At 44.2% G+C, this 57,671-nt stretch carries 60 protein-coding genes and 1 pseudogene (1 of these 61 only partly in view); 15 read left to right on the forward strand and 46 right to left on the reverse strand.

The annotated features are described in order from the left end of the window. Positions 1–435 precede the first annotated feature (435 nt). Complete coding sequence (locus SPTER_RS13065) at positions 436–1,272, reverse strand: YueI family protein (RefSeq protein ID WP_170233257.1); 837 nt, start codon at positions 1,270–1,272, stop codon at positions 436–438. Between the two features lie 441 nt (positions 1,273–1,713). Here SPTER_RS13065 and SPTER_RS13070 point away from each other — a divergent pair, with 441 nt between their 5' ends. Next, on the forward strand, positions 1,714–2,352 hold the full coding sequence (locus tag SPTER_RS13070; RefSeq protein WP_144350788.1) for a hypothetical protein: 639 nt from the start codon (positions 1,714–1,716) through the stop codon (positions 2,350–2,352). 177 nt (positions 2,353–2,529) lie between these two features. Here the strand turns inward: SPTER_RS13070 and SPTER_RS25910 are convergent, their stop codons facing one another. The 3 genes from SPTER_RS25910 to SPTER_RS13090 all read right to left on the reverse strand — a co-directional run bounded on the left by SPTER_RS25910 (position 2,530) and on the right by SPTER_RS13090 (position 3,694). Further along, on the reverse strand, positions 2,530–2,676 hold the full coding sequence (locus SPTER_RS25910) for an IS3 family transposase (protein WP_144352900.1): 147 nt from the start codon (positions 2,674–2,676) through the stop codon (positions 2,530–2,532). A gap of 209 nt (positions 2,677–2,885) precedes the next feature. Further along, positions 2,886–3,158 (reverse strand): Y-family DNA polymerase, encoded by a 273-nt coding sequence (locus tag SPTER_RS13085; protein ID WP_246105300.1) that lies wholly within the window; start codon positions 3,156–3,158, stop codon positions 2,886–2,888. A gap of 350 nt (positions 3,159–3,508) precedes the next feature. After that, positions 3,509–3,694 carry a hypothetical protein gene (locus SPTER_RS13090; protein ID WP_144350789.1) on the reverse strand — a complete coding sequence of 62 codons (186 nt, stop codon included), beginning with the start codon at positions 3,692–3,694 and terminating at the stop codon, positions 3,509–3,511. Positions 3,695–3,783: 89 nt separating this feature from the next. On the opposite strand from SPTER_RS13090, the gene SPTER_RS13095 reads away from it, so the two are divergent. Beyond that, positions 3,784–4,038 (forward strand): type II toxin-antitoxin system Phd/YefM family antitoxin, encoded by a 255-nt coding sequence (locus tag SPTER_RS13095; RefSeq protein ID WP_144350790.1) that lies wholly within the window; start codon positions 3,784–3,786, stop codon positions 4,036–4,038. Further along, positions 4,031–4,288: a Txe/YoeB family addiction module toxin gene (locus tag SPTER_RS13100; RefSeq protein ID WP_144350791.1), complete on the forward strand. Its 258-nt coding sequence runs from the start codon at positions 4,031–4,033 to the stop codon at positions 4,286–4,288. The genes SPTER_RS13095 and SPTER_RS13100 overlap by 8 nt, the downstream gene beginning before the upstream one ends. A 118-nt stretch (positions 4,289–4,406) precedes the next feature. Here the strand turns inward: SPTER_RS13100 and SPTER_RS13105 are convergent, their stop codons facing one another. From SPTER_RS13105 to SPTER_RS13120, 3 genes are all read right to left on the reverse strand, one after another. After that, positions 4,407–5,510: an epoxyqueuosine reductase gene (locus tag SPTER_RS13105; RefSeq protein ID WP_144350792.1), complete on the reverse strand. Its 1,104-nt coding sequence runs from the start codon at positions 5,508–5,510 to the stop codon at positions 4,407–4,409. 525 nt (positions 5,511–6,035) lie between these two features. Next, positions 6,036–6,842, reverse strand: a complete 807-nt coding sequence (locus SPTER_RS13115; protein ID WP_170233258.1) for an alpha/beta fold hydrolase — start codon at positions 6,840–6,842, stop codon at positions 6,036–6,038. A gap of 123 nt (positions 6,843–6,965) precedes the next feature. Next, positions 6,966–7,985, reverse strand: coding sequence for an MBL fold metallo-hydrolase (locus SPTER_RS13120; RefSeq protein WP_342787089.1), 1,020 nt, complete (start codon positions 7,983–7,985; stop codon positions 6,966–6,968). Positions 7,986–8,889: 904 nt separating this feature from the next. Between SPTER_RS13120 and SPTER_RS13125 the strand changes: the two genes are divergently transcribed. Next, positions 8,890–9,189 (forward strand): type II toxin-antitoxin system Phd/YefM family antitoxin, encoded by a 300-nt coding sequence (locus SPTER_RS13125; RefSeq protein WP_144350795.1) that lies wholly within the window; start codon positions 8,890–8,892, stop codon positions 9,187–9,189. After that, the gene (locus SPTER_RS13130) at positions 9,167–9,481 is read left to right on the forward strand and encodes a type II toxin-antitoxin system RelE/ParE family toxin (protein WP_170233259.1); all 315 of its coding nucleotides are present in this window, start codon (positions 9,167–9,169) and stop codon (positions 9,479–9,481) included. The genes SPTER_RS13125 and SPTER_RS13130 overlap by 23 nt, the downstream gene beginning before the upstream one ends. Positions 9,482–9,712: 231 nt before the next feature. Here the strand turns inward: SPTER_RS13130 and SPTER_RS25670 are convergent, their stop codons facing one another. Further along, positions 9,713–9,847 carry a hypothetical protein gene (locus tag SPTER_RS25670; protein WP_281289442.1) on the reverse strand — a complete coding sequence of 45 codons (135 nt, stop codon included), beginning with the start codon at positions 9,845–9,847 and terminating at the stop codon, positions 9,713–9,715. A gap of 245 nt (positions 9,848–10,092) precedes the next feature. Between SPTER_RS25670 and SPTER_RS24760 the strand changes: the two genes are divergently transcribed. Then, positions 10,093–10,269, forward strand: a complete 177-nt coding sequence (locus SPTER_RS24760) for a hypothetical protein (protein ID WP_170233260.1) — start codon at positions 10,093–10,095, stop codon at positions 10,267–10,269. Positions 10,270–10,320: 51 nt separating this feature from the next. Here SPTER_RS24760 and SPTER_RS13140 read toward each other — a convergent pair whose 3' ends face one another. Together SPTER_RS13140 and SPTER_RS13145 are read right to left on the reverse strand one after the other, a co-directional pair. After that, on the reverse strand, positions 10,321–10,611 hold the full coding sequence (locus SPTER_RS13140) for a hypothetical protein (RefSeq protein WP_246105301.1): 291 nt from the start codon (positions 10,609–10,611) through the stop codon (positions 10,321–10,323). Positions 10,612–10,746: 135 nt separating this feature from the next. Further along, the gene (locus SPTER_RS13145) at positions 10,747–11,268 is read right to left on the reverse strand and encodes an RNA polymerase sigma factor (RefSeq protein WP_144350798.1); all 522 of its coding nucleotides are present in this window, start codon (positions 11,266–11,268) and stop codon (positions 10,747–10,749) included. 580 nt (positions 11,269–11,848) lie between these two features. Here SPTER_RS13145 and SPTER_RS13150 point away from each other — a divergent pair. Beyond that, complete coding sequence (locus SPTER_RS13150) at positions 11,849–12,304, forward strand: CBO0543 family protein (RefSeq protein WP_144350799.1); 456 nt, start codon at positions 11,849–11,851, stop codon at positions 12,302–12,304. Positions 12,305–12,317: 13 nt separating this feature from the next. Here the strand turns inward: SPTER_RS13150 and SPTER_RS13155 are convergent, their stop codons facing one another. The 11 genes and pseudogenes from SPTER_RS13155 to SPTER_RS13205 form a co-directional block, all read right to left on the reverse strand. Then, a complete protein-coding gene (locus tag SPTER_RS13155; protein ID WP_144350800.1) occupies positions 12,318–12,941 on the reverse strand; it encodes a CBO0543 family protein in 624 nt (207 codons plus the stop codon). Between the two features lie 357 nt (positions 12,942–13,298). After that, positions 13,299–14,444, reverse strand: a pseudogene (locus SPTER_RS13160) (IS3 family transposase). Positions 14,445–14,474: 30 nt separating this feature from the next. Then, positions 14,475–14,879 (reverse strand): DDE-type integrase/transposase/recombinase, encoded by a 405-nt coding sequence (locus tag SPTER_RS13165; protein ID WP_144350801.1) that lies wholly within the window; start codon positions 14,877–14,879, stop codon positions 14,475–14,477. Then, positions 14,785–15,006: a helix-turn-helix domain-containing protein gene (locus SPTER_RS25915; protein WP_425474369.1), complete on the reverse strand. Its 222-nt coding sequence runs from the start codon at positions 15,004–15,006 to the stop codon at positions 14,785–14,787. The genes SPTER_RS13165 and SPTER_RS25915 overlap by 95 nt, the downstream gene beginning before the upstream one ends. Before the next feature lie 173 nt (positions 15,007–15,179). Beyond that, positions 15,180–15,506 (reverse strand): helix-turn-helix domain-containing protein, encoded by a 327-nt coding sequence (locus tag SPTER_RS13175; RefSeq protein WP_144350803.1) that lies wholly within the window; start codon positions 15,504–15,506, stop codon positions 15,180–15,182. Positions 15,507–15,723: 217 nt separating this feature from the next. After that, positions 15,724–17,001, reverse strand: coding sequence for a Y-family DNA polymerase (locus tag SPTER_RS13180; protein ID WP_144350804.1), 1,278 nt, complete (start codon positions 16,999–17,001; stop codon positions 15,724–15,726). 317 nt (positions 17,002–17,318) lie between these two features. Then, on the reverse strand, positions 17,319–17,768 hold the full coding sequence (locus tag SPTER_RS13185) for a hypothetical protein (protein ID WP_211367278.1): 450 nt from the start codon (positions 17,766–17,768) through the stop codon (positions 17,319–17,321). Continuing rightward, positions 17,731–17,928, reverse strand: a complete 198-nt coding sequence (locus SPTER_RS25075) for a metallophosphoesterase family protein (RefSeq protein WP_211367279.1) — start codon at positions 17,926–17,928, stop codon at positions 17,731–17,733. Before SPTER_RS25075 ends, SPTER_RS13185 begins: the two co-directional genes overlap by 38 nt. Before the next feature lie 157 nt (positions 17,929–18,085). Continuing rightward, positions 18,086–19,000: a macrolide 2'-phosphotransferase gene (locus SPTER_RS13195; protein ID WP_144350805.1), complete on the reverse strand. Its 915-nt coding sequence runs from the start codon at positions 18,998–19,000 to the stop codon at positions 18,086–18,088. Positions 19,001–19,067: 67 nt separating this feature from the next. Further along, complete coding sequence (locus SPTER_RS13200) at positions 19,068–19,721, reverse strand: Vat family streptogramin A O-acetyltransferase (RefSeq protein WP_144350806.1); 654 nt, start codon at positions 19,719–19,721, stop codon at positions 19,068–19,070. Between the two features lie 164 nt (positions 19,722–19,885). Continuing rightward, positions 19,886–21,343 carry an Msr family ABC-F type ribosomal protection protein gene (locus SPTER_RS13205; protein ID WP_144350807.1) on the reverse strand — a complete coding sequence of 486 codons (1,458 nt, stop codon included), beginning with the start codon at positions 21,341–21,343 and terminating at the stop codon, positions 19,886–19,888. Between the two features lie 1,039 nt (positions 21,344–22,382). Between SPTER_RS13205 and SPTER_RS13210 the strand changes: the two genes are divergently transcribed. Further along, positions 22,383–22,763 (forward strand): helix-turn-helix domain-containing protein, encoded by a 381-nt coding sequence (locus SPTER_RS13210; protein ID WP_144350808.1) that lies wholly within the window; start codon positions 22,383–22,385, stop codon positions 22,761–22,763. Between the two features lie 84 nt (positions 22,764–22,847). After that, positions 22,848–23,231 (forward strand): MFS transporter, encoded by a 384-nt coding sequence (locus SPTER_RS13215; protein WP_144350809.1) that lies wholly within the window; start codon positions 22,848–22,850, stop codon positions 23,229–23,231. Between the two features lie 72 nt (positions 23,232–23,303). Here SPTER_RS13215 and istB read toward each other — a convergent pair whose 3' ends face one another. Beyond that, the gene (istB, locus tag SPTER_RS13220) at positions 23,304–24,101 is read right to left on the reverse strand and encodes an IS21-like element helper ATPase IstB (protein WP_144349924.1); all 798 of its coding nucleotides are present in this window, start codon (positions 24,099–24,101) and stop codon (positions 23,304–23,306) included. Then, a complete protein-coding gene (gene istA / locus SPTER_RS13225; RefSeq protein WP_144349234.1) occupies positions 24,101–25,318 on the reverse strand; it encodes an IS21 family transposase in 1,218 nt (405 codons plus the stop codon). The genes istB and istA overlap by 1 nt, the downstream gene beginning before the upstream one ends. Before the next feature lie 41 nt (positions 25,319–25,359). Here istA and SPTER_RS13230 point away from each other — a divergent pair, with 41 nt between their 5' ends. The 4 genes from SPTER_RS13230 (at position 25,360) to SPTER_RS13245 (ending at position 29,238) form a co-directional block, all read left to right on the forward strand. Beyond that, a complete protein-coding gene (locus tag SPTER_RS13230; protein ID WP_144350810.1) occupies positions 25,360–26,196 on the forward strand; it encodes an MFS transporter in 837 nt (278 codons plus the stop codon). Between the two features lie 117 nt (positions 26,197–26,313). Then, positions 26,314–27,435 carry an MBL fold metallo-hydrolase gene (locus tag SPTER_RS13235; protein WP_144350811.1) on the forward strand — a complete coding sequence of 374 codons (1,122 nt, stop codon included), beginning with the start codon at positions 26,314–26,316 and terminating at the stop codon, positions 27,433–27,435. A gap of 129 nt (positions 27,436–27,564) precedes the next feature. Then, the gene (locus SPTER_RS13240; RefSeq protein WP_144350812.1) at positions 27,565–28,338 is read left to right on the forward strand and encodes an SDR family NAD(P)-dependent oxidoreductase; all 774 of its coding nucleotides are present in this window, start codon (positions 27,565–27,567) and stop codon (positions 28,336–28,338) included. A gap of 186 nt (positions 28,339–28,524) precedes the next feature. Beyond that, positions 28,525–29,238: a YcdB/YcdC domain-containing protein gene (locus SPTER_RS13245; RefSeq protein WP_144350813.1), complete on the forward strand. Its 714-nt coding sequence runs from the start codon at positions 28,525–28,527 to the stop codon at positions 29,236–29,238. A 487-nt stretch (positions 29,239–29,725) separates the two neighbouring features. On the opposite strand, the gene SPTER_RS13250 is transcribed toward SPTER_RS13245, so the two are convergent. From SPTER_RS13250 to SPTER_RS13280, 7 genes are all read right to left on the reverse strand, one after another. Beyond that, the gene (locus tag SPTER_RS13250; protein WP_170233261.1) at positions 29,726–30,502 is read right to left on the reverse strand and encodes a hypothetical protein; all 777 of its coding nucleotides are present in this window, start codon (positions 30,500–30,502) and stop codon (positions 29,726–29,728) included. Positions 30,503–30,560: 58 nt separating this feature from the next. Then, complete coding sequence (locus SPTER_RS13255; RefSeq protein WP_144350815.1) at positions 30,561–34,421, reverse strand: tetratricopeptide repeat protein; 3,861 nt, start codon at positions 34,419–34,421, stop codon at positions 30,561–30,563. 142 nt (positions 34,422–34,563) lie between these two features. Then, positions 34,564–35,880, reverse strand: a complete 1,317-nt coding sequence (locus tag SPTER_RS13260; protein ID WP_170233262.1) for a hypothetical protein — start codon at positions 35,878–35,880, stop codon at positions 34,564–34,566. Next, a complete protein-coding gene (locus SPTER_RS13265; RefSeq protein ID WP_144350817.1) occupies positions 35,877–37,535 on the reverse strand; it encodes a hypothetical protein in 1,659 nt (552 codons plus the stop codon). The genes SPTER_RS13260 and SPTER_RS13265 overlap by 4 nt, the downstream gene beginning before the upstream one ends. 158 nt (positions 37,536–37,693) lie before the next feature. Next, positions 37,694–38,428, reverse strand: coding sequence for a hypothetical protein (locus tag SPTER_RS13270; protein ID WP_144350818.1), 735 nt, complete (start codon positions 38,426–38,428; stop codon positions 37,694–37,696). A 272-nt stretch (positions 38,429–38,700) separates the two neighbouring features. Continuing rightward, positions 38,701–39,555 (reverse strand): HNH endonuclease, encoded by an 855-nt coding sequence (locus SPTER_RS13275; protein WP_144350819.1) that lies wholly within the window; start codon positions 39,553–39,555, stop codon positions 38,701–38,703. Continuing rightward, a complete protein-coding gene (locus SPTER_RS13280; RefSeq protein WP_144350820.1) occupies positions 39,527–41,416 on the reverse strand; it encodes an AbiJ-related protein in 1,890 nt (629 codons plus the stop codon). Before SPTER_RS13280 ends, SPTER_RS13275 begins: the two co-directional genes overlap by 29 nt. A gap of 323 nt (positions 41,417–41,739) precedes the next feature. On the opposite strand from SPTER_RS13280, the gene SPTER_RS13285 reads away from it, so the two are divergent. Continuing rightward, a complete protein-coding gene (locus tag SPTER_RS13285; protein WP_144350821.1) occupies positions 41,740–42,393 on the forward strand; it encodes an HhH-GPD family protein in 654 nt (217 codons plus the stop codon). Between the two features lie 14 nt (positions 42,394–42,407). Continuing rightward, positions 42,408–43,742: a DNA cytosine methyltransferase gene (locus SPTER_RS13290; protein WP_144350822.1), complete on the forward strand. Its 1,335-nt coding sequence runs from the start codon at positions 42,408–42,410 to the stop codon at positions 43,740–43,742. On the opposite strand, the gene SPTER_RS13295 is transcribed toward SPTER_RS13290, so the two are convergent. The 16 genes from SPTER_RS13295 to SPTER_RS13365 all read right to left on the reverse strand — a co-directional run. After that, positions 43,717–44,538, reverse strand: coding sequence for a BsaWI family type II restriction enzyme (locus tag SPTER_RS13295; protein WP_211367280.1), 822 nt, complete (start codon positions 44,536–44,538; stop codon positions 43,717–43,719). The genes SPTER_RS13290 and SPTER_RS13295 overlap by 26 nt on opposite strands. 214 nt (positions 44,539–44,752) lie before the next feature. Further along, positions 44,753–46,351 (reverse strand): recombinase family protein, encoded by a 1,599-nt coding sequence (locus tag SPTER_RS13300; RefSeq protein ID WP_144350824.1) that lies wholly within the window; start codon positions 46,349–46,351, stop codon positions 44,753–44,755. Positions 46,352–46,365: 14 nt separating this feature from the next. Further along, complete coding sequence (locus SPTER_RS13305; protein ID WP_144350825.1) at positions 46,366–47,997, reverse strand: recombinase family protein; 1,632 nt, start codon at positions 47,995–47,997, stop codon at positions 46,366–46,368. Positions 47,998–48,053: 56 nt separating this feature from the next. Continuing rightward, positions 48,054–48,347, reverse strand: coding sequence for a hypothetical protein (locus SPTER_RS13310; RefSeq protein ID WP_144350826.1), 294 nt, complete (start codon positions 48,345–48,347; stop codon positions 48,054–48,056). 139 nt (positions 48,348–48,486) lie between these two features. Next, a complete protein-coding gene (locus tag SPTER_RS13315; protein ID WP_170233264.1) occupies positions 48,487–48,666 on the reverse strand; it encodes a SymE family type I addiction module toxin in 180 nt (59 codons plus the stop codon). Between the two features lie 64 nt (positions 48,667–48,730). Then, a complete protein-coding gene (locus tag SPTER_RS24765; protein WP_170233265.1) occupies positions 48,731–48,871 on the reverse strand; it encodes an SHOCT domain-containing protein in 141 nt (46 codons plus the stop codon). Positions 48,872–48,991: 120 nt separating this feature from the next. Continuing rightward, entirely contained in the window at positions 48,992–49,648 is a 657-nt protein-coding gene (locus SPTER_RS13320; RefSeq protein WP_144350828.1) for a hypothetical protein, read from the reverse strand. Next, positions 49,649–49,888, reverse strand: coding sequence for a hypothetical protein (locus SPTER_RS13325; protein ID WP_144350829.1), 240 nt, complete (start codon positions 49,886–49,888; stop codon positions 49,649–49,651). Between the two features lie 34 nt (positions 49,889–49,922). Continuing rightward, a complete protein-coding gene (locus SPTER_RS13330) occupies positions 49,923–50,366 on the reverse strand; it encodes a glycoside hydrolase family 73 protein (RefSeq protein ID WP_144350830.1) in 444 nt (147 codons plus the stop codon). Then, a complete protein-coding gene (locus tag SPTER_RS13335; RefSeq protein WP_144350831.1) occupies positions 50,363–50,641 on the reverse strand; it encodes a hypothetical protein in 279 nt (92 codons plus the stop codon). Before SPTER_RS13335 ends, SPTER_RS13330 begins: the two co-directional genes overlap by 4 nt. Further along, complete coding sequence (locus SPTER_RS13340; protein WP_144350832.1) at positions 50,638–50,829, reverse strand: hypothetical protein; 192 nt, start codon at positions 50,827–50,829, stop codon at positions 50,638–50,640. The genes SPTER_RS13335 and SPTER_RS13340 overlap by 4 nt, the downstream gene beginning before the upstream one ends. A 130-nt stretch (positions 50,830–50,959) precedes the next feature. After that, positions 50,960–51,337, reverse strand: coding sequence for a hypothetical protein (locus tag SPTER_RS13345; protein ID WP_144350833.1), 378 nt, complete (start codon positions 51,335–51,337; stop codon positions 50,960–50,962). Positions 51,338–51,365: 28 nt separating this feature from the next. Beyond that, a complete protein-coding gene (locus SPTER_RS13350) occupies positions 51,366–52,427 on the reverse strand; it encodes a glycine-rich domain-containing protein (RefSeq protein ID WP_144350834.1) in 1,062 nt (353 codons plus the stop codon). Positions 52,428–52,439: 12 nt separating this feature from the next. Next, positions 52,440–53,783 (reverse strand): hypothetical protein, encoded by a 1,344-nt coding sequence (locus SPTER_RS13355; protein WP_144350835.1) that lies wholly within the window; start codon positions 53,781–53,783, stop codon positions 52,440–52,442. A 24-nt stretch (positions 53,784–53,807) separates the two neighbouring features. Then, positions 53,808–54,254, reverse strand: a complete 447-nt coding sequence (locus SPTER_RS13360; RefSeq protein WP_144350836.1) for a hypothetical protein — start codon at positions 54,252–54,254, stop codon at positions 53,808–53,810. Between the two features lie 16 nt (positions 54,255–54,270). Beyond that, positions 54,271–57,671, reverse strand: partial view of a host specificity factor TipJ family phage tail protein gene (locus SPTER_RS13365; protein ID WP_144350837.1) — the 3' portion only. Its footprint extends 571 nt past the window's final position; the window shows 3,401 of its 3,972 coding nt (coding positions 572–3,972); the start codon falls outside the window, past its right edge — the gene reads right to left on this strand; its stop codon occupies positions 54,271–54,273.

Here is a 57,671-nt window from a genome sequence, read left to right on the forward strand (position 1 = left end):
TTTATCTTGCTAGTCAACAATATCATTTATAAAAAACGCAGGGGACAGGGAATGTGTTTTAATCCCGGCGGGACGCAACGGCGCCGGGTTATTTTATAAAAAGATTGCCTGTTTTTTGGTAATCGGCACCACCCGTCCAACGGGCGGTTTGCTCGCCCCTATAAGGGGCCTGTTACCGGCCAGTGCCTAAAGACGCTGGGCTTTCACATTGTTCAAGCCTTAACGCCTTTGACTCGTTGCCCCCCTTAAAAGGGTATTTATCAACCCCCGTATTGGACTTCACCAACTAGTAAGCGCCCATGCTGGACACACCGCAAAAACAGACTCCTACCACTTTGTGGTAGGAACATTACCGCTAACGGACTTAATGGCGAACTCCATCGCCTCTTTCTGTATATGTAATTTTTAAATTATTGAGCAGTTTTCTCCCATAAATTAAACGAAATTACCAGCGTCAACTTTATCATGTCCAGGACATCGGTCCCCGCATAAACGATCCGCCCATGTAAGCTTGCGATAATTTATTAGCTCATTTTTATCTATCGCAGCAACTTTTTGCAAGCATGTTTTGCATAACTTTCTACCCGCTGCCCGGGCCAATGCTGACGACAGGCCTAGTTCCTCTAAACGAATGCTTCTCTCCGGTATTGTTATATCTTCAACCGCTACAGCCTGATCACTAACTATGATAAGCCCCGTATCTCCCTTGAACTCGGGATCACTACGCTCTGTATTGGGAACTCCTAATTTGCGGGCCAGTTTTCGATATTTTTGAACAGACGATCCACTAAGACTTCCGTCGATAATCAACTTATTCGCTCTGGGATCTTTTAACGACTGAATGATTTCGGGATAGACGGCCGCCTCCAATACTTGTTTTTTTGTTAATTTTTTTAAGACCCGTTCTTTAAACTCACCAAGATAATAGATTTTTTCATCATGCTTTAATTCCGGTGCCCTATGCATTCCCACCATTAAAGCCTGTTCCAGTTTATCCTTCTGTACCCAATTGCTAATGGATTCCGTTTGAAGAGTATTATCCATATAAACCTCCATTTCGCCGCTACCGCTGCGACTTTGAGAAGTAACGGAAAGAGATTGACAAATCATAAGCCCCATCCCATTGGCCGTTCTTTGTAAATAGTGATGCAGCAACTCGTTACCCATCATCCCATCTTGGTCCGCCGGCATCCCGAAAGGCACCATTGGCGCCATGACCACTCGGTTTTTAAAATTGACATTTTTAATCCTGATTGAATCAAATATTCTCAATGGGTTCACCCCCTACTGCTCAATAGTACGTTACCCTCCTTTTAATGTTCAGGTTCGAGTCCGTTTACGTAAATCCTCCATGTGATACAAGCTTTCCTCAAAGATATTTATTGGTATTTGATACATCTTACATAGTATTATTATTCCAAAAAACATCAGGCCCGAAAGCCTGATGTTTTCTAACTACGTCTAAGGAAACATGTACCATATTTTCCCATAGCAATAACAAGCGGGCGTCAAAAAACAAAAGACGGCAACCGGCAGTATGAAGTGCCTTTATCGCCGGAGAAAGAGTATGTTTGACTGGAGAAAACCATCACAAGTATGATAACATGGTAAATAGAGATTTATACGCATCAAACCCAATCAGAAGAGGGTTATGGATATCCCTCTGCATCCATGTTTTCTACTAAATTTTGTCCGAGCGAAGGAGACGTATCGATGCGAAAGAAAGCGGCTTTTCTCTTAGTTTTGCTATTCGTTTTATTGATAGCAGCAAGTTGCACGAATGAGAAAACAGATAAAGAAAACTCCGAATTAGAAACGTATTTAAACAAGAATGAACAAATAATTGAAGACATAAAAAAACAGCCCATCGGGGCAACGGGTCCTAAATTAGTTTATGCGTATAAACAATACGCAGTTATATTGAATTTCAACGGAATATTGATTTATGATTTTGATCAAGAAAACATTGTCCATACCGTCGATAACAAGTCTTTGGGGCTTAATAAACTACAGGGCAGCGATTACACTATTATAAAATCAAATAATGAAGCTTTCGCTTTGGGAAACGCAGGTGCTATTGAAAGCTCCGCATATGTATATAATATGCAAAAAAACGAATTACATGCATCCAATGCGCAAGGAATAAAAGAATTTAAAGCAGTAAAAGAAGTGGACAATAAGGAGCTGTTTAGCGCCATACTCAATAATAATGCCGGAAATGCCGTTTACGATGATAGCGGCAATATTGTATTGCTAACATATCGTTATGAGGACGGAACAGACAGTTGGATCTTATCTATACTAGAAAAAGAGAGTTTAAAAGGAATAAAGCAGGTTAACGTTTTTAAGTAGCTTTCTTCAACTGTTATGAACACAGTTGAGACACATAGCAACATAAAAGGGGCTGCTCTGAAAACACAGCTCGACAGAAAGTTACGAGAGCACACCAAATACGCCTGGGGGGCTGTGGTAGCGCGGAAAATAAAGGATATACGTGCGTTGGGGAATCCCTGGACTGTCAACATAAAACTAGACAGTTTTATTAAGGGACTTATACTGAAGTGGACTGAGATAGCCCAAAGTGGAATGAAGCCTCTTTTCATTAAACCATTGAACATATTCATCTAGTCCACTTTTGAGCTGTTCAAGTGTTCCAACACGGCTGTTCCTGACAATTCAGACTTAATCAATTTATAGGTTGCTTCTGACACGGCGTTATCATATGGACAGCCTTTCATGCTCAAGGAACGCTTGATGCCAAAGGTCTTGATTACATCGTCAATCAGTTGGTTCTTAAACTCACCGCCGCGGTCCGTGTGAAAGCCTTGATATTCTTGCCTTGGGGCCAGCTTGCTAAATTGTTATTTTCGCACAGTCTGACGTCCCTACTGTCCCTTATTTGGTTCTACTACCATAATCGGGGAACGCTTGGGAATTTCAAAGAGCCGGTTTCCGGTCTTGATATTATATTCCGATTTAACCCTCGGGCTGCTGGCCAGTACGACTGCACCGGCTCTCCTTGCATCCGATACGACAGCAATATAGGCTTCTAGTGGATCAAGCCCCCGCCGAACCGCCTCTACGGACGCAAAGAATGATTTTGCGTCGACGCACAATACGCTCCTGCGGGGAAAACAAGAAAAATCAACGAGCCCCATCGCTTTTGCCTTCTTTCTCTTTCATCTGCTCGTTGTGCTCAGACAGAAGCATTCCCGCCCACTTGACCATACATCGGTCGACATAAACTACCCGAGCCATCTGCTGGTAAATAGGGATACTTAGTAAATTTACAGTATGTTCGCTCATCACTATTCACCTCTATTTACATAATGCTAGAACGTATGTTCCATGTAAATGTCGATGGACTTGGTAATTTTTGCTAACTTGAATAGAAGTAAAGCCGGGCACAATGGCCCGGCTTTACTGCCACTTTTCTCCATAAACTATAGTTGAAATCAATTTGCATTTTTGTGATGTTTTCTAGGCTTGTCTGAAGAAACATAAACCATTATTTTACACAGCCCGTGAACCCAGGCCCCGCCTGGAAGTGTCCGTTAATGCTGACGGAAAAATCCGTGTCCGTCCACTCCCGGAGGATGGGCGCAATATGCTCGGCAATGGTTGCCCGCGCCTCTGCATACTGTATGTCCCGCTTGTCCGGCGTGATGGGGTTGCGGACAAAAATCAGCTTCATGGCACCACCCTAGCAAAAAAATATTATTTCTATGACGTTGCATAAAATTAAATTATATCGTACAATATATTGTACAGGGAGGGATTAGAATGATAGCAGCCAACTATAGCACCGTGAGAGAAAATTTCAAAGAGTATTGCGACAGGGCGAATAACGATGTAGAGACTATTTTTGTAACCCGCAAGAGCGGCGGCAACGTGGTTATCCTGTCGGAAGCTGAATACAATAACATGATCGAAAACCTATACATCCGCAGCAACAAAGCCAACTATGACCGGCTAACGAAATCCATTGAGCGATTGAATCAAGGCAAGGGCATCAAGAAGGAATTAATGAATGATTAAAGTCTGGGACGATGATGCTTGGAACGATTACCTGTACTGGCAAGACACGGATCGAAAGATGGTAAAGAAAATCAATGCTCTCATCAAAGATATCGAACGAACTCCTTTCGATGGTCTCGGCAAACCAGAACCCTTAAAACATACGTTGTCAGGTTTTTGGAGCCGCCGGATCGACCCCGAACACAGACTGATATACCGGATCAGAGACGATAAACTCGAAATTGCCCAATGCCGCTATCATTATGATTGATCTAGCAACCGAAGCTTGACGCTCAAACAGGACTTCCTATAGAGGCTTGTCACTCAATTCGTTAATGAATAAACCGCTCTTAGCGCAACCCGACCGGGCAAGATTTCATGCACATTCCTCAATATTCTATTAGGGCTGTCGAAGTGTTTCCATTACTAAGACCCCATTCATCACGAATTGCTCGGGCCATTTCCTGAACCTTTATGTTCTCATTTTCACAGGCTGCGATAATATAGGATTTATATTCTTTCTGATAATTGTTTCGCATAAAACACAGTACGTTGACCTTCCATTTCCAAAGCTCATCCGATGATAAATAAAAAAACTTCGGTTGTATCTTTTCTTTGTAATAATCCTCGTCCATTTCTAAAATACTTTCCGGTGTTAGCGTAGGAGCCAGTTCAGACAGACCGGGAAAATCCTCGTTCTCCTGCCATCTTCCCTTATTCATGGGGCATACGTCCTGACAAATATCACATCCATAGATGCATCTGCCAAACGCTTTACTAAGAGGCTCCTTTGGCAAATTGCGTCCACCGAATGTGGTTAGAAAGGAAACGCATGTGGTCGGCAGCATTGTATAAGGCTCAGACAGCGAGCGTGTTGGGCAGGCCACTACGCAGCGGTTGCAGCCCTTGGGACAAGGCGGCAAATCGGATGTTTCACGCAGCTCCATTTCCTTGTCTGTCAGCCATGCCTCCAGAGCCACCCATGAACCGGATTGCGCGTAAAAGAAATTGTTCCGACGGATAACCCCCAGTCCTGCTTGCATGGCCGCCCATCGCAGCCCGACAATTCCACATTTTCGGTTGGTGGCAACTTGCAGTCCAAGGCTTTGTAAGTATTGATCCATAGCTTGGCTGCTCTTATATTCTTTAAGCTCAGGATCAGCCCGCAAATCAAGCAAATACGATTTGGCAATTTGCCCTTTAACAGGTTGTGGTATTTTATACCTCCCATACCTCCTGGCAAGTACAACCACAGACTTGGCCCATGGGTACGAAATCTGCAGGTTAAGGAGGCGACGCTGCCCCTGATAAAACTTTTCAGATGCGGGAACTTTCTGGATGCGTTCCTCCAATTTTTCCGCATACCCATCCATCTCCTGAATTGGAATAATGCCGCACTTTTCATAACCTAGCTCATCGGACGCAAAGAATGATTTTGCATCGACGCACAATACGCTCCTGCGGGGGAAACAAGAAAAATCAACGAGCCCCATTGCTTTTGCCGTCTTTCTCTTTCATCTGCTCGTTGTGCTCAGACAGAAGCATTCCCGCCCACTTGACCATACATCGGTCGACATAAACTACCCGAGCCATCTGCTGGTAAATAGGGATACTTCATATGTGCATAGAGATATACCCTATAGAAAGTTCATTATGGACATGAGACTTATACGCATGGGGGTTGTTTCTACATCGCTTGATCTCCACGCCTTCAATAATACTTCTGCCAAATTCCATATATCTGTCTTGTCCAATACTACTCATATAATCCTTGTCTGATCAATTCAAACACTTTCCTTCCATATTTTTTATGTCCTCAAGGGTTAATGTGACAATAGCAGTGGCTGCAAATTAACGCAAAACGCTAAATTGGCAATAGTTTCAAGCGCGTTCAATTCGCACCCACGCTTTCTGTATGCATCAAGGGTTATTATCAGGTGGAAATAAAACACGAAAAACCGTATTTACAGACCATGAGAGGGTGGGGTAGGAGCGTCCGCAATCGTCCATATTCAGTATTACGGATACGGTTTTTCCGACTCACAATGACTTATAAAAGAAAACAATATCCTGTTGAATTGTTCCGGCTGGTCCAGATTTGCCACATGGCCCGCATTGGCAATGGTTTTTACTGCACAACCCGGATAATGTTTTTGCCAATCCGGAAGATGCTTTTGGATGGTTCCTCGTGTATCCTGCTCACCGGCAACAACCAAAAGAGGCACGTTATACTTGAACAGTTCTTCATGCAGGCAGGTTGTAAAACCCTGCCACGAAACCAGAAACTCCTGCTTGTCGATTTCTTCAAACATCTGCCCAACCCTCAGCAGCGCCGGTTTTGTATAGGTGCTTCCTTTTGCCATCGCTTTTTTCAGCCCCTTCCAGGTGTAAAGATACTTCATCATTGCCCCGGAGGATGCGAGCAGTATCTTTTCCCATTTGGGGTAAGGTATAAATAACGGCGTCACCCCTGTCAGCATATACCCAGCGGCCCCCCCGAAAAGGAAGGCATATTCCTGTACGACAAAGGCACCCATTGACAGCCCGCACAGTAAATATTGCCCAGGCTTTTCTGAATTGAGTATGGCGTGAATATCCTCTGCCGCCAGTTTCACGCTAAATTCACTTGCGGGTCTTGAATTTCCATGGCCCCGTACATCAATGTTAATCACGGCATAGCCACTTTCCTGCAAAAATGTAACCTGAGGCTGCCACATGGCACGATACAGTCCATAACCATGCACTAAAATAATGGTAATGGCCCGGTTCCCCGCTAAATAATCATAAGCTACTTTGCATCCTTCTTGATTTACAAACTTTTCCATATTCCCTCCCATTAATTATGCAAATCGCGCCGCTGATACCCAAAATAGGTAAAATAGCAGGCTACCGCAACGATAATAGCGGTAAGGAGAAGATATGTGCACCCTCCCGGGTTTATCAGCCTCTCAATTCATTCCTTCCCACCAGGGAGAAAAGACTTGTTGCTCATTTGCAAGCTCTAGCGGCTCTCCGATCATTGGTGTAAGCAGCCTATAGTTCTTATTCTGACTGGCAGCAGTGATTCGCTGAAACGGTTCGTCCCAGGGATGGTTGGCAATGGCAAACTTTCCTACATGCGCCGGCATCAAGGCTTTGGCCTTCAGGGCTTCGGCAGCCTGTACCGCTTCTTCCGGTGTCATGTGTACATGCGGCCAATTTTTGTCGTATTGGCCGTTATCCAAAACAACAAGATCGAAGCCGTTTAAGCTTTCGCCAATTTGCTTAAAATGCGGCCCATAGCCACTGTCACCGCTGAAAAATATCCGGCGTTCAGGGGTTACCAGGGCCAAGCTTGCCCACAGCGTCTTATTTCTGGTCAGCATACGCCCGGAAAAATGACGGGCCGGCAGCACATGAACAGTGAAATCAGCTTCCAGCGCCACTGCGGTAAACCAGTCAGCTTCATGGATGAGGTCCGCCGCAAAGCCCCATTGCTCGAAATACGCGCCTACGCCTAAACCGCAGAGCACCTGTTTGACTTTGGGCTTCAGGGCGCTAATCGCGGAATAATCCAGATGATCCCAGTGATCGTGAGTAATCAGCAAATAATCGATTTCCGGCATATCTTCCGCCGTGTACGGATTGGTCCCCTCAAAAGCCCTGTTGACAAAAGGGACAGGGGCTGCATAAGCGCTAAATACCGGATCAATCAGGATCCGTTTTCCCCCGAGCTGCATATAGTACGAAGAATGTCCCAGCCAAATCACTATATCCTTATCCCTGTCTAAGGCCATCAGGTCTGTCTTTACGGCAGGAATAGGCTCTGTCGGTGCCAGCCGTTCTTTGGGAATAAAAAGATACTCCAACCATAACGAAACGGGACTGGTTCCCTCAACACGCGGGGGAATGGGAACTAAATTCTGAAATTGCCCGTCAGCGTAATGCGGTGAACTCTTGATTTGTTCAAGGCGTGTACCTTCCGGCAAGGTTCCAAATTTAGGATGCTGTAGATAAATACCTATACCGAGAGCTATTATAACAAGGATTATGAAGGGAACTAATAGCATTTTTCGTAACCGCCCTTTCATGCCATTCTCCCAAAAGCCAATCTTAGTTTGGATATAGCAACAGCTAACGTGAAATTGAACCATGCGAAGTTTCGATATTGCTTCATAATAATCATCCTCTCGATTGGCAATTTTATTATTTCCTTCCCGTAGTTTTCCAAAAACCAATCATTTGCATTCCCGTAATTCTCTTTAGTATCGAACTCCCAGTATGAGTAGAAATTAACACATTTTACGATTTTCGTTAATTCCCTTGGGGCAATCCTTTTTAATGTTCAGGTTTCGAGTCCTTTTACGTAAATCCTCCCTGTTGATACAAGCTTTCCAAAGATATTGGTATTTGAAAGTTAACAAATCCTTTATGCTCCAATCAGCTCAGGTGATACTGAAAAATCATTCCCATACTCTTTTGTGCATAAAAAAACTCAATTGGCTGCCAAACTGCTAATTGAGTTTTTTTATAGATAAAGGTTCCTTACCAAGGTAGATCAACGCTAAACAAAAAAATGACCGCTGAGGTTTCACGTTCCTAGTACCGGCGGCACACATATCATTGTCAAGCTTAGGACTGCAAATCACTTTGAAATTGCACTGACTTTATGGATTATCACGCCTAAATAAATTAAGCTCTTCTATCGCCGCCTCAAACCGCTGATGAACTTCGGTCGTATCCTGTGCTTTTCTTGTGCTCATGTTACCTCTGAACGCACAGTTAATCAACTCATTTTCTATATAATATTCTTCTTTTACTATGATAATTAATTGTATTATTTTCCGAAATAGGATATAATATGACCAAGATACACAAAGGCAGGTGTTTGCTATGTCCGTTATTATCCGGCCGGTTTCAGATTTATCCAAAAAGGTTTCAGAAATTGAGTCCATATGCTTTGAACAGAATTCGCCCGTTTATCTAACCAAGAATGGCTCCAACCATATGGTGCTGACCAGTCACGAGCATTACGAAAAACTCCTCGCGCAACTTCGCCTGTATGAGAAACTTTTACTGGCCGAGGCTGAGAATCGGCGGGGAGAAATGCTTGATTTTAACGCTGTGATGGATGAGATTGACGCTGAAGCGGCAGGGAGTTCAGGTGGGAATGAGCAAAAAGTATCGTATTGAAATTGCCCCCTCCGCCGCTAAAGATTTAAAAGAAATCATTCGCTTTATTGCCAGAGACAATGCTACTGCCGCTCAAACGCTGGCAAAGTCAATTCGTGATAAAATTAATACCGTGCTTACCGCCAATCCCTTCTTATGTACCATTTTATTGGACTATCCTGCTTTGGCAACCGCCGGTTACCGCCGCCTGGCCGTTCATAAGCATTATTCAGTTTTGTACGTAATCGTCAATTCGTCTGTGAAGATCATGCATATCTGGGATAACCGCCGCAATTGGGATTTAATTGAGTAAGTGTCTGCTTCTTTCTTTTAGCCATTTATCATTTTTCCAAAGCTGCGTCGTAATCAATCGTTACTCCCACTCCGAAATGGATAAAATGCTCAGGATACCCCGCTATCGGCAGCCAATACGAAATGATTTCCCTCTCACCCAATTTCCCTTTGACGAATGTAGGCTTCTGTGTTGCTAATGCCTGGTTTGCCAAACAGTCCCGATGAGGTTCAGTGCCAATTTTTGCACAGTTCATCCCCTACGTCCAAAGCTTCGACCCGCTGCATTGACAGCGATGATTTCCCTGCTTTTATGTACCAGCGTAGCCGGTTCCGGATAATTCCCCCACATAAGCTCAAAGGCTTCCATTACTTTAGAATCAATCATGTCTCAATTCCTCCTTTACTGATTAGGCATTTTCTTTCTCTATAAAAGTACCCTCATACCATTACGACGAAATTCAATCCAATTTATTGCAGTGCGATGATATATTTTAGAAATGAGTATGCCGCATTGTTGCTTTACCGTACGTCGATCTGCCCAAGTCATCGCTTCTTTCTGTTGTTATATTGCAATAGATAGCAGGGTATGATAAATAAGCACTATTTGCCCATGCCGTATGGAGGATGCTTATGGACAACAAGGAATTATTGCCACTAGTAAAATATTTACAACGAGCGGAAGCTACGGAACGAGAAATTTGCTTCAATATTGCCCGGCAGGTTAAGGATGATGGCTGTTGTAAGTTTAAGTGTAGCTGCAATCTCTTTTCTAATCGGTTTGGTAGTGAAAAACCTCCTGGGGATTGAGCTGTAATCTCTCTGGGTGGAGAGATTAGAAATCTTGTACGGTCAAATTTTTTATTGCCTGTTATCTTGCTGCGATATTTCTTGTTCCAGTAGTCTTTTGGTGTATTTTTCTAAAGAAGCCGCCCCTTCTTCTTCCCACCATTTTTCATAATATGGATCACTCTTCTCTGCAGTATACTGGGGAAAAGCTGTATGGCATCCTGCTTGCGGCTGGTTCGCCTCCTTGTGGTAACCCTGGCTGCCAAAAAGCAGCCGCATCAGGATGACAAGTCCCGCTCCCTGCCAATACGTGATTTCCTTCCAGCCCCAGATATCAGGCAACAAGCTGTTCCACAGCAGCATGACAAAAAAGCCAAAACCAAGACCAAACAATATGGATAATGCCAGTCCGAGACAAATTTGAATAAGGATATGCCTTGTTTTCGTTATACAAAAATTACACTGCCATTGCATAGTATCCACCTCTATCAATATAAATCATTCTTCTTGCAGCGTCTTGCGCAGCGCCTGCGTCGTCCGCGATAGCAGCGTACCGATGGGCTCACCCCATTTTAGCGATAATTCTTTAAAGGTATAGCCATCCAGTTCGGTAGCCGCCCAAACGGCACGCTGTTTGGGCTCTAACTTTATTAACGCATTCTTTAATCGCAAGGCAAACTCTTTTTTCTCTACCAAGCTTTCCACATCGCCTGTCGTGTCCATCAGCTTCTCGCCCCTCGGCAAACCAGTATCCTTATCCAAAGCATCTAAAGATAACGGCGTCTTCGCCTGCCGGAAATGATCCCATATTTTATGCTTTACCGACTGATATAGATAAGCAGCCAGGTTTTCCATATGGTTGTCAGCAGTCATCCGGTTATACACATTAAAGAGTACATCTGCCACGATGTCTTCCGCATCCATGTCGGAGATGCCGGTCAGCCTTTGCCGAACATAGCGCAGCAACTTCGGCTGCTCCTTTTTTATAACACTGACAAATTCATTTTGTTGTTTGCGCACAGTAAAAACATTCCTCTAATGCAAATTCATCATCATTCCTATTCATTTTCATTGTAATAACAGCCTTTCCACTTACAGCGACCGGTTTCCTGCCAAGACGCGACAGCTAAAAAATGGGTGCTGTCTCACGCTCGGCGGGGTTAATTCCTAAAAAACGTAACAAACATAAAACAACTGCCAATACCCCTATCAATAAATGGCATTGTCTAACCCAGCCAGCCTTTGCTTTAACATACAGGAAGCAGCCGGTAATAGCTGCTCCGGCAATAGACGTACGGAACAGTAAATCCCAAACATCCCTACCCATTTTCACCTCTACTTTATCAGCAAAATGACACTTCTACTATTATGACGAAATTAGATCCGTTTTATTGCAGTGTAATTTAATGCTTTTATACATCGGCAGTAAACCAGAACATTGATGGCCTAAAGATAACGAGTTTTGGCTGATAAACAGCGCACCTACATGCGTAATAAAGAGGCAGTTTGAATACTGCCTCGGATCAAGGGTAAAATATAAAGTAGCGCTTTACTATCTATTATGAGTTTAGTTATTGATGGTATAACAGGAGACCATTGTATGAATATGGATATTATTCTCATCACTGCCAATATGCTTATACATCCCACTATAGTTGCTGTTCTTTATTGGCAAAAACCTTTGCCTTCGCGGCGACTTCTGAATTTATTCTTTTTTAGTTCATGGCTTGCATTTACAAGTAATCTGCTGGGTCTTCACTTTGGGACGTGGGATTTCCCTTCACCAACAATTGGTCGGCCTGGGACAGAATTGCTATATGGCCTTTTGGGCCTGCCACCTAAAGCAATAATGCTTGTGTACCTTTTGAAGCCGTCCGTTTCCTACAACACCGTAGTAATCGCCATTGTTTCAGCGTTGACCATCTCCTGGGAATGGGCTGGTCTAAAATACTCGCATCTTCTGGTATATCATCACTGGCACCTCTCTTTGACATATCTGGCGGCATTTACAGTCTATTCTTTTCTCGCATTTTTATGGCAGAAGAAAGTTCTATAAACCTATCTATTGTTTACTTTTCGTCCTTATCGCCGTCAAGTAATTTCATTGCCGGGCTGAGTGCCCTAAACAACGTTGATCGTCTGTTTTCTGTTGCGTATTGTTGCTCAATATTGGCAATCCAAATAACGAAACTCCTTACGCCCCAGGGAATGGCCATGAGATATATAAATGAATTGATATAATTCCAATTTCCAAGCCATAATACATCTGCCCAAACATACAAAGGATGGGCAATAAAAGCAAATAATCCCGCTACAATAGTGTTTAGTGAAACAAAACGCCACCGCGTATTACCGTATTGATAAGCCAGCATATGAAATATCGGGTTCATGGTATATGAAAAAGGGAATATGCTTGCCTTTATAGGAATAATGCGGGTCTTATATTCCCACAGGCCATATTCAGTCGCAATTACGTCAGTGTATACAAATAGAAATGTCAATATAAAACCAAACAAAAGTATTTCACGCAATCTGCTCTTGTCGATTAGGATAAATAATAGCACACAAGCTATCGCAAGAAAACCAGCAACGACCAACCACCCCAGAGAAAGAACTTCTTTAGTACTCCAATGGAAGTATGAAATATTCGCCGAAATGATCACCGCGTTTACCAATTGATAAAAAGTATCCATATTACCTCCATCGCCAACTTTTCTTTATCTTTGACAGATGGAAAAACTTTATACATACGAGACTTCTATCACCTTCCTAGCACAGATAGATCATTAATCCGTTACTTTCCTGTAGACAGTAACGTGCAGGGATAAATCGAAGAAATTAAAATATTTCTAATTTCCATTATATAGTGTCTATACCCTTTTAAAGCAACAAAAAACACCAAGCACAAAACCTTGGTGTTTTCTTTTTAGCCAAATGCAACACTCCACGTGCATCGAAATTACATAAGGTTGCGGCGTCCCCCGTTCAATAGACAGAAAAAGCACAAGGATAACATAGTTTTTCACAGGATAGCTTACTATTTCGCTGATTTAAGCAGCCATAGCCAACAAATAGTACTCTTCGGGAGTTCGGTATCCATTGGTGGCATGAATTCGTTGCCGGTTATAAAAGATTTCCACATATTCAAATACGGCGCCCTGGCCTGTTCGCGGGTCTGAAACCGTTGCCCGATCAGCCATTCATATTTCATCTTGCCCCAAAATGCCTCCATTGGTGCGTTGTCCCAACAGTTGCCCTTCCTGGACATGCTGCAAATAAATCCGCGCTCTTTGAGTACATCCTGATAATCCTTAGAGCAATACTGGCTGCCACGATCGGAGTGAATGAGTACGCCGTGGGGCGGCCGAGCTCGCTTGCAGACACTGTCTAACGCCTGCATGACCAGTTCTTTGGTCATCCGCTCACTCATGGATAATCCGACCACTCTTTGCCCGCATAGGTCAATGATGGCAGCCACGTACAGCCAGCCTTCCTCCGTCCATAGATAGGTGATGTCACTGACCATTTTTTGATTGGGCCTGGAGGCTGTAAACTCACGGTTTAACAGGTTTTCGGCAACGGCAAGGGCATGTTTCGAATTCGTAGTGGCCTTGAATATTTTGGCTGTTTTAGAGTGAATGCCCGCCTGCTTCATCAGGCGTTCTATCCGCTTATGATTTACTCTCAGACCCTTACGGCGCAACTCTTGATAGATTTTACGGCAACCATAAACATGGCGTTTCGTTTGATGAAGTTGCTCAATCTGCGCCAAGATGGCCTCGTTTTCTAAGTCCCTTTGGCTTTTCGGGCGATTTTCCCATGCATAGTAGCCACTGCGGGAACCCCCAGCACTTTGCACAGCTTCTCCACCCGATAGGTTTGGCGGTTAGCTTTGATAAATTTGAACCGTTTTATTTCTGGTTCTTCGCGAAGTACGCTGCCGCCTTTTTTAAAATCTCATTTTCCTCCCGCAGGTCACGATTTTCTCGTTCTAGCTTTCTTAGTCGCTCATCGTCTGGACTGAGCTTGCCGCTGCCGGGAAACGGGGCATTAGGTTTTTCCCGATACTTTTTCAACCACCCATGAAGCGTATTCTCATTGATCCCTAACTCGGCTGCCACTTTGGATACCGGCCCACCGGTCGCTTCTACTCTTTTCACCGCTTGCAGTTTAAACTCGGCGCTAAACTGTTTCACCATTTCATTCCCCTCTCTGATTCCAGTATACTACGCGTTTCTACTGTCCATCAAAGGGGGGACGGGGCACTGTATCATACCCTGAGCGTCAAGTTTTGCCTTGAATATTCTGTTCGTATACTGGAATCCCCGGTCACTATGAAACAGAGGTTTTGCGTTTGGGTATTTTATGGCGGCTTCATCGAACGTGTCAAACACTAACTTGTTGTTATTGCTGTGGCCAATAGCATAGGAAACAATACTTTTATCTTTCAGGTCGAGAATCGCGCTGAGGTACATCTTTTCACTGTCCCCATATTTAAACTCTGTAACATCCGTAAGCCACTTTTCGTTGAGCTTTTCAGCAGTGAACTGACGGTTGAGGATATTTTCCGCCGTGATCTCCGGTGTGGATTTGACATAGTTGGGTTTCTTCCGGCGAATAACCGATTTCATCCCCAGTGCTTTTGATGACTCTATAAACGCGCTTTTTGTTGCAGTGCAGGTGAAACCGACGCTCTAAGTTGAGCTGCATCCGACGGTATCCGAATATCCCATTGGACTCTTGGTAGAGTATGCACATATAGTCAATCACCTCAGTATCCTTGGCTGCTTGTTCGCTGCCGTCTCGGTGAAGCCATTTATAATAAGAGGAACGGTTCAGTTTGAGAATGTCGCAAAGCGCACGGATAGGATACCGCTTCTCTTCATGTACATCGCTTACCGCCAAATACTGATTCTCAAGCCGCACTAGGCTTAGTCCACGCCTCGCCCCCTTTCGAGTGCCTCCATTTTTTTTAACAAGTCGTTCTCCATCTGAAGCCTCAGATTTTCAGCTTCTTTGAGCTTTAACTGCGCACGCAGTTTTTCAACCTCGCTCATAGAAGCTTCCTCTTTGCATTTGCCACGGCGATCAACGAGGCCCTCAGGACCATCGTTTTCGTATTTCCTGACCCATCCATAAATTTGCTGATAGGACACACTGTAGCGTTCAATGGCCTTCCCGTAGTCCTTATTGTTGGCTATGCAATAGCTGACAATCTCAATGCGTTCCTCTATTGTCGTCTTGCGGCTTTTTACCATGTAGATCGAACCCCCACTATGGACCTATTTCCCCAGATAGATAGGCTCTGACCAATTCCACTTTCTTTTCGATGGCAATTTCCCTTTATGGGGCATAAAATATGCTCCCCTTTCCATATACAGTGTTTTTTTATTTCCACTGTCTACTTTAAGGGGAGCATATCAAATCCGGGAGCCGTTTTTTTATGCCCTATGTTGCCATTAACCCAGCATTACATCATTCGCTTTTTCCTTTATGTCCGCCTACATAATCCGCCCGTTCAAGGAAGGTTCCACCCGCCATCGACCCAGCATAAAAGATCGCTTTTTTGCCAAATCGCTTCCGGAGATCATCTACTACTCTATCTATCGCACGTGTCTTTTCTTCTCCTTCAAAAAATAGTTCCAACTGCTGAAGTCCTTGTGATACGATTGTCCCAGCAGTAATATTTACTGACCGTACCGGCTCACCCTGCCACCGCTTAATAAACTCCTGGCGGGCCGCTTCACTAATGATATCCGTTGAGTTCTTCGGGCGAACCAGCTTAATCCGTGCAGTAAAGCCCAAGTGTAATTCTCTATCCGAGTACCCTATTCCCAGATGTACCTCGCGGCATTTTTCCTGGTGCTTACGCAGCCTAGCGCATACATCGCTCACCATTTCCTTGATGATCATTAGAATTTCTGCTTTTACATCGTAATCCCGCATCAATATCTGGTTTTTACTATAGGATTTACTTTTCGGCCGTTCCTTCTGGCTAATGATGCTGGCATCCAAGCCCCAGGCGTGGTAATATAACTGCAACCCCATTACGCCTAGCGTTTTCTGCAACCGCACTGGATTGGCGTGAGCCAGCCCCTCAATCGTATAAATACCCATTCGCTTGAGTTTCTCATCGTAGCCTCTGGATATGCCCCAAAACGCAGTCAGCGGCTGTATTTTCCATACCGTTTCCGGCACCATCTCATACGTCCATTTGGCAATCCACGGCGGACGCTTTTTCGCTTCATTATCCAGTGCCAGTTTTGCCAACAGCGGATTATCGCCAATGCCTACCGCCACAATAAGCCCCAGCTCATCCTTCACCATCTTTAAGATGGCTTCCGCCATCGCCTCTGAGGGTCCAAACAAATTGTGCGATGCAGTAACATCCAATATGGACTCATCAATGCTATAAACGTGTAGATCTTCATCTGCTACGAAGCGGCGGAATATATTTTGTATGGCCTGGTTCACATGGATATATAACGCCATATTGGGTTCTACTACCATAATCGGCGAACGTTTGGGTATTTCAAAGAGCCGGTTTCCGGTCTTGATATTATATTCCGATTTAACCCTCGGGCTGCTGGCCAGTACGACCGCACCGGCTCTCCTTACATCCGACACTACAGCAATATAGGCTTCTAGTGGATCAAGCCCCCGCCGAACCGCCTCTACGGACGCAAAGAATGATTTTACGTCGACGCACAATACGCTCCTGCGGGGAAAACGAGAAAAATCAACGAGACCCATCGCTTTTACTTTCTTTCTCTTTCATCTGTTCGTTGTGCTCAGACAGAAGCATTCCCGCCCACTTGACCATACATCGGTCGACGTAAAATATCCGAGCCATCTGCTGGTAAATAGGGATACTTAGTAAATTTATAGTATGTTCGCTCACCACTATCCACCTCCATATACATAATACCAGAACATGTGTTCTTATGTAAATGTTGATGGGCTTGGTAATTTTCGCCAACTTAAATAGAAATAACGCCGTCTAAGATGGCCATCAAAACCACCCTAGCCGGCGTTTCCTTTCACACTCAATTTCCATACCATCGAGCAAGCTAACAACCACTTGCTCCTAAATAGTATTTTCTCTCTACGTCAGAGGGAACATATACCATATTTTTCCACAATCCTGAGCCCTTGTCGAGGCTGCCATGGATCAGCAGTGTGGGCGCCTTTATCTGTTCAAGCCTGCCAAACAAGTCGGTATTGAAGCCGGTAGGTGTGATTTCGCTTCTTTGGAAGGATATGAACGGCTTACCGGCGTCCGGCTCCAGCATGGCTTTCTGCACTTCAGTGATTAAGGCGTCGCTCACCTTGGATTTATCGCTAAGCAAGTTATATGCTAATGACCATCTGATGATAGCACGGTACTTGCCTGTCCATGCGTATAGATGCTCATTGAGCTTTGAACGGATATACCAATGGGTTATGCGATGCCATGGCAGTTTATCGAATAGCCCCCATGCGTCAACTGGCACCAGAATCTTGAAAATACCCCCAATCATTTTCATAAATCACATCAGTGATTAGGCAGCCGGGGAAGATCTGCCCGCGATGGGTATGACCTGACAGCATCAAGTCAATGCCTTCCTGCTGTGCAATGTCAAGTTCATCAGGCTGATGATCCAATAGAATTGCAGGTTTTGTAAGGTTTACACCTTTCATAAGTATGTCTAAAGGCTGCCTGTCGCGGTCGGTTCGGTCTTTGAGTGCAATGAGCGTGAATTGCCCTTGAACCTATACTGTCTCATCATACAGTACATTGATTCCGCTGCGCTCCAATGCTTCCAACCGCCTCACTTTGTTAGTATCTAATTTACACTCATATGAGTTCTCCATTTACCTCTAGTACGTTTCTTGCCATTTGCTCATATTCATCGAGTCCCGATATTGTAGCAAACTCGGCGATCGCAACTGGGTAAGCAGCAGTTAGCTCAATGATATGTTCTTTCATTTTGGGCCAAAAATATCCACCTGATTGCTTGTATGCCTCAATCAGCGAATCAAGTCCCTCTTCGCCAAATGTCATGTAATGAGCAACAAAGTCATTTGACATATCGGTTACTTTTGCTTCAGTCCAATCTATCAATCCCGTTACCTTTGCATCTTTATCAATCAGAATATGACCGGCATGTACCTCTCCATGAATAAACCCTGTTTCACTGGGCCAACTCTCATGATCATTCAGCCAGGTCTGCCATCGATGCCACAAGGCTTCACCCACTCCATACTTTTCTTTCACGGCATTCATACGCCTTTTCATCGATTGACGGGCTTCTGCCGGTGTATGGACAACCATTCCCGCTTCAGTGGCTCTTTCCTTTGGAATACGGTGTAAAGCGACCAGTGCTTTTCCCAGTGTCTGGTGGAAAATCGCTGGAACATTATTGATATCGATTTCCCATACATATGCCTGTTGCTCAGGATCTATCGTGCCAGCCGGAACACCATTTAACTTCTTGTAGGCAATTAGTTCTTCTGTATAAATCGACCAGATTGGCGACTGAAAAAGGCTGATATATTGGTTTACAATGTCTAATATATTCTTCTCCATCTTTGTTTTAGGAATGACATCCTGTCGTCTGGGAAATCGTAATACCCACTCATTTCCGAGCTGATCAGTGACAAACACAACCTGAAAATCGAGACCTGATTCGTTAAATACCAGCGTATCATTGTTTAGTTTTATATTATATTTCTCCATAATATCCATTACTTGCTCTTTGTTTTTTTCCATCCACTCTCACATCCTCAGCTAATAAATCCGCTTCCACTGTATTTGAAACAACCAGAATATTTTCTCTTCACTTTTCATTCTCCAACAACTTTCTAATGGTAACAATATCATTGGTAGAAACTAATATCTCAAGCTTATCAAATATTTCTTGCTCATCCCAATTCCACCATTGAAGCTTCAACAGCAATTCAATCATTTCATCGCTAAACCTCTTTTTAATCAATCCAGCCGGGTTGCCGCCGACAATCGCATAAGGCTCTACATTTTTTGTTATGGTCGTATTGGCGGCGATAATTGCACCGTCACCAACCTTAACTCCCGGCATAATCGTAACATTCTGCCCAATCCACACATCATTGCCGATTACCGTATCTCCTTTAAACGGCAGCTGCTCCACTGCAGGTGCAACCTTCTCCCAGCCTCCACCAAAGATATTGAATGGATATGTCGTCACGCCATCCATACGATGGTTCGCTCCGTTCATAATAAATGTTACGCCTTCAGCAATAGCGCAGAATTTCCCAATGATTAATTTATCCTCCAAAAACTCATAATGATGCTGGATGCGCTCATAAAAATTCTCGGGAGAATTCTTGTTGTCGCTGTAATATGTGTAATCGCCGATCTCCACATTTAGCTTACGTGGCAGGTTTTTTATATAACAAACCGTTCTTATATTCTCGTTTGGATACAGCTTGGTTTTGTCTGGTGCTACTAACATATATTAGCACTCCCTTTTAAATTCTTCTACCTCTCAAGCTATCAAGGCCGCCTTAATATTCATTTATCTACTTACGGTATAGCAGCGAGCCCTCGAATAGAGGGCCTGCTGCTTAGCTTTGTATGAATTTTCGTCCCCTTTCTTAGTCTGCGGCACTATCAAGCTCAATAGTCCTCTACTATTTTGCCTTCTCTAATTTCATAAACTCTGTCCGCTACCTTCTCCACCAGCCGTTTATCATGCGAAATAAAGAAAATCGTACCAGCGTAATTTTTCATCAGTGCTTCCAATGCTTCCACACTGTGTAGGTCAAGGAAGTTGCTCGGCTCATCCATGAGCAGGATATTATACCGGTCAAGCAGTAGTTTGGCTAACTGAAGTTTAATCAATTCACCGCCACTGAGTACCGACAGTTCCTTACAGATGTCGCTTTGGGCAAAACCCATTGACGCCAGTACGGAACGGATTTCTGAAACCTGATAGTCGCACTCTTCCTGCACAAAATCCATAACGCTTTGGTTGCGATTGTACTTATAGCCGTTTTGAGCAAAGTAACCGATTTCTGCTTTTGGCGGAACAGAGATGCCGGGCTCCCGCCTCAAAATCATCTGGAAAAGAGTTGTCTTGCCTGCGCCATTTCCTCCGCTCAACGCCACCTTTGCCCCAAGCGGGATTTGAAAAGAGGCTTTATCGAACAACACTCGCTCGCCAAATCGCTTGCTGATTTCAGTTCCAGTAATCGGATAGGGGTTATGAAGCGCCAAGGCTTTACTTTGCCGGAAACGAATGGTGTGAAGTGTCTTCGGTGCCTGCATATCACCCAGGGTAGCAATGCGATGCTCCATGTTTTTGGCTGCGTTATAGAGAGCTTTTTGTTTACTGCCCGTTGTTTTTTGATGAGCAAGGCGGCCGCCACTTTCGGAACTATTTTTCTTAGCAGCGCCTTTTTGATCAACCTTGCGGGCTTGCTTTCGTTTTTCCTCGACAGCCTGTTCCAACCGGCTCCGCTCGGCAATAAACTTTTCATATTGGGCAGCTTGCTGCTGACGTTCTTCTTCTTTCTGGCGCAGGTAGTCGGAATAGCCACCCCAATATTCGGTAATCTTCCCATCTTTTAATTCCCATATTTTATCCACTACCTCATCCAGAAAGTAGCGGTCATGGCTGATGATCAGCAATGCACCGGAGAAATATTTAAGCTGACCAATCAGGAAGCCAGTGCCCTCCCGGTCCAAATGACATGTTGGCTCATCGGCAAAAATTCCATGTACCTGTCCAGAAAGAGCCTGGGCGATTTTCAATCGTGTTTCCTCACCGCCGCTCATACTTTCTACTTTCAGCCGGTCCACTCCCAGCCTGCCCATTAGAGCGTGATCGTTTATCTCCTGTAAAACTACTTCTTCCAGTTGCCGGATGTAGGTGAATTGCCCCAAACGGCTTATTTTAGAGCCGGGTGGTGTTATTTCCCCTAAAAGTACTTTTAGCAGGGTGCTTTTTCCAGCGCCGTTGCCGCCTACCAGTCCGATACGATCATACGCATACAGTTCCAGGTCATCAATATCTAAAACATCCCGTCCTTTATATTCCACACAGATGTCTTTTGCTTTAATCAATAGTTCCATTATAACCCTCCTGTTGAATCGCAGTTTGTCTCTTGCCCGCAGGAATATCCTGCGATTTGAACAAGGGAGGATTATGAAAAAATATAGTACATACTGTTACCTCCTAGTATTCTTCAGTTCATTCTTGCGTAATCATTTTCTAAGCATCATGCATGCATCATGCATGAGTTATCTAGGCAATAAAAAATGCAGGCCACAAGTCAGCAATGCGGGCTTGGGTCTGCATAATCAACGAGAAAAAGACACGCCAGAGAAAGGGATAGCCACAAAAGGCTACTCCTCGCCAGTATCCATGTCCCAATTCGTAAAATTAAGCACAACAAAAAAGCCCACAGTTGTGGATGGTTCTACCGCTTTTTTATTGCTGGCTTATCTAATACGAATGGAATGCAACATAGATATGGCATCTCCTTTATCCTTAAAAGTTCATTTATTATAGAATAGTAAATCCGTAGTTGTCAAGTTTGCATACGTATAGTACCATCAGGGTTGTTAGGCTGCTCTCACTGAACTCGACAGTAAAGCGTGACTTTGTAGTTCTATTATGATCGAAGACATGGGGACGGTGGAATTGTCCTATTCAAATTATTTTCGACAGCACACTATCATCGTCCTACGAAAGCGAAAACGCGTATTCAAACAATCTTTATCATCTACTCCGCGCTTTCGCTTAATATAAAAGCAGGTCTTTTTTCATCTCCTCAAACTTAGAAATAATAGTTTCCAGGTTTTTTTCAATGTTTTGAACCTGAACGCTTGTTATCTTCCCATGCTTATATGCAGTCAGCCACTCGTCATGCGCGAGTTGTTCAGGATTGTTCTGAAATCATAGATCAAATCAAACAATACGGTTTTGCCGTAAAACTATTCACCACTCAAGCCCTAAAAACAGGCATTAATGTTAGAGGTAAAAAATGCCCAAATACCGGTAACGCTCTCCCCTCGTTTGTGCCCTGCTCGGGCCTTCCCGCCTTCTTGACAAAAATAAAAAAGCATGTTATATTTTATTTAACGTTAACGTTAAATAGGGGCATAAATAATGAGCGACTATAAGATTGGTGAGCTTGCCAAATTGACAAATTTGACAACGAGAACGATTCGCTATTATGAGGAGCTAGGCCTGTTGGGCACCAGGGATGGCCGATGCCAGGGACAAACTCGCTATTTTGACAACAATGATATTGAACGTCTCAAAAAAATACATCAATTAAAAGGGTTGGGACTTTCCCTGGAAGAAATCGCTCAAGTCATCGATCTTTATTTTACTGATGGAAGAATTTTAGAGGGAAAACGCAAAGTGATTGAAATATTAAGCACCCATGTCTCCTCAACTGAAAAAAAAATAATAGAACTGACTGCCTTCAAAAAAGAAAGCGAAGAAAATATAGCCCGAATTAAAGCCATCATGAAGGAATATTGAAAAGAAATGCATTGATTTTTTTTGGCAATTTATTTAACGTTAACGTAAAGATTAAATTATTACCACGTTAAGAAAGAGGGGCTAATGATCGCTTTATGTTTAACCTTGAGTGGCCTGCTTGTGCTTTGTAGCTTGTACATACTCATCCCGTTGCTGAATGTACTTTCACAGGACCTGCAATCGCCCCACCATCTAACGGCCTATACAAATACGGGATTTTCTTTATTTTATGCAATTGGTTTTTTATGCGCGGGAAAACTGATTCCTCAATATGGCCCCAAACGGATTTTGGTTTATGGCATGTTTGGGCTGGCCATTACGACCTGGATCACAGGTCTGGCAACCTCGATACAGATGCTGATTTTGTTTCGGGCTGTGCAAGGCTTTATTGCAGCCGCGTTTGCACCAGCGGCATTAACGTATATATCCGATCATTATCCTCCGGAGAAAATGTCAACGCCGGATTAAAAATGACCGAATCGCCGGTTGAAAAATGACCCACTCGCCGGAAGTAAAAACGCCGGAGCCCGTAACCGCCGATCAAGATATCGCCGGTTTGTCCGCTGCATGGATGTCAGCCGGTGGCACCGTTTTTACGCCGGTCTTCAATCTATCCCTGAGTCTATAAGTGTCTCCGCGAATGTTGATGACATGGGCATGATGCAGTAACCGGTCCAGCAAGGCCGTTGCAATTACGGTGTCGCTCATTAATTCGCCCCAGTCGCTAAAGAACTTGTTGCTAGTAAGTATTATGCTGCCCTTCTCGTAGCGTGAGCAGATTAGCTGGAACATTAACTCCGCTGCCTCGCGGTCGAGCTGCGCATACCCAACCTCATCAATGATCAGTATGGCTGGCCTTGTGTAGACCCTCCATCGCCGGTCCAGTTTACCGGTCAGCATGGCTTTTTTCAAATCAGCAATGAGCTGAGCCAAGCTGACGAAATATACTGTGAGGCCTGCTCTGAGCGCCTCAACCGCCAGGCCAACGGCAAGATGGGTCTTACCCACACCAGGCGGACCGAGAAACACTACATTTTCTCGCCGTGCCGCAAAGGCTAGTGTTGCCAGTTCTTTCATTTGTCTGCTATCTATGCCTGGCTGAAAGTTGAAATCGAAATCATCCAGTGTTTTACGGTGCGGAAGACGAGATAATTTCATCCTTGTTTCTTCGCTGCGCCGTTTACGCTCGGCGTTCTCTACTTCGAGAAGCCCTCCGAGGAATGATAAATAAGTTAGTTCACTGTGAGCCGCAGCCTCAAGCCGTGCATCCAGCAGCTCAGATGCCGTGCTAAGTCCCAGTTCTTTTAAAAGGTCACGGGTGTGTTCCAGTTCTATCATCAGATCACCCCGGCAACCCTGTCATACAAGCTGAGCGGCCTGATTTCAACCGTCGGGTTGTCCGTCTGCTTCGCATACGAAAACGGGGCTGCCATCCCATTTCTTTCTGCCAATCCTTCATACTGGCCTTTGAGCCAGACGATTCTGCCCGATGTATATACCACTTTATGATGGGCGATTCTCACTTCGCCGTCATAAGCCTCAAATTTGTCACCGGAAATTCGCACTCTGACTTCACGTCCGCTATACTGCCAAGGTACGCCGTATTTAGCTCCATCAAAGCTGACAAAACCATCGCGCGTCACTTTTCGCAGTTCCCAGCGATAGTTATCGCGAACCGCTTTATCCGGTAGAGGCAGGAGCGGCTCCTTCTGTAAAGCATGAAGTGGTATTTCGCCCGTAGTACCATGTGGTTTGCTATCCACTTTACGGCACCACTCCAGTGCCTGAAGATTCAGGTCGTCAACATCCAGAAACTGTCTGCCTGGAAGGAAGTTGTTTTTTACATAGTCCACAAGCCGTTCTACCTTACCTTTAGTCTGAGGCCTTCTCGGCCGACAAACTTTTGGTAGGAAGCCCATATCGGCGGCAAAATCCTCAAAGCGCTTATTCCAGAGCGGCTTGCCGGCCTCGCTGCCATCAATGACTGTCTTCATCCTGTCAGTGAGAACAACCTGGGGAACACCGCCGAAATATTCGAAGGCGTTTACCATGCAGCGAAGCAGGCTGTAGAAATCGCAGCGTTTCGTGAACTCCACATACTTACTTCTTGAGCTACCCATGATCATCACGAATACCGGCGTTTTATGAACGATGCCATGCTCATCCAGGTAGTGAGTGATGCCCCAGTCCATCTGAGCCTGTTTACCGGGAGGGGTTTCATATCGCCTTACCGCCGGTGAATTCCTTGCTGGACGCATGTCCTTCACATAGTCCTTAAGGATGGTAATGCCGCCTGTATAACCAAGGTTTTGTAGGTGTTCATAGATTACTACACAGTTGAATATGCCGTTTTGTACCATTTCGTCGATTATGGACTTAAATGGATCGAGTTTAGAAGGCCTTGTCCGACCTTTCAGCCGGTGCTGTCCTGTATCACCGGCAGCATATTTCTTTGCCGTATTTTTCGATATACCTAATTCTTTGCCAATTGTATACGGGGATTGACCCGCCAAAGCTTTTTGCCGTATCATAAGTATTAGCCCACTCCTTAACATTTGCTACCTCCTGGTGATCTTGTCAATCCCCATGGTAGCTTATGATTTTGGTGTGGGTCAATTTCTTTTCGGCTCTATGGGTCAATTATATCCCGGCGGTGACAAAAAGGATTGTCGTCATGTCCTGGGTCACAACAGGCTTTATCACGGCCGGCATTATCGGCCAGATTTTTTCTTCAGCCGTGAATGATTATTGGGGCTGGCGGGGGATTTTCGCACTGCTGGCGTTCGCTTATTTGATATTGGCGCTGCTGAATAATTTTTTGTTGGCGCATTCGTCGCCAAGTGAGGCCAAGCAAGAAAACCTCTTTCCCGCAGTCAAAAAATTCATGAGCCATCCTGATTTGCCCAAAGCCTATTTCGCGGCATTTACGCTATTGTTGTCATTTGTTGCATTGTATTCGTCACTGGACAGGTACTTGTTCTCGAAATTCCAGCTGAATTCCCAGGAGGCTTTTTATATTCGCACCATGGGCATTGCGGGAATTGCCGGCTCCTTATTCGTGCCTAAACTGGCACAAAAACTCTCCTTTCAGCAACTGGCGGCATTGGGAATCGCGTTGATGCTGAGTGGTTTGCTTTTATGCGTCTGGTCGGGCTCAGTGGCAGGGGTGCAAATGGCTCTGATTATCTTTATTGCAGGGTTGCTGATCACGATTCCCAGCATCATTACCCTGATCGGGCAATTAGCCGGCAAGATGCGGAACATGGCTGTCACCTGGTATACTTTTATCTTATTTGTCGGTGCAAGCGTCGGGCCCCTTATCGCCAGTGCAGGTGATTTTTCGCTTGTTATTGGTATCTTAGCTTTCATGTTAAGCATAGCCTTTTTTTCGGTCCTGCGAATTGCGTCCGGTAAAGGGGGGGGGAGCGGTTAACGTAAAATGCCACTCAAGAGGAGATGATTATATAAGTCAATATCGAAACTTCGCGTGGTTTAATTTCAAGTTAGCTGTTACTATATCTAAACTAAGATTGGCTTTTGGGAGAATGGCATGAAAGGGCGGTTACGAAAAATGCTGTTAGCTCCCTTCATAATCCTTGTTATCATAGCTCTGGGTATAGGTCTATATCTACAGCATCCTAAATTTGGAGCCTTGCCGGAAGGTCCACGCCTTGAACGCATCAGGAGTTCACCGCATTACGCTGACGGGCAATTTCAGAATTTAGTTCCCATTCCCCCGCGTGTTGAGGGAACCAGTTCCCTTTCGTTATGGTTGGCGTATCTTTTTATTCCCAAAGAACGGCTGGCACCGGCAGAGCCTATTCCTGCCGTAAAGACAGACCTGATGGCCTTGGACAGAGATAAGGATATCGTGATTTGGCTGGGACATTCTTCGTACTATATGCAGCTCGGTGGAAAACGGATTCTGATTGATCCGGTATTTAGCGCTTATGCAGCCCCTGTCCCTTTTGTCAACCGGGCCTTTAATGGGACCAATCCGTACACGGCGGAAGCTATGCCGGAAATCGATTATTTGCTGATTACCCACGATCATTGGGACCATCTGGATTATCCCACGCTTAGTGCCCTGAAGCCCAAAGTCAAACAGGTGATCTGCGGTTTAGGCGTAGGCGCGTATTTCGAGCAATGGGGCTTTGCGGCGGACCTCATCCATGAAGCTGACTGGTTTACCGCAGTGGCGCTGGAAGATGATTTCACTGTGCATGTGCTGCCGGCCCGTCATTTTTCCGGGCGTATGCTGACCAGAAATAAGACGCTGTGGGCAAGCTTGGCCCTGGTAACCCCTGAACGCCGGATATTTTTCAGCGGTGACAGTGGCTATGGGCCGCATTTTAAGCAAATTGGCGAAAGCTTAAACGGCTTCGATCTTGTTGTTTTGGATAACGGTCAGTACGACAAAAATTGGCCCCATGTACACATGACACCGGAAGAAGCGGTACAGGCTGCCGAAGACCTGAAGGCCAAAGCCTTGATGCCGGCGCATGTAGGAAAATTCGCCATTGCCAACCATCCCTGGGACGAACCGTTTCAGCGAATCACCGCTGCCAGTCAGAATAAGAACTATAGGCTGCTTACGCCAATGATCGGAGAGCCGCTAGAGCTTGCAAATCAGCAACCAGTCTTTTCTCCCTGGTGGGAAGGAATGAATTGAGAGGCTGATAAATCCGGGAGGGCGTACATCGCGAATTTTAAGGTAGCGCCGAAAATTTTGTGTATTCTCCGCGAGCCGGATAATAGCGAAAAGAATAATTTTTTATGATGATTTTAGGAGGTAAGGCAAATGAATTTATTAAGAAACAAAACCGCGCTTATAACGGGAGGAAGCGATGGAATTGGATTTGCAATTGCCGCAGCTTTTGCCGAACAGGGAGCAAATCTGGTCCTTATTGGACGAGACAAAGAAAAACTGAGTCATAGGGAAAAATCACTTAACCAATATGGCTCAGCTATTCACTCTATTGCAACAGATCTGAATGATAAAGATTCTATTTCCCAAATAGTCGAACAGGTTAGTATAAGAAACATAAAAGTCAACATTCTTGTAAATAATGCAGGCTTTGGGAGGTTTATACCTTTTTCAAAAACGGATATCATCGCATTGGATTATCATCTGAATTTAAATGTGAAAGTGCCTTATTTACTGACACAAGCCTTCCTTGAGGATCTCATTGGGTCTCGCGGTAATGTAATTAATATCTCCTCTTACTTTGCCAAGAGAATGCTGCCGGATAGACCCTCAACAGCTTATTCCCTGACAAAAGGGGCTTTAAACTCGTTCACCAAGGCCCTTGCATTTGAAGTAGGACCACATGGCGTTCGAGTTAATGCTATTGCACCCGGTTCTGTCGCCACACCTCAATTTTTGACAAACACCAAGCTGCTCGATCATGAAGCACAAGCCCGTTTCAGTACAATGGTTAAATCAATTTATCCGTTACAAACAATCGGGGAACCAAAAGATATAGCCAATATGGCTGTTTTTCTGGCATCAGATCAGGCAAGCTGGATTACGGGAGGGATTTTTCCTGTGGACGGAGGTCTTACAACGAACTAAGAAGTTGTTTCCGCTATCATAGCCTTGAATTTGTTTTTGAGAATTGTTATAGACGGAAAAATAGGGAAAGAAGTGTTAAATTAAATGCTGACAAGTGCTTGCTTTCGCGCAAAGTTGCTTTCTGCAAACAGGCAGATGATTGGCGAACAAATTTTAGGCTTTTATTAAGAAATGGGGGTGGTCTCTTTGAAGTATTTATTTCTGGTCTGTGTTACTGGATTTCTTTTATCAGGTTGTACAACTATTGTAGAAGACCCCCTTAATCCATATGCGCACAAAATAGAAAACGATATCAGCAGTACACAGGACGAAAGGAGCAAATTAAATGTGACACTGAATAAGCAGCAACAAACTGCCTTGGATTATGCCCTTGATTTTATAAAAGTACCGGAAAATTATGCATTAGCGCAAGTGTATGAGGGGGTACAAGCTGGAGATGATGTGTTTGTTTTCCGCTTTACAAAAGGCGAGAATGCGCAGATAGGTGGAGAACATTTTTCCTTCGTTGTTACAGCAAACGAGAATTTACTGCTCGGCGTAATGTGGATGGATAAGCAATTCGAAAAAGGAGTAGAGCTTCCATCCGAAGAAGAAACCGCAGAGATTGCCAGGGAATATATTACAAACGTAGATCCAGATTTGTTTAGCAAACTCCAGGTCCAATGGATTGCCCCACATGATGAAACTATTTCAGTAGATGGCAAGGAAGTTACCGTAACGGGAATGAAATATAAGTGCTATATACCAGCGGAAAAGACTTATGTATGGGTCGTAGTTGGAACGGGCGGCGAAATTATTACGTTTGAACGGGGACTAGTTTGGGACAGTGGACTTGGCAGGCGTGGTACGGAAAGTTGGATATATGATGCATGGCTTGCTGAAAGATCATGGATGAAATGATTTTCATTTGCCTCCCAAGTCATTGCTTAGCCGGGTAGGATTTGATACTACATTGGTACGAATCGCATTTCTTTAACTGTACTTACCTATCGGCATCCATAAAGTCCAGTTTATGTAACCCAGCCTCAAAGGACGAAGAAGTTGCTGTAATGCTGCTTGCTGTTGTTATTGCTACAAAATAAGTGTTTACTTGATTGTTTAATGAAAACCTATCTGCCTATCTGGAGTTAGCTTATTCTGCACCTTACATACAGTAGAAAACATCAAGCCCGAAATCCTGATGTTTTCTAACTACGTCGTCAAGGGAAACATATTCCACATTTCCCCACAGCCCTTAAACCCAGGCACCGCCTGGCTTCACGGGCTGTGTTTTCTTTTCAGCCAAACTGTACACTCCACGTGCATTGAGATTACATAACGTATGAAAAGAAAACACATCTTAGGAGAATAATGCTATTTTACGTGATGTACACATCCAACTCCTACGCTACCTCTTCTCTACAGTTGCATAAATCTTAAACTTATCCCAAATTGAAATAGCCCACATAGCACTCTTAGAATCGTCGGCTGCAACAGCACGTTTAACTATCAATCCGGGACCTTGATTATAAGTTATCCCATGCTTGTCTATTAACTGCACACTTTCATTTGCTGCCTCATCTTGAACAAAAAACACGTCTATTACATAATCTTCTTCGATATATTCTCCGTCGATTATATAGGTAAAACCTCGAACCAATTTCTTGGAGAATCTCTCCACGTATTCGGCTGGGATTAAAACAGCGATTGGCTCTTCAGAACTTTCATACGGTCCAAAATTCGGTAAAACTCCCGAGGCTATTTTGTCCTGAAACTTCATCATATGTCTAAAGACTTTTTGTCTGGCTTTGGCACGATGGGCCTTGTCCCTTTCTCCTTTTCCAAGTTCGGGCTTAAGGGATCTGAGCGCCTTGTCAGCAATGCCTTGAGCTTCAGTTCTATCAGGAGCTATACATAACCCCATTTTGATAAGAAGTTCCTTTTCAATTTTGCTTAACTCTTGATTGCAGGTATAACAGCATGGAACCTTCCACTTTTCCATCATTTCCGGGGTTGTATCTGGATACCATGATTCTGGCGGAATGTGATCCCACGTAAGAGTTCCAAACACACCAAGACAATGGACACAACGTTGATTACAAGGACTTTTACTCATTAGAAAATACCTCTTCTCCTCTTTTGTGTCTATCATAACTCTGTTATATGTTCTATGTTCTATTTTCATAGCAATAAAATATTATATTCCTCTTCCATCTGCTCGGAAGTATTAATTATAACTCGTACTAATTCATCCAACATTCCAAAGCTGCCCAATAAAAAGGGTGCTTCCATTTGTTTACTTTAAGTGTCTCGCGTTGCCCACATATAAGCCCCTCTGAAAGTTGCACCTTTTGAGATTTAAAAAGATTACCAATTATATTTATCGACGATCTAACATCAACATCCCATCTACACAAAACAGTTCCTTCTAAACCTACTCGCATCATACCATTCCAAACCCCGGCCCCACTTTCCATCTTGCCCTGTTGCGGTGTACCACTGCTGCAAGTGAGAAGGATTATATTAGAAGTGCACTGTTTTATATCCATAAGATCCTCTGTCCAAATGGCCCCACTATTAGTTTCTATATACATGGCTCCACTTAAGCTACTGCCTAATGGATCAGAAACTCCATGTCCTATTATAACTATTGTAGATGGTCTCATTTGTTCAGCAATAATTTTAATATCCGTAAAATTTTTATTTAAATCATCTACATGAGCGAACTGTAATGTTTCTTTATTCTGTTCTGCCCAGATACGAGCTGTTCTAAGTTGATTGTCATTTTCGCCAAGTGTGATAACCAAAGAATTTTTTAAACAATTATCTTTTAAATCATCTCGTTTTACTAATCTGCTAAATCCAAGAATGTTTACAATTGAATCCACTTGCTCAACAAGCCAACCTGAATCACTTCTCACTAAGTTTGAGGAAAATAGCGGAATAGACATATCAGGACAAATGTATAACTTATTAATTTTACAACTTTTTATTTTTGCTATAAGTGGCTGGTGAATTGCCTTCGATAGTTCATAATAGATATCTTCAATATCATTTACGTTACTGTGCTCTCCAAAACTTTGAAGAAGGTGTGCTAAAGTTTTCAGAGCTTTATTAATCCTGCCGACTTCGGCTAAGACAAATCCTGTATCCCACTCTTTGTTATCTGCAATAAAGTAAGCGAAGCCAAAACGAGTTTGTACGTATTGGTAAGCAACTTCCCCCTCGTTAAGGCTTCCAACTATCTCTTTCGGAGAAATAGTGTCAATAAAAGGGAGTGCTTTGTATCCTGGATGTCTCTTTTTCAAAACAGCTAGTAATTCCATGCATTTCTTTGCCTTTTCTTCGATATCCGCAATGCCGTGTGAAATCGCTGCTCTATTAATCTCGTTCGCAATCACCCTATATTGCTTTGCAATTTCCTCTAGTTCCTTTCTCTCGACTTCTGAATACTCTACTTCACTATCATCAGAACTTTCAATTATGGAACGAAGTGCTAAAGCGTTTAAAGCCTGAAAGTTTTTAATCTTTGCCTCTCTTTGCTCCTCATTACTGAAATCTTTTGTTAGTAAAATTAATCCTTGTACATCAAGATAAGTCTTATATATTTTCCGTGATATATCTGCCAAACTAGCTCGCTCTGCCCTAAAAGCTATCTGGTTACGCCTGTTTTCTACACTTTGAATGGCTACATCAAGAAGAAACTCTGCCATCCTAATGTCATCCGCCGTAGCCCCATCAATAAAAACTTGTGCCCAAGAATCCAGTAGTAAAGCTTTTATATCCTCTCTATACTCAAGCAATGGTAAGGCTTCGTCAAGTTCTCGCCGAATTACCGCTCTGGCTTCAGGTAATTTATCAGTTTGAATACAAATAGCTATATAATTTGCTAAATGGGTTACCCATGTAACATCTTTTCGTTTTTTCGCAACAATTTCATCTCTCAGCCGCAGATACGCTTCTTCCTGGTTCTCTCCCAAAGTTTTTGCCATTACTTCAAGTATTCTAATTTCCGGATATTTAATATGAAGACTATGATAGAATTGTTGACAAGTAGTTCTAGTTTCGTCGGGGATTTTTGAATTTGTTGAGATCCATGAGAATATAACGTTCAACGCCTCTTCTATGAAAATAGATACTCCGGTCTTTCTTTCGAAAGACTGTAAAGAATGCAGAATACAAATTATACCTTCTATCTTGTTACCTATCCTAAATTGCGAATGGCCCCACGCTAAAAAACCTAAAGCGCGCCCCAAGTCCCTGTTAGCAGATTGCGGAAGACTATCGGCATATTGCCATAACATCAACGATGCGTTAATCGCATCCTGACCTCTACCCAACAGCGAATATAATATCGATACTTCATACCAATACCACAATTTCTGCCGAACAGTACTCTCTTCGTAAAATACGCAGTAATAAGCGCCGCTTATTACTGCATCTATATCTTCCTTTGGAACAACTCCCAATGCTTTAGTCGCTCTGAATAAATGTACAGCTTCAGCAGCCCTTGAGCTGTCCTGTTCGTCTCCATAATCAGATGAAACAGGTAAGTGTAGCATCGAATTAAGATCTCTGGATCCTAACCAACGAGTAAGTTCCTGTATTACTACGCTCTGCCAAACCTCTTCTGATTGCGATTTTTCAATAAATTCCTGCCATCTTCCACACCCATGTTCGTTCGTAGATAGTGCATCCAGGCTGCGGTATAATTCCTGCAGTTTTAATTTGGCAAGAAGTTCCGGTCTTTTTTTCACCCGTTCCGCAGTAACAGGGTCTTGTAATATATCCATTCGAATTGTTGCAGCTTTATATGAATTCGAATCGTATTCATCTATCACACCAGAAAGTAGGCGATACCCCATAAATGGACTCTTATAAATCTCAAAAGCAATTCGTCCATTCCTATAATTAGCTTCACTCTTCAATGCCGGATTTTCATTCACCACTTCCATAATATAAGATATTGCATCTGAAATTTTAGCTGGCGGGTTTGCTTCAATATCACATACCCTAGCTAATATCTCATAGTAAGCATTATTGCTGCGCGCAAAAATAATACGCCAATGCTTGGCCGCTTCAGAAAATTCACCTTTACGCACATAATAATTGGCTGTTTCACTAATTACTTTTTCATTCTGAAAATCAAACTTTAAAGCATATTGAATATATTCATCGAATTTAGTGCTTTTTGCGTTACGTGCTGCCCTTAAAATAGACGGCCACAGATCGTGAATAAAATAATCCCGTTTTAATATTTTTTCAAAAATTTTTAAAGCATCTTCGCTACGTCCGGAAGAATCTAGTAAATCAGCAAACATCTTTTTTTGTTCCAGTTGCAAATGATGATATTGAGATTCTAGTAGCCTGATTGCTTCTGCTCTATCGTGATAGCCAATATAAACTTGTGCCTTTAATATTTCCTTTTGTGATAAAGGCAAAGATGTATTTTGCTCGATACGCTTAATCAGCTCTTCTTTTTTCACTTTTCCAATACTATTAACAACATCAATTTGAAAATTATAAACTGCTCTACCCTCATCTGTTTCTTCAATTTCAGACGTTAAAATATCCCAATCTCCAGCCTCAATAGCTTTTAATAATGCATCTTTGCATGCAACTTCACAATTAATTAAAACAACAATATTCGAACTAATTGATCTAAGCAATTCTAGCGAGGCGTCTATGCCTGTCCAATCTATATCTGCTTTAGTAAATGCTCTAATTTTCAAACCACCATATTCAACCATTTTTTGAGATTTAACCTTCAACTCAGAAATAAACCTCTCAAAACCAGCTACTATTAATGTATCATTTACTGATAAGTCTGCTCCCAAGTTGATAATTTCTTTAATTGATTTCTCCTCTGGCACCTTAAATTGCACCCTAGTTTCAACAGCCCAACCAAGCTCCGCTCCCCTATCAGCTTCTTCAAGATATTTAATGATCCCAGTCGTATTTAATGGGACACCCTCTATCACCAAACACTTACCACTATTTTTCCTCAAAAAGTTCATTAGTATATTAGCTATAACTCTACTGTATAGCGTAGTAGTATTTATCATTATAAGAAAATCATTTTCCTCGTCTGCATGATTAGTCATGATTCACTCTCCAAATAAAAATTAGTCGTTGGCTTTGAAGGCCTTCTGGCTTTCTTTTAACGTTTATGTAGTTATACATAAATAAAATCGTATAAACCGCTCGCTCCACTTACAAACATACAAAAATGAGCGTTCTCTATTCTTAAGGCAACTCTGCCTTTACGCTTATTGCTTTGATCTCCTGGACGATTTCGGCAATCGGATCGCTTTTTTCCGCCTTTCTTCTGACCAATTGAATATATCTGTCCAGTGCTTCTTTTTCCTCAGGGTTCACAACCTGTTTTGCATATGTCTCAATCTCATCGGCATATTGACGGAGTTTCTGCGCTTTAAACCAGCCGGTCATCTGCGGCTCGACATTTTCGACCAACTGCTTCTGGCGTTTTTCCATAGCCAGGATTGCCTGCAACTTCTTCTGTCTTTCTTCTTCAATTGTGCGCTGGCGTTCCCGTTCCCTTTCCCTTAATTCCTCTTCCCTGTTCTGTATGACCCAGGCAATTTTTGCCTCCTGGGCGGTTTTGACCATCCACTTGAATGCCTCGCCCAATTGCTCTTCTAAAGACGCCTCAGCAGAATCAGCAAGGGCTATGACCCGTTCCGCATTGTTCTTTTCCCAGTACTCAGGGGTTCTCTTGAATTCGATTTCCAGCTTGCCGGTAAATATTTTTTCACACATGGGCTTGAATTCATGAGCCCTGTCTTCAGGCAGCGTACTAGCAATGACCACTCGCCGTTTTGCCATCATTTCTTTCATCTGAAAGGAAAAGGAGTTCTTAAATAAGGAGATAATGGCATTGTCTGCTGCTTCTCTCTGAGGGTAATGTGATTCAACCTTAACTTTGCCTCCTAATTCTTCTACCGCTTTTATCAGCGTATCGACAATCCGGCAGGCCCGGTTGTGCTGCCTATCAGACACATGAATCGGCAAAACCAATTGATCCGGACGGTATTTCACTTTTGGATAAAACGCGACATCTCTGAACTGAAACATATCTCGGAACCGGTGCTCTTTGTCGCGCACCTTCCGGTATTCAATTTCCTTTTGATATTCAATGATCAGGGGATGAAACGGGTCGACTTTTTTCGGAACATGAATTTTCTCGCACCATCTCGCAAATGCCTCCCGGGAGCGTGGTGTAAATACGCCAAGCCCGTCCAGCTTTTTCAATTCTTCAATTGGTTGGGCACTGATATCGATGAATTCCATTTCATGCTCGTGTTTCATATTCTTTAAAACAATGGTCTCCTCCTTAACCTTCAATACCGGCAATTCAGGCTTCGGCACCTTGGCGCCGGCCCTCACTTTAGCCCAATAGCCGAGCGGCGGCAGAGGAATCTGAAGGTTAATGCAGCGTTTGCGCAAACCGTTGTCGGAAATCCCGTAACGCTTTGCCACGATAGTCACCGGCTCGCTCCAAACTTCGTTATATAGCTTTGTTCTCTCGTCTTCAGTACTCATAGCTGCTGCTCGTCCTTCCATTCGTCAAAGGAAAAGCCGGCTCTCAGCAGGTTGTCTGCCAGTTCCTCAAGCTCTTCCGGGCCTTTTACTTCTTCCGGCACGAAATAGCGGCGTCTGTTGTCATTGAAAAGTGCGGAGATGGACCCAAGGAAATTCGACAATCGAGGATATTCATACTGATTCAGATACACCTTGTCTGCCTTATAAAGTCTGTCCAGGAAACCACTGCCAGAAAACGTGTTGGCCAGGTGCACCCCAATGATCGAATGGCGAATCTCGCTTAACTGATCGAAGTCATGCTCAAATTGGCTGTGATTGTTCTTATTTGTTATAAGCTTTGAGATATCTAGCGATATCTTAAGCCGGAGCTTCAGTTCTTTGGCCAGCGTCCTTATCTTGATAACGTCCTCGGTAGTTTGCATTAGGTAGCTCGATTTTGCCTTATGTCTTTGCGGCCCGTTAACCAGGGCAATGGTCATATCAGTATACTTCTTCAGCTTTTTCTCCAGTTGACTGTACCGGGCAAAAAACTCTTTTTCGTTGTATGTCGGGGCTCGAAGAGGCGAGTGCAGTTCCAAGGCGTATGGCGGACCGTATGCTGCGAAAGTTTCCTGCAAATTGGCTATTATACGGGTCATCTGCTCATCGTCTTTCCAGATAAAATCGTTTTCCTTGTCATAGGTAAGACGTAAGATATATGGTCCGCTGGGGTCAATCTTCAAGGCCCCGGTTGTGGTTTCCACAAACACGATAGAACTCTTGATGTCCTCCGGATAGTCAACACCCTTATTTATTACGGGAAGCAAAATGTTCATGTTGCGGACGATGTTAACCCGCCCAGTGTTGACACAAAGGTTCACGTATTCTGGCCAGTATTCGGCATCCTCAACCCAGCTATGCACCCACTCATACATGATCAGCATTTCCAGTTCGCCCTTGCGGCCTTCAATGAACGGCCTATGGCAATTGTCTTTGTATATTTCGTCAATCCCGAAAGGGTTGTTATTATAACGGTGATTGTACCGGTTAATATGGTAATGCTGCTCTGCACTCCTATCGTAGATGTTTTCTACATATTTTTTGTAATACTCATAAGCGGTTTCGCCGGCAAAGCCAACCAGGTTCACCTTGTATTCTGCATATGTATCCTTTATCCAAGAAAACAAGGATTCGCCCAAATACTTGTATCCGGTGCGGGAAGGCTTCTCTGTTTCACGTTCCTTTAGCTCTTGCGCTAAACTAATAAGCTCTTCCTTGTATTCGGCTAACCCCATATCCTGCATTTTGCGGTCTTCACAAAACTCGTTAACTATATCTTCAAAATCATCCCGGCTAAAAAATAGTTCCATATATTCATAGCTTTTTAAATGGGATTTTAACGTCCTGTCGATTCGCGACTTATATTTTTTATAGTAATCGATAATAAAATTTTTACTGCGGGGTAAGGTGTCAGCAATTTCTTTTTCGACCTTTGCTGCCGACTGCTCGAGCTTTATCGCCTCGTAATCATATTCCTCCGGGTTTAGGTACGTGTTGAAGTATTCCACTACACATTTCATCACAGCGGCCATGTTTTCCGCATGCTTCTTAAAGTCAAACTCATCAATTTTCTCTTTTTTCTTCATTTGAAAAATATACTGTTCAACTGTTAGCATGTTTTCACTTCACCCCTCTAGAATTGCTTTTCTGGAACTGTATCAACTTAAATCCGGCATATTTTTACAATATATCCCAATTTTAGAATAACACATCTGCGTCAAAGGTGCAAAAAGCCGGCAAAGGTTATTGCTTTCCTTTTACCGGCTATCCGATTTTATGTTTTGCCATCCGAAATCAATTCACTTGAACAAGTTTTTTCTTCAATCTCTCTATACTTTTCAAGAACACTTAAAGTTTTTTCCTTAAGACGGTCTACCAGTTCCTCATGCCTTTTGTCGGTTGGCAGCCAAAGTTCCCCGTATTGCTTGGCAAAAGCCTTAAACAGTACGTCTTCATTGTTAGTTTCTTCAATCCCCAATATTTCCGACATAATTTTTTCGCTTCGTATCGCCGACATGAAATCATAAAATATCTTGCTTATTCTTTCACTTGCGAACTTTGTAGCAAGTCCCGAGGTATATGGTACACTTGGAACGATGCAGCTTACTTTCATTCTCTTTTTCTTCTTGCCTCTTCCCATAAAGCTTGGTTCAGAAGTATCTTCGAGAAGCTTGAGCTTTATGATATCTTCTGCATCGAGGTTATCCCCCTGTATCGTAGTCGAGTATGCCTCAATGCCATTATCGCCGAGTACTCGTTCAAGTCTTTTCAGTTGGAAGCTTAACACATCATAAATTTTATCTTTCTTCTCCGCCTTTCTTTCAAATTGGGGAGCAGGAAGGTCAAATTGGTAGAATCTCTCGTCCTGTAACAGATTGATATGGAAGCTCACGGTGAATACATAGGGGGTTCCTTTAATAAAGTCTTTTTGATTATTAATGATAAGCGCACTGAACTTATCATTAATTTTTTCATCAAAAATATCTGTATTGTGCAGAATATATTCCATAAACTAGTCCTCCTTAGAGTGAATTGCAACAATTATTCCCAGTTGGGAGCAATCATTTTTGTCAATTCGTGAAACTTATCCGTATCTTATTACACCTTCAAATACTACTATAATATTTACCAATTATAATGTCCTCGGCCGATAATAGAGCATATGGAAAAATCAAATAAAATTGATGCTGAAGCTTCCTGACCTATCTTCCTCAAGCATACTACTATTGGCAAGATACGGCTAAATTCTGGCATAATATTCATATTATTTTACTTAAAAGCTTATTTATTATTTATTTCTATAATACATTGATTTATAAAATCATCACATGTAGCTAACCCTTCAATAAACGCTGCCTCCCAATAATTTTCCCCAAATTCTTGCCTTTTCGAATTTGCTTCCTCGATTAACCATTGACTAATATCGTGCCCAGATATCGGCGGATGATTATGTGCTACGATAGAGCGTTTGATTTCCGAAGCTACACTGGCGGTTTGTACTTTATATCTATTCTTTAGCTTGAGTATCTCAAAATGTGATAAAACAATTGTAAATAATGTACTATTTATAGTTCCTGGATTAAAAATATTAAAATTCGCTACGGGAACATCGTCAGAATAAACTACTATTGTGCTTAAATACCTATCAGTAGGTAAATTTTCATAATATAAATTTATAGTGCCGCGGTGATTACTTGATGTAAGCCAGTTATCATTCCGAATGTTATTACATTCAAAACAACAAGGAATTAAATTTATAGGCATTACGCTGTACTCCGGAAAGGTATCCTTAGGCATATAATGATCAAATGTTGTTGGTGCATTAATACCGCAATACTGGCACTTTCCACGTAGAGTAGGATTTTGAGCTTCTAAAATTTTTGTTTTAAGTGCTGCTAAAGGTTTTGTTGTACTTTCATAACAATTAAGTAAGGCACTTTTATCAGTTTGATTATAAACTACCGAATTTACAACTGAAAGGTCCATTTTATTTTGTATATAATCTTGATAGCGATTCTGTATGTCCGGTGCCAATACAAGTAATGCAGACTTAACTTCTGGTTTTCTCTTTGCCTGCATTATATCCGAAAAGTAATTATAACAGCAATTATCTGCCAGCGGGCTTAGATTTTTCATTATTATTATCCTCACTAATTAATGCCTTAACTATCATTTTTGCATTAAAGCTTAGTCTTTTTTCAAATAATGACAATATGTCCTCGTAACTCAGCTGTTTAGCTAATTGAATAAAATAGTCTTTGTGAATACTTGGAACTGCGCCTACATAAAAAATATCATTTGTAATAGTTGTAAGATTTTCTCCAAAGCACTCTATTCCAGGAACGCGAACAGATGGAACGTTGCCAATTCGTTCAATTATATGAATATACTTTGAAGGAACTTCTTGGGCAATAACTGGCGAATGAGATGCAATTATTGCATACGATTCAAACGTATTCAACAGTTTATACAGTGCTCTAACGACTTTGGCTATCGCGTTAGGGTGCAAATGGGTTTCTGGTTCATCAAAAAGCAAAAGAGAATCTTTCTCAATATATGCAATAACTTGGGTCATAGTAGCAAACACCATGTTCTGACCGGAACTATATTTAGCAAGATCACTAACTGTCAAGTTTGATTCAAGGGAAAAAAGCTCCTCATCTTCCATAATGTCACAAAGAATATCTTTCCAGAAATTAACACGCTTATGCCTTATAATAGTAGCTTTTGCCTTGTTTAGCTCAGTAACTACTGCCTGCAAATCCAAATATCCTTGCCTATTACGAACTCCACAATATTTATAACTTCCATAATTTTGATGTTTTTTTTCAGGTTTAGAGAATTCATCAAATATACTATATGAAATAGCAATAATCTTACTAAAGCTTGGTCGGTCAGGGAAAAAATTATCTTTATGTTGGACATTCCCGCTAATTATTTGAGCAAGACTTGCAAGTAATTGTGTTTTACCGGTTCCATTTTTTCCAATAAGGAGGTTTATTCTATATGGCAAATAATCATTTTCATTAAAGTTGAACTTAATTATATGAAGTTCTTCAGCTTTTGAAAGTTTATAAGAGAACGTAAAATCAAAATTCTTATCTATTTCATTTCCCTGAATATTTATATAGTTTTTTCCTTCTTTGAAAGCTTTTTCTGCTTCACTATATCGTAAAAGCGATTGTGAAAAGGCTTCCTCTGATTTGAATTCAGAAGCTAATGCTTCGTTGATAGCGATATCGTTTAAGGCATCTAAAACCTGAAATCTTAAATCTAAGCATATAGCAGATATTTCTTTATAGTAATCAACAGATTGACCAAGGGAACAATATGATGGATTCAATCGATAGAAGTGATCTGGTAGATCTGTTGTATCTCTACCTTTTTCTAATATTTTCACATCGCCTAAAGTGTATTTTTTACTACGAGATATAAAATAGCTAGCATGAAATAAAGTTTGATATCCATAGTCATTCCAAGAATCCCCCATAAGTTGAATACAGGGAAACCTTGCCTCCTGAGGAAGCTTCCCTTTCCACTCTACAGTGTAGAAAGGAATGCCTACAGTGTCGCTTACTTCTTCTATTTTTATTATCCTATACACTGGTGTACCCACAATAAAACCAGCCATATCGACAGTATAACCACTGTACTCCAAGTATTCACTATAACAATAAAGACGCTCATTTAATGTATCAATATTTAATTGCACGTCTGGATGAATGGTTAGCTCTAAAAAATCTATAAATATTTGGTCATCACAATCGGATAACTTTAGATAGTTCCATAACAATTCTTTTTCTGACCAATCGTAGTTAGATATCATGTGTTGTACGATATCTTCCTCCGCATTTCTAAAACGAGGGTCGGTTGATGGCATAGTCTTTAGATCCCAAATTCGAGTTAAAAAATCAATTAACTCACTTTCGCCATAAAATGGAACTGACTGCTTGGTTAATATATCTATTATATTTTGTCGTATGCTTGGTATGATCATATGTTTCACTCATTTCCTTTCAAGATTCTTCAAATTAGTAATTAAAGAAAGATACAACACTCTATTACTCTATTACCCTATTATCTTTCATCTAAATCTTGTTTACGTCTTTATGATCGGTAACAATTCTAATAAGGACCAACTTAATCTCATATATCCCATTGCCCAACCACAATACCCTTGTATTACCCCACATTAAGATTTCATTGTTGACACGCTTCGCACGCTCTTATATTATTAACAGAAGAGGAGTTCACATAGAATTTTCTCTTTAATGCGCGGTATGTAATTAAAAATAAATCACTTTCATACCGCTAAAAATTATGATATTGAAAAATTTTTTTATTGACTGGTACACAACTAATGGTCGTTACTTCCCCTGGCGTGCAGTAGACGAAACTGCATATAAAATCTTAGTTACAGAGATTTTCTTAAAACAAACCCCGGCTTCTTCTGTAGCTAGAATTTGGAATGATTTTTTTTATTTCTACCCGGATCTATATACTTTGGCAATTGCTGATAAAGACAGCCTGTATTCACTAATTAAACCTCTTGGATTTGCAAATCAACGAGCAGAGTCTTTAAAAGCAACGGCTTCCTGGCTGATTGAAAACTACCAGGGGATTATTCCAAGCAATATAGATAGCTTGCTGCAAATCCCAAGCGTAGGTATATACACAGCCAAAGCGGTCTCCTGCTTTGCTTTTGGCAAGCATGTTGAAATTGTAGATACAAATGTACTACGTTTTTTTTCAAGATATTTTGCAATTAAAGTAGCACCAGACATAAGAAGAAATAAAACCGCATGGGATCTAGCAAAAGATATACTTCCACTCGGTCATGATGGAGACGGAATCGCAAGAAAACACAATTACGGCATTCTTGATTTTACAGCTCAAGTGTGTAAAACTCGGAAACCGTCGTGTTCGAATTGTCTACTAGCTTCTTCCTGTCTAAGTATTCAATCTATTAATTAGGGAGAGAAATCTACTTGGATAAAAAACCACTTATTTCCATTGATCTATTTGCAGGAGCTGGAGGATTAACACAAGGCTTCAAAAGCGAAGGTTTTAAAAGTCTATATGCAAATGATTTTGATAAAGCAGCACTAGAAACTTTTTCTCTTAATCATCCCGATACCATTACTTCATCGACTCCTATAGAAGAAATTAAACCATCCGATATAAGAAAGCAGTTGGGTCTTGCCAAAGGAGATTTGGATGTATTACTGGGTGGTCCACCCTGTCAAGGATTTTCAACTTATGGCAAACGAGATCCTAGCGATCTCCGGAATAAATTACCCCAGTATTTTCTGGACTTTCTTGAAGAATTTGAACCAAAAACATTTGTTATCGAAAATGTAACTGGTATTCTAACTATGGGAAAAGGAAAAGTCATTGAGAATATTGTAAAACGGGCCGAACAGATAGGGTACGGAGTTACTGTTGAAGTTTTAGATGCTGCTGAGTTTGGCGTTCCTCAATACAGAAAACGCGTGTTTATTCTAGGCGCTTGGAATAATAAAATAATATCTACGCCCGTACCCACACATAAAATACAAGGTCAAAACGGCTTTAAGAGAAAACAGTTACTGGAACAACCTACTACTATCGAAAAAGAAATACAAACCGTCAAACCTACAATAACCGTACGGGATGCTATTTCGGATTTACCTGTAGAAGTCCTGCAGCCTAAAAATACTCACATATCAATCTCCTATTCACAAAACCCAGTTAGCAATTATCAACTAGAAATGCGTGATGGTTCTTCAATGCTTACCCATCACTCAGCGAAACAAATGTTAGGGATTCGGCGCCTCCGCCTGGCCTTGTTGCGCCCTGGCGATTACGGTACAAAAATAAAGGCAAGAATTTTTGAAGATGGTTTACCAGAAGAGTTGGTTGACGAATTATTAGGTGGAAAGGGATTACGGAGTTTAGATCACTGCAGAACCGAAGATCGGGTAAAGGAACTGGAATTAAGAAGAATATTACTCCAAGGTCATGTCGATATTGAGGAAGTACTTAAGTCTTTAGATTCCGGAGGATTTGCCAATAAATACCGGCGTCTAGATTGGAATACTCCTTCGCATACTCTGGTAGCACATATGGCCAGGGATTGTTCTGATTTCGTCCATCCAGAAATAGACCGCTTCATCTCTGTACGCGAAGCGGCTAGATTACAATCCTTTCCAGATAAGTATTATTTCCATGGCTCGCAATTTAGCCAGTTTAAACAAATTGGCAACGCGGTCCCGCCAAAGCTGGGGGCAGGCGTTGCAAAGGCTATTAAATCATTTCTTAGAGCTCTGCACAATATTGAATAAATGCATCGGGTGATTCTAACATATTCACAGTATGAATACGCCTGCCACTTTTAGTTGTCTTGGGTGACGGAACTGTCCGGCTATTGTAACTGAAACATACATTAAAATCACCTCGTTCCTCAATTAAATCCCTTTTATGCGTTGGTTTTTCTGGCACTCCAAATTCTCCACGGTTGGTAAAATCTCTAGGTGGGTTTGATTTAACATCTAGCGTCCAAAGAATACTTGTATACCCAGCCTGCATCATTATCCTACTGGCGGGAACATCATCAGATATTCTCTCCGCGAGACTAGCCTTAACGTGTAGTCCTCCCAAAATACCGTACCCATTCAGGAGGCCCTTTCTTTCACCTTGCTTCTCAATTAAAACATCTAACTTGCTTTTACTCACAACAACCGACAAACCCATTCTATCCATAGCTTGAGCTTTATTCTTCAATAAGGGGACTAGTCTAATCCCCATCTCGCTTAACGCTGGATTATATGCCTGCGCTATAAACATTTCCAGAGCATCTCCACTCGCTCTTACCCAGCTTTGGAACTGATTTCCTCCATTATCAACCGAAATATAAGTACGATAAATAACATGGTGCCATAAATCTGATATATTTTCACTCGGGCAACGTTGGATTGCATAAATTAGAGTATCAGCTATTGCTTCTCTTTTCTTTGGTGAATCATTCAGCTTTTGAATAAAATAGTTTCTAATTGCTTGGTAATCCTGTTCCGACATGTTAACCAGTTCAACCGTATCTTTCTTAGAAACTTGAAGTATCATAATAATTTCACCTTTCACCTTTATAATCGAGGATATGTATAATTCTATAAATATTGTTTATAATTCTTCCAATTTCGCGAAATCCCTGCCCTTTCTAACAAAAAACACACTAGACTGTTTAGTCTAGTGCGTTCTCGAATAGTTCAAGAAATTATGCATCTCAAACAAAGCCCTTAAAGCTTTATTTCACAAAGCTTTAAGGGCTTTGTTTGAGATTACAAGAATTAATTGATCACAGTATTTCCATAATTCCAACCCCCGATTGCAGCACAAACTCTACTTGCACCAGATTGATTACCTTGATCCGCTCTACCAGCATGCCGAATAGCTCTTCGTCAAATTCCCCTATCGTATCCATGGACCGCAATACCTCAGTTATCTCCTTCATTCTGCCAAAAGTATCCTGGCGCGCGATTTCCGCCACTGTAACACTCGCCCTCTTGTTTTTCAGTTCCTCAATCCTGGCACCAATCCGGCAATATTCCTCACTGTAAATGGTATCATCAATCCCTGTTCTTAAATTCAATTTGACCAGTGCGGCCAGCTCCGCGTGCAGTTCTTTTAGTTCCGAGTCAATCAGCGCCAAATCCACCATACTGGTCTGTTCACGAAAGGCTATCTCAATATTCTCCAGCATGCCTGAAATGAGTGTGTCTTTATCCACTAAAAGTTGGTTCACAACCCGCACGAACGCCTCCTGCAGTTTTTCCTCGTCAAGAGTCGTCATATCGCAGGCTTTTTTGCCATCCTGCATTCGCGTCCGGCATATCCAGATCGGTTTCTTGTATTTACCAGTACCCCAGTATTTTCTGGTAAACTTCCAACCGCATGCGCTGCAAACGATTTTCCCGGAAAAAGGATACTGGCTCGTATAACGGCTGCGGTTTTTATCCCCACCCGCTAACTTACTGCGTCGTTCCATTTCCATCTGCACCGCTTGAAAGGTTTCCTTCGAAATAATGGCTGGGTGGCTGTTCTCAACAAAGTACTGCGGGACCTGGCCCTCGTTTTTTACCCGCTTATGGGTAAGAAAATCCACGGTAATCGTCTTTTGCAACAAGGCATCCCCGGCGAGCTTTTCGTTTTGCAACATTTGTCTAATAACCGACTCATGCCAAACAGCGCCGCCGGTCGCGGTAAGAATTCCGTCAGCCTCAAGCCCTTTTTTAATTTTCCTAAGACCCTTGCCCTCCACCAAATACTCCTTAACTATCCGCCGCAGATGAGCGGCCGCCTGCTCGTCAATAATGAGTTCACCGTTTTCGTCCTTGTCAAAGCCCATGAATTTCTTGTGATTGACGCGTACCTTGCCCTGCTGAAACCGCCGCGTAATGCCCCACCGACTGTTTTCACTAATCGAGCGGGACTCATCCTGAGCGAGTGAACTCAAGATCGTCAACAAGACCTCACCCTTAGCATCCAGCGTGTCGATATTTTCCTTCTCAAAATATACTCCTATGCCTTTATCTTTGAGCATTCTTACATACTGCAGACAATCTAATGTGTTGCGGGCAAACCGGGAAATGGATTTGGTGATGATCATGTCAATTTTACCTAATAGGCAGTCGTCGATCATCCGGTGAAAGTCCGTACGTTTTTTGGTATTGGTGCCGGTAATGCCTTCATCGGCGTAAATGCCGGCAAATTCCCATTCCGGGCGCTTTTTAATATGTTCTTCGTAATAACTGACCTGCGTTTCGTAGCTACTGAGCTGTTCTTCCGTATCAGTACTGACTCGGCAGTACGCACATACCCTTTTCTTTGCCGCTATATCCAGTCCCCGGATTACCTGCATCGGTTTAGCCGGGATTACAGAAACCACTCTACTCATACATTCTCCTCTTTCTATTGCAACCCATGAATACCCCGTTCTTTTACGAACTGTTGCTCTATAGCCAGTCCATTTTTCAGTTCAAAAACTAAGTGCGTTGGCGTGAGCACTTGTACCCGCTCCACCAACGCACTGCATATTTCTTCATCAAACTCTTCCATAATATAAACTTGACCTTCCAGAACCGCCACAATTTCCTGCGTCCTGGCCTTAACCTCAGTCAGCTTGCTGTCATCGCCGCTCAACTCATTCTTCTGATTACGTAATTTCTCCAATTGCTGTTTCAGCCTTTCATATTCCGCCTGAAAATCCAGAGTCTCACCGCTGTCCTTGATTTGCTTGCGAATTAGGACTTTCATTTCCTCGACGACCTTGTCTATTGCCAGTTCAAGCTTACGATCTTGCCCGCCTATGCTCTCGACCCGCAGCCCTTTCTCTACATTGTCCAGGAAGCGTTTCAGCAAAAAATCCTTATTTTTATAGAGCTTGTTGAACGCCCGCACAAATACTGCCTTGAGCGTAATATCATCGACACCTTTCATAGAGCAAGCCTCTTTCCCTTCCTTAAAATAAGTGCGGCACTGCCAAACAATCTGCTTGGTTGGCCCATTACTGTTCCAAGACCGACGTGTGAAAGTCGCCCCGCAATGACCGCAAACCAGCTTGCCGCTGAAAGCATACCTATTGAGATATTTCACCCTGTCGCCCGGCAGGTTCCCATATTGTATGGCACGTTCCGCCATCAGCCGCTGCACCAGGTCAAACTCCTCCCTGGTGATAATGGCTTCATGGTTGTTTTGCACCCGGTACAGGGGCAATTCGCCTCTGTTCTTTCTCTTCCGGTGTGTCAGGTGATCTTCCGTGAAGGTCTTTTGCTGGACTAAGTCGCCGCAGTATTTTTCGTTGGTAAGAATTCCTCGTACCACAGACGCCTGCCATTTCGCTGATCCCGTTACCGTTCGGATATTCATTGCGGTCAGTAGGTCAGCTATCATCTCGGTGCCTTTGCCGGCAATGTACTCACGAAATATCAACTTTACAATCCGGGCCTCTGCCGGGTTCACCTGTAATTGACCGTTTTCGTCCAGGTCATAGCCAAGAAACCGGCTGGAAATAACAACAACCTTGCCCTTCTCGAACTTCTTCCGGTAGGCCCACTTTATATTTTCGGATGTGCTTCGGCTCTCTTCCTGGGCGATAGAGGCCAACACGGTCATTAGCAGTTCACTCTCGATGCTTAATGTATTGATGTTTTCGCGTTCAAAGAACACCGCCACACCTAGCTCCTTTAGATAACGGACGGTCTCCAGGCAGTCTGCTGTATTGCGGACAAACCGGGAAATGGATTTGGTGATGATCAGATTGATCCGCCCGGTCTGAGCGTCTCTAATCATCCGGTTAAATTCGGTTCGCTTTTCTTTTTTCGTGCCAGTAATGCCGCCGTCCGCATAAATACCTGCAAAATCCCACTCAATTTTCTGCTGAATGTACCCGGTATAGTACGCGACCTGGTTCTCATAGGAATCCATCTGATCAGAAGACGCCGAGCTAACCCGACAGTAGGCGCATACCTTGAGTCTGGTCTCTAGCGGCGCCTCGGACATTCCCGCCTTTGCTTTGGGTAAAATGGTCAGAACCTTCTTCATCGCTCTCCCCCCTTTCTTCCGGTATAGAAAAAACCGCCCACAGGCGGTCACTTGATTTATCGCCAGCAAAACATGAGCTGGCCGTTGTTGTGCTCGATAATGTCTGCTATTTCCTCAACCGTCATCGAAGCGATCTTTCTTTCGGTGACCCCTTCAACGAAGATGGCAGCTTCCGGCTGTCCGCCGCGCTTCACATCTTCGGCTAGTTCATACCATTCGTTCCTCTCGCTCATTAGTTCGGTGGGGGCCGAATTGACCCGACAGTAGATGCATACCTTTGAGTTAGCCTTTAACGGCACACTGTTTATTGCAGGCTTGTCCTGAGATGAAATGGTTAGCGTCCGTTTCATTTTTTGATCACCTCCCTTCGTCAGTGTGATGCTAGCTCTGTTGTCACCACAAAGCAAGTCAATTGTGATGAGGAAACATATGGATTCTGATAAAAAATAGGGCTTGGAATAATTACCAAGCCGTCGTCATTACTGCTCCTTAAATATTTTCTTTCTGTACCAAGCGGATGACCAACTCCCCTTCTCCTTCTTCCACTGCAACATGGTTTCCGGTTTTAAACCCCAGCCCTTGCAGCCACTTTCCTTGCAGTATGATACAAGGCACATTCAGTTTGGAATACGCCGCCGATGAATAAATCTTTAAAATGCGTTTGCCCACCGCCAGTCCCCCTCGCTGTCTGACATGTTAGCTCTGGTTGTGCTGCATTGCAAGTTAAAGCTGGTTACTGGGCAAAACTTTTCCTATTCTCGGCATCAATACGCTGGAATTCTGCCGGCGTGATCAACCCTTTGTTCAACAGTTGCTTTAACAGATACTTGCTAATTAAATACTCCATGTTTGTTTTTTCAGGAGTTACCATCATCGCCCCTCCATTTCTTGTAAAAGCGGCTGTCGCAGCAAGGGAAAATCCCACTATATTATTGTTGCTTTTACATCAAACACTATATGGCAGAAAAATTCTTAGTGCGACAGCCCTCTTTTCTTAATGCGGTATCGTCAGTATGATTCCAATTCTGGAATGCTCCGGGCGGTCCAGGTTTGCATGCCCGTAAACGCCTAAGTACCCGATATTACCGTGTGGGGCAATAATAGGCACTTTGGGGACACTAACCTTCCAGCTATAGGCCGCGAACACTTCCTGATAACTGCCGCCAATCTGGAACAACCGTTCGGGGTAGGCTTTGATGTTATATTGGTTCAAGATAACCGGCGCTGCGGGCGCAATGGGTTCAGCCTTCGCCGGAGCCGCACTGGCCGATGGCAAAACCGGAACACTGGCCGGATGCTTAGGATCGGTAACTACCGCAAACTGGCCGCCGGATTTTTTCAGTTCAGCCTGGATGGTCTCCTCCAGTTTCGTCCCGGTAGTCTGTACCACGGCATCCGGCACTTTATCTTTCTCTTCTTTTATCTTTTGCGCTATTGCTGCTACTTGCGTTGGTGAAAGGGGAACTTGAGCGGCGTTTGCTGCTCTCTCAACTCCCGTCGGTGTCGCTGCCTGCTCCTGTGATTCGAGCGTGATCGGCACTGGTGGATGTGCCCTGTCCCAGATTAATATTCCGGTCAGCAGAATGATGACGGCCAAAGCAATGCCAAGAAGTGCCCTTGCATGGTTATCGATCCAGGCAAGGATGTACAATCAAAGCACCCCCAGGAGCTTCCCGAGGATGGCGGCCAGCAGGACAATGGCCAGAACGCCGGCTTTGCCATATTTTTGCACATAGGGCCGTACAAGTGTCTTTAATTTGTTTAGAATTGACACTTTCTTCGTAAGGGTGATGGCGCTCTGAACCGGAATAAACGGCGCTGGCTCCTTGGTTTGTCTGGCCTCTTTGCGTCCGGCAGCAGTCGCGGTTTTAACGGTTTTATCAGGTTGCATATTGGTGACCTCCTACTATAAAACAAACGCCTTTTTAGGCGTCAAAGCGGGTTAATTTGTTGGCACGAATTGTCGCTAACACTTTATTCGCATAATCTGGATCGGTGGCATACTTGGCGCCCATCAGCCTCACAAATTGCACCAGATTCGGCAGGGCGGCAACGGCGGGAGCGTAGCACGGCTCCTGGGTCATCAAAATGCACCAGTCATCGCATGCATGTAGTAAACTGGGATAATCCTGGAACTTGGCCCGGATCGTCACATAGCGGCTACCCTCGTATTCCTGCGTTGGCAGTTCAATGTACGGGCCGACACCATTCCACTTGCGGCCAAACAGGTTATACTTGCCGATAACCGATTTGCCCCAACCGCTCTCAATCGCCCCTTGGGCAATCAGTACGCTCGCGGGCAGGTTATAGCACCCTGTCTGCGCTCGTGCCGCTGGCGCCAGCCACTCAATAAATTCATTTGCGGTCATTCCTTCAGCTCCTCTTCTTCTGGGTCAGGCATTACTCCCTGCCGTGTGTTCCATTTGCTGTCCACCACCCACTTGCCCCAGCCGACGGCGGCGGCCGTGGCGATTGCGCCAACACCGGCCCAGCAACTGGCAAGGTCATAGTTGGCGCCACCCTCGCCGTTGCGGAAGAACGCGTACAGGTAGACAAAAAACAGGATGAGCGTCATCGTCAGGATAACGCCCACCCAATTGCTATACAAAAAGCAAAACCAATGTTTGATGATTTGCTTAATCATTTGAGCAACACCTTCTGAATAACAACCATCACAATGCCTGTGATAACGCCGGTTGCCCCGGCCGCTTTCCAGACTGCCATTTCCAGAGCGTGAAGCCGTTTAAATATTTCCTCATCATTTCTTTCTAAAGTTGTAATCGCTTTGCACTGGCCGCTGTGCTGCATGCAGACCCATTCGGGCTGTCCCATTCCCTCACCGCTTTCTTAAAAAATTTGACGCTGGCTTTTGCCCCTATTTTACTTTTGATATTTGCAATCTATATTTGTGCATTTACCTTGCTCATCTAACTTATGTCCACAAATAGGGCAACGGATTGCTTTAGCCATTCAAAATTTCCTCCATTTTTGTGTCATAAACTGCCTTCAGTATGTTTCTTTCATTGTTTAACTCATCCATAAGAGCAGAATCAATATTACGGAGGGCGATGATGTACGCTAGATCATTGGCATTAAGTAAAGGCTCAAATTCAGCGTTGAGTAAATTTATTTTTTCTTCTTTTGTCAATGGCTTGGGAGTAGAGGGGTCGGTAAAATTTGTACCATCATAATCCCAACCCTCCATCACTTCCGGCCTATTCGTTACATCAACAAACAGTAATGAGTGATGAAAGCGATGAGAATACATTTCTTCTAAAGTCTCATCACTCTCAAATATCCAATGAGCTTTATTATAAAGAATTTGTGCATATCGCATCATCAACTGCTCCCCTTTTTATCTTTTCCTATTACCATTGAATCAGGACAAAACCCCGTGAACCCTTGCTGCCAGCAGCACCGTTCGAACCGCCGCCAGCCCCGCCAGCGCCAAAGCCGCCTGCATCAACCGTTGGTTTCCCAGACCCCTGGCCGAAAATGCAGCCTCCGCCAGTACCAACAGAACCTGAAGCTTCGCCGGTAGTCCCGGGGCTACCGCCTGGGCCACCAGCATTCCCGCCATCCGAAGTACCTGTCGCACCGCCACCACCGGCACAAGAAACATACGGCCCGAAAGAGGATGTCCCGCCAGCACTAGCGGCATTCCCTCCTGCACCGACGGTAATCGTAATGACGTCCCCAGGAGTAACGGTCGTATTCTGCGCCAAAATCGCATGGGCGCCGCCACCTCCGCCGCCGCTATGACTAGTACCTTCATTAACATAGTGACCTTGTTTTCCACCACCGCCGCCACCACACATGCTAAGCCACACTTCTTCAACACCTTCCGGAACAGTAAACGTTCCGGAATATAAAAACATCCTATAACCGTGAGAGGGAATAGCGGGAACGTCGGCGCTAAGAATGCCGCTACCATTAATGGAAAGACCTGAACCGGCGATAATCCCCCCTACGGTTGTCCTTGTGGCAAAGGGCGGGATAAAAGTTGCAGGTTTCCCGGCAATACCGCTCCAAGCTACAGCCAAAGCGGTTGTGGCAGTTGTGGCGGTTGCTGCATTGCCTGTGATACTGGCGGGCAATTGACCGTTCGCGTCTAATTTAAGGATCTTATTCGCTGTAGGAGCAGTGGCGATATCAGATAACGAAACTTTGGTCGCTACTTGGGCGTCAACATATTCTTTATTGGTATAGGTTTTATTCAGGTCGGCAATCAGCACCCAGGCAGGCGCCAAGCTCCTCAATTCAAAGATCTGGTTTAAATCCGTCCGAAAACAAAACATCCCGATCTCAAGGTGCGTGGTCGGGAAGGAAGTACCACTATTACAAGACATGATGGTGCGGTCGTTGTTGAGGATTTCCGCTCGGCTTTCGGTTAACGTTTGCGTGCTGGCAATGGGAATAAATTGTTGCATACCTATCCCTCCTTAGTATCCATCAGCAGACCAAATAATGTCGCCAGCAATGGGACTGCCGTTCGTATCGTTAATTTGAAAGTAAAAGCCAGCCTCTGTGATTTGCGTGATATCCGGCGTCCCGCCGCTGCCGCCCCGAAGCTGGACCATGACCTGCGGCGGCGCATAAAACCGGCGAGTAAACGGGATGAAGGTGTTCGCTGCCGGGATGGAAGAGGTTCCGCTATCTGCCTGATCCGGCACGTCCACCGTAAGCTGCCAGTCGGTAACCCGTGGCCTGCCAGCGGTAAGCGGCCCCTTAAGAATAAGAGCAATCAGCGCTTTCCTGTATTCCAGCTCACCGGGGACAAACGATGTAAAAGACGAATACCCCACCGGTGAATTAAGCTTTAAAAAATCAGCCAGCGATAAATCGCCTGTACCAAAGGCAAGGTCGCTGACGACGGCGTTGGCGCTCCGCAGGTAAGTTTCCACTACCTGTATTGCTTCGAAGAACGCTGTAATTTGGTCTTTGCTGATTGCATCCGCCGTAGCAAAAGACTCCGTCAGCACCCGCTCGAATGCGTTCCGGGTTGCTGCGGAGCCTTGTGTTTGCCAGACTTCCCATATATTTTTTATGGTTTCCACCGCCCAGCCATCAGAAGATGTGAAGGTTTCACATAGAGACTTTGCTACGCTTTTGGCCAGGCTTTCGCCAAGCAGGAAGCTCTCTAACGCCTTATAATAAAAATCGACAGTTTTCTGATCGACTTCTTCCGTATTCAAAGCCTCTGTTATGGCTCTAAATATATTCCATCTGGGTGGGCTATCCGCCGTTTGCAAGAACTCTTGGCTGCGTTTTCCCATCCACCGGCAAGCAAGTTCACTCGTCATCCAGCCCTCTTGTTCCAGCTTTGTGGCGATTTTCGTCAGAACTTCTGCCATTGCCCAGCCTTCCAGGCATCTTTTTATAGTACTTTGCGATATCTTTTCAGCCACCGTCCAGCCTTCTGCCTTGGGTATGAATGTGGTTTTTTTCAAGGTCTCGGCCACTGTCCATTGTTCTGAAATCTTCACCAGCGCCAGCCAGACATCACTCCACTGTTCGTCTACCCGCCAGGCTTCACTCATCAGGCAGGCAAATGCTTGCAACCAAACCACTGCCATCTGCCAGCCTTCCTGCGGCTTTACCTGGTACTGCTGCCGCCAAGCCTCCCCCGCGCTCCAGCCCTCACCCACACGCAAGGTGTACACCATGGGCCTGGCATCATCCCATGTTTTTCCGCCGTCGGGAGAGTTCCATGCAAAACGGGCAGTTTCCCAGGTGTAGGCATTCCCCGGTGAGGAAGATATGTCAATCGTAGTCGTGTATGCCATGTGTCCTTCCTCTCCGTGTCAAATTCAACTCAGTGTAAACTGAAATTGTGCCGTCAAGGTGTCGTTTTCACCTTTATTGATGACATTGAAAAGTACCCTGTCCAGCATCGTGCCCGCGCTTGCCCCATTAAATACACCCGCTTCCGAAATTGCCCCGGTCGCGGCCCCAGGTTCAAAAGTGGAACTAAACGTCATAACCTGCGTCCCGGCTACATGCGCATATGTGGCGGCCTGGCGGGCAATTTCGCTTACCAGTGCCGATTGGCTAAGCGCCGGAGCAGCCGTGCCGGTTCCCAGGGCGATATAGCCAAATGCGGCCGGACGGCCGCTCGTCTTTCCCAGGCTGTCGCAAATAGCGTCAAAGCCGGTACTCACGATAATATTGTCTTTACGGCGAACCTCCACCGCGCCATCCGCTTTGCGAAGGGTCAACTTCAAGCTGCCGGTTACTTTTACCTCGTTAACTTCCATAAGGACCTCCTGAATGTTAATTGCATTTGGGGTACAAAAAGGCGGCCGTGAAGCTCCCTACAGGCCCGTAAACCTCCTCGGAACTTCTTGCCGCATTCGCGCTGAACGAATACACATACAATTTTCTTGTTGTCTGAGTTTGCACAAGGCCAAAGGTCAGCCAGTCAATATCCTTGTACTCCACCGCCGTTTCATTTCGTTGTCCTAGCTGATCCTCCAGATAAAACACGTCTTTATTCCTATCATAGCCTGCCATCAGGCGGCCCTCCGGCCCCGCCAGCGTCAGGTACACCGCGTTATCCACTATCGGCTCCGCCACGCTAACGTAAAAGACTACATTATATATAGAAGGAATGTTAATATCCCAAGAGAGCTGCGTAGCGTCCTGAATAAAGGCTCCCCGCCGGAACCGGCCGCTGCCGTAGGTCACGTTTGCAGCTTCCCGTGCCGGTGTACCCAGGTCGCCGCTTACCGTGCCGTCAAGTGGGATGGACTCAATAATGCCCGGCGGTATGCCCTTATACAGCGAAATCTGATGATCCAGCGTGATGCCGGTAATGTCTCCGTCTGTTTCCCAGGGCGTCAGCGCCTCCATGTCATCCCAGGTGAAACTGGCGCTTTCCCAGGTGATGCCGGAATAGGTTACGCCGACCATATTAGCTAGAATTGTGTTGCGCGCAGTGAATGATTTGGGCAGGCTGACCTCGACAATGTGCTGGCCCCGGACGGCTCCGTCGGCAAGCTGCAGGCCACCGTCACGCACGTAAGTGTTCAGCGACGCCCCAATCCAGCCATTGGCCACTTGGTTAACGGTGATCACGGCATTCCGGTTTCCTGCGTCCACAATGATCACTTGGGCATTCACGGCGTTTACACTGTAATTGCCGTAACCATCGATGGCCTTAAGCCAAAAATGATGATCACCCGGCGTCGGAAACAGGCAGTTGTAGTAGGGGCTGGTGGTCTTGCCGATGCGCTGTCCCACATTCCAGTTGGCCCCCCGCCGGATTTCGTAGGTGTATGTCGTCCCGGCTCCGGCAATGGCTTGCCACAAAAAATCCAGATGATCCCCGACCCGCACAACGTCAAAGCCAGTTACATCGGGCGGTACGGCAAACGAGGCCAGGAGGGTGGCCGGTGTGGCCGACGCATTGCCGCTGCTGTCAAAAGCCACGATATGAAATGAATATAATCCCGCCTGGGCAATAGGCACAAACAGGCTGGTGCCCATGATCCGTTCGGCAATCAGGACACTGGAATCCATCGTGGCGTTGTTGGCGCCTTGAAAAATGTTATAGCCATCCAAGTCAATCTCGGTATTCGCCTGCCATGAAAGTAAAAACCCACCGCTCACTTCCCGGTATATGAACCCTGCTACATTAGCCGGCGGCGTAATTTTGCCGGTAATATAGAGGGGTTCGCTAATCACTCCGGGCGACACCATGCCGATGTCATTCAGCGTCGATACTTTTACTATATAGGTGACCAGCGCTTTCACGCCCGTAATCGTGGTGCCGGCCGAGCGGATGCCGGACTCCCACAGCAGCCAGGTACTGCCGCCGTCGCTACTGTACCAGACGGAATAGCCCTGTACATAGCCGCTCGGAACCGGCCAGGAAACATGGAGAACGGAAACAGTGGTCCCGTCCGGCTGAAGATAGGTTTCCTGATTAGTACTTACCGTAGCGACTTCCACCAGGGAACGTTCATGGTCGCTGTATTGTAAGACCGGAGCGTCGATAGTTTCCTCATAAACTGCCTCAATGTACTCAATGCCGGTGATCTTCACCTTCTGGTCGCCGTTCTTGGCGATGTTCACGATTTTAAACGGCTTGGTGACGATATTCGAACGGCCAAACGCATAAACGTCATATTTCTTGGGCACAACGGGAAAAGGTTCAGTCACCGTTAAGGTGCTTGTGGTGGTGTCCTGTGCGTAACTCCGCACAGATACTTGGATAATCTGGTCGGTATACAGCCGAATTTTGATGGCATAGGAATACCGGGCCAGCAGTGTGACCTTCTTGTCCAGCGTGACAGTGGTTTCGGTGGCGCTCACAATCCGGCCGCCGGCATCCCCCCACTTGGGAATATCGTGCTGCACATCGACCACATCGCCCAGCGTACAGGCCATGGCGTCAATATCGGCTTCCAGATGCTCCGTGCGAATTAAATATTGGTTGCACCGGGACAAGTAAGCCGCCTCGGTGTAGGCGTGCCGGTAGTCGGTAATGCCGTAATAGGTGGTTTGCACCGGATTGGCCGCCATGGCGGTTAATTCATAGTTCGGTCCGTAATAAATCGCCTGATCGGTTGAATAGTCCTTCTGTTTGTTATAAAAAGTGACTTCCACACTGGTGGCCCGGTCCTTCGTCGATTGGAATTCGCCCTTAAATGATTTTGCTGTAATATTGCCCACCGTGAACAATTGCACCGGCTCACTCGGCCGGTCGCAGATGCACGAATACAGCGTGCCTTTGGGAATAATCACACCCCGGCCCACGATGGAAAATCGCGCCAGGGCATCCCAGAAGCTCAGGTTCTCCGATAAATAAATATTGAGGCTGAAACGGTAATCGCCGTTTTCCAGTAGCTGGTCAGCATAGGCGGCAGCGGCGGCAAAGGCGCTATAGTCGATCCGGCCGGCCGGATTGCCGTCGATGAAGTACTCATACTGGCCGGTGTTGATGTTCATGAGATACTTGCACTGATGAATGAGATCGTAAGAAGCCCAATAGGGATTTGAAGCTCGCTCTGTCTGGTACTCATTGATATTGGGGTTCCAGACATAAACGGTCGAGCGCGTCTGCTCCCAGGTCACAACGGGATCGGAGTTACTGAGTTGATTGGTAGCCAATGCCCTGATGCCGACCAGGACGCGGTTGGGGTAAGCAAAATCATCATAGAGAATGGTCGACAGCATCGTCCAAAAAACGCGGGTGATATCGCGAGTTGATGTGCCGGATTTTTTGGCGCAGCGTACTCGCACCACATACTGCCCCGGCCTTACATTGTCCAGCCGATAGGTTGTCCAAATTGATGTATTTTTGGCATCAGACGTCGTGCCGCCATTGGTTAGCGTCCACTCCTGCCAGGTGCTGTCTCCCACCAAGCGGTACTGAGCCGCCACGGTCACCGTGGCTGTTCCCAGGCCGCCATCGTCTTTGACGCGGGCCAGGCCGTAAGGAAACTGCACGGTAATCTGTAAGCCCTGTACGGCGGTCCCGACCGTTTGCTCGGTGGCCCAGTCGCCTTCGGTATTTAGTTCATAACCAAGCTGAAAATCGGTGATGGTATCATTGAAATTGGCAATCGGCGTTTGGTCGTTTGTGCCCAGCCGGGTATCATAGGTGACGTTGACATAGTTCCCGATAGGATTGCCATCAATAAAAATGTTGTCTATCGAATCGACCGGTC

This window comes from Sporomusa termitida (assembly GCF_007641255.1).
Classification (GTDB): domain Bacteria; phylum Bacillota; class Negativicutes; order Sporomusales; family Sporomusaceae; genus Sporomusa; species Sporomusa termitida.

Excerpts from the sequence above, each read along its gene's own strand:
- SPTER_RS13070 (WP_144350788.1), top strand. The coding sequence starts at position 1,714 with ATGCGAAAGAAAGCGGCTTTTCTCTTAGTTTTGCTATTCGTTTTATTG.
- SPTER_RS13085 (WP_246105300.1), bottom strand. The coding sequence starts at position 3,158 with ATGGGGCTCGTTGATTTTTCTTGTTTTCCCCGCAGGAGCGTATTGTGC.
- SPTER_RS13090 (WP_144350789.1), bottom strand. The coding sequence starts at position 3,694 with ATGAAGCTGATTTTTGTCCGCAACCCCATCACGCCGGACAAGCGGGAC.
- SPTER_RS13095 (WP_144350790.1), top strand. The coding sequence starts at position 3,784 with ATGATAGCAGCCAACTATAGCACCGTGAGAGAAAATTTCAAAGAGTAT.
- SPTER_RS13100 (WP_144350791.1), top strand. The coding sequence starts at position 4,031 with ATGATTAAAGTCTGGGACGATGATGCTTGGAACGATTACCTGTACTGG.
- SPTER_RS13105 (WP_144350792.1), bottom strand. The coding sequence starts at position 5,510 with ATGGGGCTCGTTGATTTTTCTTGTTTCCCCCGCAGGAGCGTATTGTGC.
- SPTER_RS13115 (WP_170233258.1), bottom strand. The coding sequence starts at position 6,842 with ATGGAAAAGTTTGTAAATCAAGAAGGATGCAAAGTAGCTTATGATTAT.
- SPTER_RS13125 (WP_144350795.1), top strand. The coding sequence starts at position 8,890 with ATGTCCGTTATTATCCGGCCGGTTTCAGATTTATCCAAAAAGGTTTCA.
- SPTER_RS13130 (WP_170233259.1), top strand. The coding sequence starts at position 9,167 with ATGAGCAAAAAGTATCGTATTGAAATTGCCCCCTCCGCCGCTAAAGAT.
- SPTER_RS25670 (WP_281289442.1), bottom strand. The coding sequence starts at position 9,847 with ATGATTGATTCTAAAGTAATGGAAGCCTTTGAGCTTATGTGGGGGAAT.
- SPTER_RS24760 (WP_170233260.1), top strand. The coding sequence starts at position 10,093 with ATGGACAACAAGGAATTATTGCCACTAGTAAAATATTTACAACGAGCG.
- SPTER_RS13140 (WP_246105301.1), bottom strand. The coding sequence starts at position 10,611 with ATGCTGCTGTGGAACAGCTTGTTGCCTGATATCTGGGGCTGGAAGGAA.
- SPTER_RS13150 (WP_144350799.1), top strand. The coding sequence starts at position 11,849 with ATGAATATGGATATTATTCTCATCACTGCCAATATGCTTATACATCCC.
- SPTER_RS13155 (WP_144350800.1), bottom strand. The coding sequence starts at position 12,941 with ATGGATACTTTTTATCAATTGGTAAACGCGGTGATCATTTCGGCGAAT.
- SPTER_RS13165 (WP_144350801.1), bottom strand. The coding sequence starts at position 14,879 with ATGAAATCGGTTATTCGCCGGAAGAAACCCAACTATGTCAAATCCACA.
- SPTER_RS25915 (WP_425474369.1), bottom strand. The coding sequence starts at position 15,006 with ATGTGCATACTCTACCAAGAGTCCAATGGGATATTCGGATACCGTCGG.
- SPTER_RS13175 (WP_144350803.1), bottom strand. The coding sequence starts at position 15,506 with ATGGTAAAAAGCCGCAAGACGACAATAGAGGAACGCATTGAGATTGTC.
- SPTER_RS13180 (WP_144350804.1), bottom strand. The coding sequence starts at position 17,001 with ATGGGTCTCGTTGATTTTTCTCGTTTTCCCCGCAGGAGCGTATTGTGC.
- SPTER_RS13185 (WP_211367278.1), bottom strand. The coding sequence starts at position 17,768 with ATGATTGGGGGTATTTTCAAGATTCTGGTGCCAGTTGACGCATGGGGG.
- SPTER_RS25075 (WP_211367279.1), bottom strand. The coding sequence starts at position 17,928 with ATGAAAGGTGTAAACCTTACAAAACCTGCAATTCTATTGGATCATCAG.
- SPTER_RS13195 (WP_144350805.1), bottom strand. The coding sequence starts at position 19,000 with ATGGAAAAAAACAAAGAGCAAGTAATGGATATTATGGAGAAATATAAT.
- SPTER_RS13200 (WP_144350806.1), bottom strand. The coding sequence starts at position 19,721 with ATGTTAGTAGCACCAGACAAAACCAAGCTGTATCCAAACGAGAATATA.
- SPTER_RS13205 (WP_144350807.1), bottom strand. The coding sequence starts at position 21,343 with ATGGAACTATTGATTAAAGCAAAAGACATCTGTGTGGAATATAAAGGA.
- SPTER_RS13210 (WP_144350808.1), top strand. The coding sequence starts at position 22,383 with ATGAGCGACTATAAGATTGGTGAGCTTGCCAAATTGACAAATTTGACA.
- SPTER_RS13215 (WP_144350809.1), top strand. The coding sequence starts at position 22,848 with ATGATCGCTTTATGTTTAACCTTGAGTGGCCTGCTTGTGCTTTGTAGC.
- istB (WP_144349924.1), bottom strand. The coding sequence starts at position 24,101 with ATGATAGAACTGGAACACACCCGTGACCTTTTAAAAGAACTGGGACTT.
- istA (WP_144349234.1), bottom strand. The coding sequence starts at position 25,318 with ATGTTAAGGAGTGGGCTAATACTTATGATACGGCAAAAAGCTTTGGCG.
- SPTER_RS13230 (WP_144350810.1), top strand. The coding sequence starts at position 25,360 with ATGATTTTGGTGTGGGTCAATTTCTTTTCGGCTCTATGGGTCAATTAT.
- SPTER_RS13235 (WP_144350811.1), top strand. The coding sequence starts at position 26,314 with ATGAAAGGGCGGTTACGAAAAATGCTGTTAGCTCCCTTCATAATCCTT.
- SPTER_RS13240 (WP_144350812.1), top strand. The coding sequence starts at position 27,565 with ATGAATTTATTAAGAAACAAAACCGCGCTTATAACGGGAGGAAGCGAT.
- SPTER_RS13250 (WP_170233261.1), bottom strand. The coding sequence starts at position 30,502 with ATGAAAATAGAACATAGAACATATAACAGAGTTATGATAGACACAAAA.
- SPTER_RS13255 (WP_144350815.1), bottom strand. The coding sequence starts at position 34,421 with ATGACTAATCATGCAGACGAGGAAAATGATTTTCTTATAATGATAAAT.
- SPTER_RS13260 (WP_170233262.1), bottom strand. The coding sequence starts at position 35,880 with ATGAGTACTGAAGACGAGAGAACAAAGCTATATAACGAAGTTTGGAGC.
- SPTER_RS13265 (WP_144350817.1), bottom strand. The coding sequence starts at position 37,535 with ATGCTAACAGTTGAACAGTATATTTTTCAAATGAAGAAAAAAGAGAAA.
- SPTER_RS13270 (WP_144350818.1), bottom strand. The coding sequence starts at position 38,428 with ATGGAATATATTCTGCACAATACAGATATTTTTGATGAAAAAATTAAT.
- SPTER_RS13275 (WP_144350819.1), bottom strand. The coding sequence starts at position 39,555 with ATGAAAAATCTAAGCCCGCTGGCAGATAATTGCTGTTATAATTACTTT.
- SPTER_RS13280 (WP_144350820.1), bottom strand. The coding sequence starts at position 41,416 with ATGATCATACCAAGCATACGACAAAATATAATAGATATATTAACCAAG.
- SPTER_RS13285 (WP_144350821.1), top strand. The coding sequence starts at position 41,740 with ATGATATTGAAAAATTTTTTTATTGACTGGTACACAACTAATGGTCGT.
- SPTER_RS13300 (WP_144350824.1), bottom strand. The coding sequence starts at position 46,351 with ATGAGTAGAGTGGTTTCTGTAATCCCGGCTAAACCGATGCAGGTAATC.
- SPTER_RS13305 (WP_144350825.1), bottom strand. The coding sequence starts at position 47,997 with ATGAAGAAGGTTCTGACCATTTTACCCAAAGCAAAGGCGGGAATGTCC.
- SPTER_RS13310 (WP_144350826.1), bottom strand. The coding sequence starts at position 48,347 with ATGAAACGGACGCTAACCATTTCATCTCAGGACAAGCCTGCAATAAAC.
- SPTER_RS24765 (WP_170233265.1), bottom strand. The coding sequence starts at position 48,871 with ATGATGGTAACTCCTGAAAAAACAAACATGGAGTATTTAATTAGCAAG.
- SPTER_RS13325 (WP_144350829.1), bottom strand. The coding sequence starts at position 49,888 with ATGCAACCTGATAAAACCGTTAAAACCGCGACTGCTGCCGGACGCAAA.
- SPTER_RS13330 (WP_144350830.1), bottom strand. The coding sequence starts at position 50,366 with ATGACCGCAAATGAATTTATTGAGTGGCTGGCGCCAGCGGCACGAGCG.
- SPTER_RS13335 (WP_144350831.1), bottom strand. The coding sequence starts at position 50,641 with ATGATTAAGCAAATCATCAAACATTGGTTTTGCTTTTTGTATAGCAAT.
- SPTER_RS13340 (WP_144350832.1), bottom strand. The coding sequence starts at position 50,829 with ATGGGACAGCCCGAATGGGTCTGCATGCAGCACAGCGGCCAGTGCAAA.
- SPTER_RS13345 (WP_144350833.1), bottom strand. The coding sequence starts at position 51,337 with ATGATGCGATATGCACAAATTCTTTATAATAAAGCTCATTGGATATTT.
- SPTER_RS13350 (WP_144350834.1), bottom strand. The coding sequence starts at position 52,427 with ATGCAACAATTTATTCCCATTGCCAGCACGCAAACGTTAACCGAAAGC.
- SPTER_RS13355 (WP_144350835.1), bottom strand. The coding sequence starts at position 53,783 with ATGGCATACACGACTACGATTGACATATCTTCCTCACCGGGGAATGCC.
- SPTER_RS13360 (WP_144350836.1), bottom strand. The coding sequence starts at position 54,254 with ATGGAAGTTAACGAGGTAAAAGTAACCGGCAGCTTGAAGTTGACCCTT.